The 53,665-nt window shown below is 67.7% G+C and carries 55 protein-coding genes, 3 tRNA genes, 1 pseudogene and 1 riboswitch (1 of these 60 cut by a window edge); of the genes and pseudogenes, 29 read left to right on the top strand and 30 right to left on the bottom strand.

Going from position 1 to position 53,665, the window contains the following annotated elements:
- Positions 1-657 carry the 3' portion of a metal-dependent hydrolase gene (locus AC1RRP_RS15760; RefSeq protein ID WP_493037816.1) on the top strand. 162 nt of this gene lie to the left of the window's left edge, so the window shows 657 of its 819 coding nt (coding positions 163-819); the start codon falls outside the window, past its left edge; it ends in the stop codon at positions 655-657.
- 22 nt (positions 658-679) lie between these two features.
- Here AC1RRP_RS15760 and AC1RRP_RS15755 read toward each other — a convergent pair whose 3' ends face one another.
- Both AC1RRP_RS15755 and AC1RRP_RS15750 read right to left on the bottom strand, forming a co-directional pair.
- On the bottom strand, positions 680-880 hold the full coding sequence (locus tag AC1RRP_RS15755; RefSeq protein WP_493037814.1) for a hypothetical protein: 201 nt from the start codon (positions 878-880) through the stop codon (positions 680-682).
- Between the two features lie 140 nt (positions 881-1,020).
- Positions 1,021-1,929: a LysR substrate-binding domain-containing protein gene (locus AC1RRP_RS15750; protein ID WP_493037812.1), complete on the bottom strand. Its 909-nt coding sequence runs from the start codon at positions 1,927-1,929 to the stop codon at positions 1,021-1,023.
- Between the two features lie 190 nt (positions 1,930-2,119).
- On the opposite strand from AC1RRP_RS15750, the gene AC1RRP_RS15745 reads away from it, so the two are divergent.
- Together AC1RRP_RS15745 and AC1RRP_RS15740 are read left to right on the top strand one after the other, a co-directional pair.
- On the top strand, positions 2,120-2,830 hold the full coding sequence (locus tag AC1RRP_RS15745; protein WP_493037810.1) for a haloacid dehalogenase type II: 711 nt from the start codon (positions 2,120-2,122) through the stop codon (positions 2,828-2,830).
- 47 nt (positions 2,831-2,877) lie between these two features.
- A complete protein-coding gene (locus tag AC1RRP_RS15740; protein ID WP_493037808.1) occupies positions 2,878-5,094 on the top strand; it encodes a malate synthase G in 2,217 nt (738 codons plus the stop codon).
- A 170-nt stretch (positions 5,095-5,264) separates the two neighbouring features.
- Here AC1RRP_RS15740 and AC1RRP_RS15735 read toward each other — a convergent pair whose 3' ends face one another.
- Complete coding sequence (locus tag AC1RRP_RS15735) at positions 5,265-5,582, bottom strand: hypothetical protein (protein WP_493037806.1); 318 nt, start codon at positions 5,580-5,582, stop codon at positions 5,265-5,267.
- Between the two features lie 254 nt (positions 5,583-5,836).
- Here AC1RRP_RS15735 and AC1RRP_RS15730 point away from each other — a divergent pair, with 254 nt between their 5' ends.
- Positions 5,837-6,661 (top strand): NAD-dependent protein deacetylase, encoded by an 825-nt coding sequence (locus AC1RRP_RS15730; RefSeq protein WP_493037804.1) that lies wholly within the window; start codon positions 5,837-5,839, stop codon positions 6,659-6,661.
- A gap of 335 nt (positions 6,662-6,996) precedes the next feature.
- Positions 6,997-7,605 (top strand): class I SAM-dependent methyltransferase, encoded by a 609-nt coding sequence (locus AC1RRP_RS15725; protein WP_493037802.1) that lies wholly within the window; start codon positions 6,997-6,999, stop codon positions 7,603-7,605.
- A gap of 27 nt (positions 7,606-7,632) precedes the next feature.
- Here AC1RRP_RS15725 and AC1RRP_RS15720 read toward each other — a convergent pair whose 3' ends face one another.
- The 14 genes from AC1RRP_RS15720 to AC1RRP_RS15655 form a co-directional block, all read right to left on the bottom strand.
- On the bottom strand, positions 7,633-7,908 hold the full coding sequence (locus tag AC1RRP_RS15720) for a KTSC domain-containing protein (protein WP_493037801.1): 276 nt from the start codon (positions 7,906-7,908) through the stop codon (positions 7,633-7,635).
- 65 nt (positions 7,909-7,973) lie between these two features.
- A complete protein-coding gene (locus AC1RRP_RS15715) occupies positions 7,974-10,376 on the bottom strand; it encodes an AsmA family protein (protein ID WP_493037799.1) in 2,403 nt (800 codons plus the stop codon).
- A gap of 111 nt (positions 10,377-10,487) precedes the next feature.
- Positions 10,488-10,973: a hypothetical protein gene (locus AC1RRP_RS15710; RefSeq protein ID WP_493037797.1), complete on the bottom strand. Its 486-nt coding sequence runs from the start codon at positions 10,971-10,973 to the stop codon at positions 10,488-10,490.
- 25 nt (positions 10,974-10,998) lie between these two features.
- Positions 10,999-11,355, bottom strand: a complete 357-nt coding sequence (locus AC1RRP_RS15705; RefSeq protein WP_493037795.1) for a DUF1304 domain-containing protein — start codon at positions 11,353-11,355, stop codon at positions 10,999-11,001.
- 241 nt (positions 11,356-11,596) lie between these two features.
- Positions 11,597-11,734: a hypothetical protein gene (locus tag AC1RRP_RS15700; protein ID WP_493037793.1), complete on the bottom strand. Its 138-nt coding sequence runs from the start codon at positions 11,732-11,734 to the stop codon at positions 11,597-11,599.
- An 8-nt stretch (positions 11,735-11,742) separates the two neighbouring features.
- Positions 11,743-12,324, bottom strand: a complete 582-nt coding sequence (locus AC1RRP_RS15695; protein WP_493037791.1) for a hypothetical protein — start codon at positions 12,322-12,324, stop codon at positions 11,743-11,745.
- Positions 12,325-12,368: 44 nt separating this feature from the next.
- Positions 12,369-12,614 carry a hypothetical protein gene (locus tag AC1RRP_RS15690; protein WP_493037789.1) on the bottom strand — a complete coding sequence of 82 codons (246 nt, stop codon included), beginning with the start codon at positions 12,612-12,614 and terminating at the stop codon, positions 12,369-12,371.
- Positions 12,611-12,826, bottom strand: a complete 216-nt coding sequence (locus AC1RRP_RS15685; RefSeq protein ID WP_493037787.1) for a hypothetical protein — start codon at positions 12,824-12,826, stop codon at positions 12,611-12,613. The genes AC1RRP_RS15690 and AC1RRP_RS15685 overlap by 4 nt, the downstream gene beginning before the upstream one ends.
- 116 nt (positions 12,827-12,942) lie before the next feature.
- Positions 12,943-13,032: riboswitch (cyclic di-GMP riboswitch) on the bottom strand.
- A gap of 130 nt (positions 13,033-13,162) precedes the next feature.
- On the bottom strand, positions 13,163-13,903 hold the full coding sequence (locus AC1RRP_RS15680; RefSeq protein WP_493037785.1) for a sulfite exporter TauE/SafE family protein: 741 nt from the start codon (positions 13,901-13,903) through the stop codon (positions 13,163-13,165).
- A gap of 7 nt (positions 13,904-13,910) precedes the next feature.
- Entirely contained in the window at positions 13,911-15,482 is a 1,572-nt protein-coding gene (locus tag AC1RRP_RS15675; RefSeq protein ID WP_493037783.1) for an MFS transporter, read from the bottom strand.
- 96 nt (positions 15,483-15,578) lie between these two features.
- Entirely contained in the window at positions 15,579-16,475 is an 897-nt protein-coding gene (locus tag AC1RRP_RS15670; RefSeq protein ID WP_493037781.1) for a CobW family GTP-binding protein, read from the bottom strand.
- Entirely contained in the window at positions 16,472-17,257 is a 786-nt protein-coding gene (locus AC1RRP_RS15665; RefSeq protein ID WP_493037779.1) for an IclR family transcriptional regulator, read from the bottom strand. Before AC1RRP_RS15665 ends, AC1RRP_RS15670 begins: the two co-directional genes overlap by 4 nt.
- Positions 17,254-18,351: a zinc-dependent alcohol dehydrogenase gene (locus AC1RRP_RS15660; RefSeq protein ID WP_493037777.1), complete on the bottom strand. Its 1,098-nt coding sequence runs from the start codon at positions 18,349-18,351 to the stop codon at positions 17,254-17,256. Before AC1RRP_RS15660 ends, AC1RRP_RS15665 begins: the two co-directional genes overlap by 4 nt.
- Positions 18,352-18,385: 34 nt before the next feature.
- The gene (locus AC1RRP_RS15655) at positions 18,386-19,672 is read right to left on the bottom strand and encodes an aromatic ring-hydroxylating dioxygenase subunit alpha (protein ID WP_493037775.1); all 1,287 of its coding nucleotides are present in this window, start codon (positions 19,670-19,672) and stop codon (positions 18,386-18,388) included.
- 98 nt (positions 19,673-19,770) lie between these two features.
- Here AC1RRP_RS15655 and AC1RRP_RS15650 point away from each other — a divergent pair, with 98 nt between their 5' ends.
- Together AC1RRP_RS15650 and AC1RRP_RS15645 are read left to right on the top strand one after the other, a co-directional pair.
- Positions 19,771-20,742 carry a Bug family tripartite tricarboxylate transporter substrate binding protein gene (locus tag AC1RRP_RS15650; RefSeq protein ID WP_493037773.1) on the top strand — a complete coding sequence of 324 codons (972 nt, stop codon included), beginning with the start codon at positions 19,771-19,773 and terminating at the stop codon, positions 20,740-20,742.
- 22 nt (positions 20,743-20,764) lie between these two features.
- Positions 20,765-21,754: a PhnD/SsuA/transferrin family substrate-binding protein gene (locus AC1RRP_RS15645; protein ID WP_493037771.1), complete on the top strand. Its 990-nt coding sequence runs from the start codon at positions 20,765-20,767 to the stop codon at positions 21,752-21,754.
- Between the two features lie 13 nt (positions 21,755-21,767).
- Here the strand turns inward: AC1RRP_RS15645 and AC1RRP_RS15640 are convergent, their stop codons facing one another.
- From AC1RRP_RS15640 to AC1RRP_RS15630, 3 genes are read right to left on the bottom strand one after another with little or no spacing between them, the layout of a single operon-like run.
- Positions 21,768-22,451, bottom strand: coding sequence for a glutathione S-transferase family protein (locus AC1RRP_RS15640; protein WP_493037769.1), 684 nt, complete (start codon positions 22,449-22,451; stop codon positions 21,768-21,770).
- 20 nt (positions 22,452-22,471) lie between these two features.
- Positions 22,472-23,260, bottom strand: coding sequence for a phosphatase PAP2 family protein (locus tag AC1RRP_RS15635; protein ID WP_493037767.1), 789 nt, complete (start codon positions 23,258-23,260; stop codon positions 22,472-22,474).
- Between the two features lie 6 nt (positions 23,261-23,266).
- Complete coding sequence (locus tag AC1RRP_RS15630) at positions 23,267-24,790, bottom strand: glycosyltransferase family 39 protein (protein WP_493037765.1); 1,524 nt, start codon at positions 24,788-24,790, stop codon at positions 23,267-23,269.
- A 73-nt stretch (positions 24,791-24,863) separates the two neighbouring features.
- On the opposite strand from AC1RRP_RS15630, the gene AC1RRP_RS15625 reads away from it, so the two are divergent.
- Positions 24,864-25,088 carry a cysteine-rich CWC family protein gene (locus tag AC1RRP_RS15625; RefSeq protein ID WP_493037763.1) on the top strand — a complete coding sequence of 75 codons (225 nt, stop codon included), beginning with the start codon at positions 24,864-24,866 and terminating at the stop codon, positions 25,086-25,088.
- 4 nt (positions 25,089-25,092) lie between these two features.
- On the opposite strand, the gene AC1RRP_RS15620 is transcribed toward AC1RRP_RS15625, so the two are convergent.
- Positions 25,093-25,401 (bottom strand): hypothetical protein, encoded by a 309-nt coding sequence (locus AC1RRP_RS15620; protein WP_493037761.1) that lies wholly within the window; start codon positions 25,399-25,401, stop codon positions 25,093-25,095.
- A 71-nt stretch (positions 25,402-25,472) separates the two neighbouring features.
- Here AC1RRP_RS15620 and AC1RRP_RS15615 point away from each other — a divergent pair, with 71 nt between their 5' ends.
- The 3 genes from AC1RRP_RS15615 to AC1RRP_RS15605 are packed head-to-tail and all read left to right on the top strand — an operon-like array spanning position 25,473 to position 28,829.
- Positions 25,473-26,603, top strand: coding sequence for a cation diffusion facilitator family transporter (locus AC1RRP_RS15615; protein ID WP_493037759.1), 1,131 nt, complete (start codon positions 25,473-25,475; stop codon positions 26,601-26,603).
- The gene (locus AC1RRP_RS15610; protein WP_493037757.1) at positions 26,600-28,060 is read left to right on the top strand and encodes a DHA2 family efflux MFS transporter permease subunit; all 1,461 of its coding nucleotides are present in this window, start codon (positions 26,600-26,602) and stop codon (positions 28,058-28,060) included. Before AC1RRP_RS15615 ends, AC1RRP_RS15610 begins: the two co-directional genes overlap by 4 nt.
- Positions 28,061-28,064: 4 nt before the next feature.
- Positions 28,065-28,829, top strand: coding sequence for a class II glutamine amidotransferase (locus AC1RRP_RS15605; protein ID WP_493037755.1), 765 nt, complete (start codon positions 28,065-28,067; stop codon positions 28,827-28,829).
- Here AC1RRP_RS15605 and gshB read toward each other — a convergent pair.
- Complete coding sequence (gene gshB / locus AC1RRP_RS15600; RefSeq protein WP_493037753.1) at positions 28,826-29,788, bottom strand: glutathione synthase; 963 nt, start codon at positions 29,786-29,788, stop codon at positions 28,826-28,828. The two genes, AC1RRP_RS15605 and gshB, sit on opposite strands and share 4 nt — an antisense overlap.
- Before the next feature lie 187 nt (positions 29,789-29,975).
- Here gshB and lptA point away from each other — a divergent pair, with 187 nt between their 5' ends.
- From lptA to AC1RRP_RS15570, 6 genes are all read left to right on the top strand, one after another.
- The gene (gene lptA / locus AC1RRP_RS15595; protein ID WP_493037751.1) at positions 29,976-30,575 is read left to right on the top strand and encodes a lipopolysaccharide transport periplasmic protein LptA; all 600 of its coding nucleotides are present in this window, start codon (positions 29,976-29,978) and stop codon (positions 30,573-30,575) included.
- A gap of 59 nt (positions 30,576-30,634) precedes the next feature.
- The gene (gene lptB, locus AC1RRP_RS15590; protein WP_493037989.1) at positions 30,635-31,405 is read left to right on the top strand and encodes an LPS export ABC transporter ATP-binding protein; all 771 of its coding nucleotides are present in this window, start codon (positions 30,635-30,637) and stop codon (positions 31,403-31,405) included.
- A 193-nt stretch (positions 31,406-31,598) separates the two neighbouring features.
- Positions 31,599-33,170, top strand: coding sequence for an RNA polymerase factor sigma-54 (rpoN, locus tag AC1RRP_RS15585; RefSeq protein WP_493037749.1), 1,572 nt, complete (start codon positions 31,599-31,601; stop codon positions 33,168-33,170).
- Between the two features lies 1 nt (position 33,171).
- Positions 33,172-34,449 (top strand): THUMP domain-containing class I SAM-dependent RNA methyltransferase, encoded by a 1,278-nt coding sequence (locus tag AC1RRP_RS15580; RefSeq protein ID WP_493037747.1) that lies wholly within the window; start codon positions 33,172-33,174, stop codon positions 34,447-34,449.
- Between the two features lie 2 nt (positions 34,450-34,451).
- Positions 34,452-34,865, top strand: coding sequence for a putative toxin-antitoxin system toxin component, PIN family (locus AC1RRP_RS15575; protein WP_493037745.1), 414 nt, complete (start codon positions 34,452-34,454; stop codon positions 34,863-34,865).
- A 21-nt stretch (positions 34,866-34,886) separates the two neighbouring features.
- Positions 34,887-35,678, top strand: a complete 792-nt coding sequence (locus tag AC1RRP_RS15570) for a UPF0149 family protein (protein ID WP_493037743.1) — start codon at positions 34,887-34,889, stop codon at positions 35,676-35,678.
- Positions 35,679-35,688: 10 nt separating this feature from the next.
- Here AC1RRP_RS15570 and AC1RRP_RS15565 read toward each other — a convergent pair whose 3' ends face one another.
- Positions 35,689-37,194 carry a winged helix-turn-helix domain-containing protein gene (locus tag AC1RRP_RS15565; RefSeq protein WP_493037741.1) on the bottom strand — a complete coding sequence of 502 codons (1,506 nt, stop codon included), beginning with the start codon at positions 37,192-37,194 and terminating at the stop codon, positions 35,689-35,691.
- A gap of 123 nt (positions 37,195-37,317) precedes the next feature.
- Here AC1RRP_RS15565 and AC1RRP_RS15560 point away from each other — a divergent pair, with 123 nt between their 5' ends.
- Entirely contained in the window at positions 37,318-37,896 is a 579-nt protein-coding gene (locus AC1RRP_RS15560; RefSeq protein WP_493037739.1) for an OsmC family protein, read from the top strand.
- On the opposite strand, the gene AC1RRP_RS15555 is transcribed toward AC1RRP_RS15560, so the two are convergent.
- The 6 genes from AC1RRP_RS15555 to apaG form a co-directional block, all read right to left on the bottom strand.
- On the bottom strand, positions 37,889-38,788 hold the full coding sequence (locus AC1RRP_RS15555) for an alpha/beta fold hydrolase (protein WP_493037737.1): 900 nt from the start codon (positions 38,786-38,788) through the stop codon (positions 37,889-37,891). The two genes, AC1RRP_RS15560 and AC1RRP_RS15555, sit on opposite strands and share 8 nt — an antisense overlap.
- On the bottom strand, positions 38,785-39,267 hold the full coding sequence (locus AC1RRP_RS15550; RefSeq protein ID WP_493037987.1) for a CinA family protein: 483 nt from the start codon (positions 39,265-39,267) through the stop codon (positions 38,785-38,787). The genes AC1RRP_RS15555 and AC1RRP_RS15550 overlap by 4 nt, the downstream gene beginning before the upstream one ends.
- 136 nt (positions 39,268-39,403) lie before the next feature.
- On the bottom strand, positions 39,404-39,955 hold the full coding sequence (locus AC1RRP_RS15545; RefSeq protein WP_493037735.1) for a phosphatidylglycerophosphatase A family protein: 552 nt from the start codon (positions 39,953-39,955) through the stop codon (positions 39,404-39,406).
- Between the two features lie 23 nt (positions 39,956-39,978).
- Complete coding sequence (gene thiL / locus AC1RRP_RS15540; RefSeq protein WP_493037733.1) at positions 39,979-40,959, bottom strand: thiamine-phosphate kinase; 981 nt, start codon at positions 40,957-40,959, stop codon at positions 39,979-39,981.
- Complete coding sequence (locus AC1RRP_RS15535; RefSeq protein WP_493037731.1) at positions 40,952-42,952, bottom strand: site-specific recombinase; 2,001 nt, start codon at positions 42,950-42,952, stop codon at positions 40,952-40,954. Before AC1RRP_RS15535 ends, thiL begins: the two co-directional genes overlap by 8 nt.
- A 13-nt stretch (positions 42,953-42,965) precedes the next feature.
- Positions 42,966-43,358, bottom strand: a complete 393-nt coding sequence (gene apaG, locus AC1RRP_RS15530; RefSeq protein ID WP_493037729.1) for a Co2+/Mg2+ efflux protein ApaG — start codon at positions 43,356-43,358, stop codon at positions 42,966-42,968.
- A 96-nt stretch (positions 43,359-43,454) separates the two neighbouring features.
- Here apaG and rpe point away from each other — a divergent pair, with 96 nt between their 5' ends.
- Both rpe and AC1RRP_RS15520 read left to right on the top strand, forming a co-directional pair.
- Positions 43,455-44,135 carry a ribulose-phosphate 3-epimerase gene (gene rpe, locus AC1RRP_RS15525; RefSeq protein ID WP_493037727.1) on the top strand — a complete coding sequence of 227 codons (681 nt, stop codon included), beginning with the start codon at positions 43,455-43,457 and terminating at the stop codon, positions 44,133-44,135.
- 76 nt (positions 44,136-44,211) lie between these two features.
- On the top strand, positions 44,212-47,451 hold the full coding sequence (locus AC1RRP_RS15520) for a sensor domain-containing protein (RefSeq protein ID WP_493037725.1): 3,240 nt from the start codon (positions 44,212-44,214) through the stop codon (positions 47,449-47,451).
- Here AC1RRP_RS15520 and AC1RRP_RS15515 read toward each other — a convergent pair.
- Positions 47,441-48,022 (bottom strand): chalcone isomerase family protein, encoded by a 582-nt coding sequence (locus AC1RRP_RS15515; RefSeq protein ID WP_493037723.1) that lies wholly within the window; start codon positions 48,020-48,022, stop codon positions 47,441-47,443. The genes AC1RRP_RS15520 and AC1RRP_RS15515 overlap by 11 nt on opposite strands.
- Before the next feature lie 330 nt (positions 48,023-48,352).
- Between AC1RRP_RS15515 and AC1RRP_RS15510 the strand changes: the two genes are divergently transcribed.
- The 9 genes and pseudogenes from AC1RRP_RS15510 to AC1RRP_RS15470 form a co-directional block, all read left to right on the top strand.
- A complete protein-coding gene (locus AC1RRP_RS15510) occupies positions 48,353-49,936 on the top strand; it encodes an anthranilate synthase component I family protein (protein ID WP_493037721.1) in 1,584 nt (527 codons plus the stop codon).
- A gap of 5 nt (positions 49,937-49,941) precedes the next feature.
- Positions 49,942-50,535 carry an anthranilate synthase component II gene (locus AC1RRP_RS15505; RefSeq protein ID WP_493037719.1) on the top strand — a complete coding sequence of 198 codons (594 nt, stop codon included), beginning with the start codon at positions 49,942-49,944 and terminating at the stop codon, positions 50,533-50,535.
- A 10-nt stretch (positions 50,536-50,545) separates the two neighbouring features.
- The gene (trpD, locus tag AC1RRP_RS15500) at positions 50,546-51,595 is read left to right on the top strand and encodes an anthranilate phosphoribosyltransferase (protein WP_493037717.1); all 1,050 of its coding nucleotides are present in this window, start codon (positions 50,546-50,548) and stop codon (positions 51,593-51,595) included.
- Positions 51,592-52,392 (top strand): indole-3-glycerol phosphate synthase TrpC, encoded by an 801-nt coding sequence (trpC, locus tag AC1RRP_RS15495; protein ID WP_493037715.1) that lies wholly within the window; start codon positions 51,592-51,594, stop codon positions 52,390-52,392. Before trpD ends, trpC begins: the two co-directional genes overlap by 4 nt.
- A gap of 5 nt (positions 52,393-52,397) precedes the next feature.
- On the top strand, positions 52,398-53,153 hold the full coding sequence (locus AC1RRP_RS15490) for a uracil-DNA glycosylase (protein WP_493037713.1): 756 nt from the start codon (positions 52,398-52,400) through the stop codon (positions 53,151-53,153).
- Between the two features lie 64 nt (positions 53,154-53,217).
- A tRNA-Tyr gene (locus AC1RRP_RS15485) sits at positions 53,218-53,303 on the top strand.
- Positions 53,304-53,336: 33 nt separating this feature from the next.
- Positions 53,337-53,410, top strand: a tRNA-Gly gene (locus tag AC1RRP_RS15480).
- Positions 53,411-53,444: 34 nt separating this feature from the next.
- Positions 53,445-53,519: transfer RNA gene (locus tag AC1RRP_RS15475), tRNA-Thr, on the top strand.
- A gap of 83 nt (positions 53,520-53,602) precedes the next feature.
- A pseudogene (locus AC1RRP_RS15470) lies at positions 53,603-53,665 on the top strand (GTP-binding protein); the annotation flags it as partial.

Below are 53,665 nucleotides of genomic sequence, written 5' to 3'. Positions count from 1 at the left end.
CAGGCCCTGCCCGGCGATCTGCAGGCGCAGTTCAAGACGGAGGTGCAGGGTTTCGTGGGCCAGGAAGCCACCCACCGGCGCCTGCACGAGCTGTACAACCAGCAGCTGGGCAAGCAGGGCCTGGAGAACCGCTGGGGTCCGCGCGCGCAGCGGCGACTCAAGCAACTGGAAGACCTGGATCCGCGACACCCGCTGGCCATCACCGCGGCCAACGAACATTTCACGGCCATCTTTGCCGACTGGCTGCTCAAGCACCCCGAGGTGCTCGGCAGCACAGACCGCCGGCTGGCCACCCTGTGGCTGTGGCACAGCGCCGAAGAGGCCGAGCACCGTTGCACGGCCTTCGGCCTCTACAAGGCGTTGGGTGGCAACGAAGCGTGGCGCATCACATGGTTTCGCCGCGCGACGATGTTCTTCCTTGGCGACCTGCTGCGCCAGACGGTGCTCAACCTGCGGCGAGACACAACGCTGTGGCGCTGGTCCACCTGGACCAGCGCGCTTGGTTTTCTTTTCGGCCAGCAGGGCCTGGTGCGCTGCACCTTCAAGCCCTGGCGCGACTACCTGCGCGCTGATTTCCACCCGGCGCAGCATGATGCGCTGGCCTCGCGCCACTGGCTGGAGGCCAACCGCAGCGCCTACACCCCGGTCGGGGGCTGAGTCGGGCGCAGGCAGCCGCCTGTCAGAAGGAGGAGTGGAGTCCGCGCTTCACCTGCTGCTCCGCCATCACGAAGTTGGCGATGGCGATCACCAGCGACGCGCCCAGGGCCAGCAGGCCGATGAGCAGTGCCTTCATGCTCGGCGCCGCCAGGCCCAGCAGGGTGAACAGGACAAAGACGGCCAGCAGCGAGATCTTGAAGCGGAACAGCAGGGTGTGGTGCATGGGGTGGTCAGAGCAGCTGGGCGCTCGTGTGCAATACGGGAGCGGTCGATTGTCCGGAGGGGCTGTCGTGCAGACAAGCGCGTATCCGTATCAGCGGTAACGAAGCGTATGGCCTTGGCCGTCTCGCCCAGACACGCTTCCTATCCACCGCCCTGCTTCGCATCCTCCACCAGCAAATCTACCAGCTCCCGTGCATAGGCCGGCAGCGCGTCCAGGCTGCGCACCACGATCTGCATGGCGCGTTCGGCCCAGGCGTCGGCCAGGGGCACGATGCTGATGGCCATGGTCTGCGCGTGGCGGTGCGCCGCCGAGCCGGGCAGGATGGCCACGCCCACCGCGGCCTCCACCATGCGGCAGGCCGCCTCGAAGTTGCTGACCTGGATGCGTTGCTGCATGGGGCGGTGCAGCCCTTCGCAGATCTGCTGCAGGAAGGCGCGGATGGCGCTGCTCTCGGCCAGGCCCACGTGGTCGAAGTCCAGCGTGTCGGCAAAGCTCACGGCGCTGGCGCCGGCCAGCGCGTGGCCGCGCGGCAGCACCAGCACCAGACGGTCGCGCCGGTAGGGCAGCACCTGCAGGTTCTCGGTGCGCACCAGACCCGCCACGATGCCGATGTCGGTCTGGCCCTCGGACACGGCGCGCACGATGTCGTGGCTCAGGCGCTCCTGCAGGTCCACGTTCACATCCGGGTGCGCCAGCAGGTAAGAGCGCAGCACGGGCGGCAGGAATTCACCCAGGGCCGTGGTGTTGGCATGCACGCGCAGATGGCCGCGGATGCCGCGCGCGTACTCCTGCAGGTCGGTGCGCAGGTGTTCCAGCTGGCCCAGCACCAGGCGGGCGTGGTGCACAAAGGCCTGGCCCGGCGGCGTGAGCGTCACGCCCTGGGAGCTGCGGTGCAGCAGCTTGACGCCCAGACTTTCCTCGATGGCCTTGATGCGGGTGCTGGCCGCGGGGGCCGACATATGGGCCGCCTCGGCGCCTTTGGTCAGGCTGTCGGCTTCGGCGATGCGCACCATGAGGCGCAGATCGACCAGATCAAAGGGCATGTTCATCAAAATTGGCTGTCAAAACGCCACAGATCATGAAAGAAGGCGTTGATTACTGTGTTTCCGTCGTCGACCGCCCTGATTATGCCGCGCCCGACCTTCGAGACCCCAAAAAACTCGATTCGATACTTTTTGTTCGCAATTTACGCATTATTTTGCTATTAATGGTTTTGAAAGTATCAAATAAAGTGGAGGCATGGAAAAAGCCCGCGCCCCAGCCACGTCCCAGCCGAAAGCCGTGCTGTTTGACGCCTATGGCACCTTGTTCGACGTCTACAGCGTCGGCCTGGTGGCGGAGCAGCTGTTCCCCGGCCAGGGCCAGGCCCTGGGCCAGCTCTGGCGCGAGAAGCAGATCGAATACACGCGCCTGGTCACCACCAGCAACCACGGCACGCACTACCAGCCCTTCTGGCAGCTCACGCAGGCCGGCCTGCGTTACGCCTGCAAGCGCCTCAAGCTCACCCTCACGCCCGAGGCTGAGCTGCAGTTGATGAACCAGTACCGCCACCTGAGTGCCTTCCCCGAGAACCGGGACGTGCTGCAGGCGCTCAAGGCACGCGGCATCACGACCGGCATCCTTTCCAACGGCGACCCCGAGATGCTGGGCATCGCCGTGCGCAGCGCGGGCCTCGAAGGCCTGCTGGACCACGTGATCAGCGTGGACGCCGTGCGCAAGTACAAGACCCACCCCGAGGCGTACGCGCTGGGCGAGCAGGCGACCGGCCTGCGTGCCACGCAGATCGTCTTCGTCAGCAGCAACAGCTGGGACGCACTGGCAGCCACCTGGTACGGCTACCGGACCTTGTGGGTCAACCGCTATGCGCTGCCTTTCGAGGAACTGGGCACCCAGCCCACGCGCACCGGCAACACGCTCAACGACGTGCTCGGCTTCTTCCCCGCGGAATGACGCCGACGCCTGCCCCCACGATTTTTCAAGCTTGAGGAGTTAAGACCATGACGCAACGCACCAAAGCCCACCGGCTCCAAGTCGCCACCCAGCTGTACCGCTTCATCGAAGACAAGGTACTGCCGGGCACCGGCATCAGCAGCGCGGATTTCTGGAAGGGCTTCGACGCCATCGCCCACGAACTGGGCCCCAAGAACGCCGCCCTGCTGGCCGAGCGCGACCGCCTGCAGCTGGAGATGGACGCCTGGCACAAGGCCCACCCCGGCCCCATCCAGGACATGAAGGCCTACCGCGCCTTCCTGGAGAAGACGGGTTACCTGGCCCCCGTGCCCGCCCAAGTGCACAGCGACACCGCCAACGTGGACGCCGAACTGGCCGTGCAGGCCGGCCCGCAGCTGGTGGTGCCCATCCTGAACGCGCGTTATGCGCTGAACGCCGCCAACGCGCGCTGGGGTTCGCTGTACGACGCGCTCTACGGCACCGATGCCCTGCCCGAAGACGGCGGCGCCACCAGGGCCGGCCCCGACGGCAAGAGCTACAACCCCAAGCGCGGCGCCAAGGTCATCGAATACGCGCGCCACGTGCTGGACCGCGTCGCCCCGTTGGTCAAGGGCTCGCACCTGAACGCCACCGCCTACACCGTCGAAGGCGGCAAGCTGAAGGTGGCGCTGAAGGACGGCAGCAAATACTGCCTGGTCGACGCGCACAAGTTCGTGGGTTACCAGGGCAGCGCGGTGGCGCCCTCGGCCGTGCTGTTGCGCAACAACGGCATCCACATCGAGATCCAGTTCGACCGCAGCACGCCCATCGGCCGCAGCGACGCCGCTGGCGTGAGCGACCTGCTGGTCGAAGCCGCGCTCTCCACCATCCTGGACCTGGAAGACTCCGTGGCCGTGGTCGATGCCGACGACAAGGTGCTGGCCTATGACAACTGGCTGGGCATCCTCAAGGGCACGCTGACCGAAGAGGTGAGCAAGGGCGGCAAGACCTTTGTGCGCCGCCTCAACGCCGACCGCATCTACAAGGGTGCCAACGGCGAAGAAATCCGGCTGCACGGCCGCTCGCTGCTGTTCGTGCGCAACGTCGGCCACCTGATGACCAACCCGGCCATCCTCTACGGCGACGGCAGCGAGATCCATGAAGGCATCATGGATGCCGTCATCACCACCACCATCGCCCTGCACGACCTCAAGGGCCTGACGCAGAACGGCGTGCGCAACTCGCGCACCGGCTCCATCTACATCGTCAAGCCCAAGATGCACGGCCCGGCCGAAGTGGGTTTCGCCTCCGAGCTGTTCGCGCGCGTCGAGCAGCTGCTGGGCCTGGCCGAGAACACCGTCAAGCTGGGCATCATGGACGAAGAGCGCCGCACCAGCGTGAACCTCAAGGCCTGCATCGCCGCCGCCAAGAGCCGCGTGGCCTTCATCAACACCGGCTTCCTGGACCGCACCGGCGACGAGATGCACACCGCCATGTACGCCGGCCCCATGATCCGCAAGGCCGCCATGAAGGGCACCGAGTGGATCGACGCCTACGAGAAGAGCAACGTGCTCGAAGGCCTGGCCTGCGGCCTCAAGGGCCGCGCCCAGATCGGCAAGGGCATGTGGGCCATGCCCGACCTGATGGCCGCCATGCTCAAGCAGAAGGTGGTGCACCCGCTGGCCGGCGCCAACACCGCCTGGGTGCCCTCGCCCACCGCCGCCACCCTGCACGCCCTGCACTACCACCAGGTCAACGTGGCCGAGATCCAGGACAGGCTGGAGCAGCAGGCCATGGCGAAGAACTTCAAGGCGCTGGAAGACAAGCTGCTCACCGGCTTGCTGACCATCCCCGTGGCGAGCAAGCCGAAGTGGACGCCTGAGGAAATCCAGCAGGAGCTGGACAACAACGCGCAGGGCATCCTGGGTTATGTGGTGCGCTGGATCGACCAGGGCGTGGGCTGCTCCAAGGTACCCGACATCCACAACGTGGGCCTGATGGAAGACCGCGCCACGCTGCGCATCTCCAGCCAGCACATGGCCAACTGGCTGCTGCACGGCGTCACCAACGAAGCGCAGGTGCGCGCCACCTTCGAGCGCATGGCCGCCGTGGTGGACCAGCAGAACGCCGGCGACCCGCTCTACAAGAAGATGGCCGGCAACTTCGCCACCTCCATGGCCTACAAGGCCGCGACGGACCTGGTCTTCAAGGGCCTGGAGCAGCCCAGCGGCTACACCGAGCCGCTGCTGCACGCCTGGCGCCTGAAAGTGAAAGCCGCACACTGACCCGTGTGGGGGGGTCAAGGCCGCGGCCTGAAAACGCGGGCTTGACCAGCGGCTGAAGCCGCCGCGCAAAACCAGAGCCTGGTTCTGCAAAATGGAAACGGCACCGTCAGGTGCCGTTTTCCTTGGGGGTTGACGCTCCTCGCGTCAACCTGAATACGGGGGGCAGTTGCTCAGCGCGCGAGGCTCAGCTCGCTCACACGGGCCACACCCTGCGATTGGCGTTCGCTGATGGCGCGCTGTGCGCAGCGTGCGTTCAGCAGCGCGAAGGCCTGGTCTACCGGCGCCTTGATCTCCGTGAGGGTGGCATCCAGTGCGACGTTGTAGCTGCTGGACAAGGTGTCGCCGTCATTGCCGCCGCCCAGCATCTGCGCGCAGTTGTAAGGCTGGTCCACGAAACGGGACAGGGCGGAGCCGGGGGCGTCCATGTTTTGAGCCGGTGCGGCAAAGGCGATGGCGCTGAGGGCCAGGGAAACTGCGATCTTTTTCATGGTGAAACTCCTTGGTGTGTGGTGTCGTCACGCCGAAGAACCAGGGGCCCCTTGTGGGTTTGGCCGTCCATTTCTCGCTGCAACTTCGTCGTGTGGTAAGACTAAGTCGTTTGTAAAAAAGCGCAACAGCGCGTGACACACGCCGTATCCGTTTCTGTCGATTAATTCACGGCGCCATCCGCCCGGCCGGCGCCAGCGTGAAATAAGTCACACGAATTCCCCGGCCTGCTTTTCCCGCACCGCACAATCCGCCCATGGACGGCCTGCAACCTTTGATTGATTTCGTTGCCAAGCACCCGCGCTTGCTGGTCATCACCGGCGCCGGCTGCAGCACTGCCGCTGGCATTCCGGACTACCGTGACGAAAACGGCGACTGGAAACGCCGCGAGCCCATGCGTTATCAGCTTTTCGTGGAAAGCGCGCTGGCGCGCCAGCGCTACTGGGCCCGCAGCATGCTGGGCTGGTCCACCATGGCCGGTGCGCAGCCCACGGCCGCGCACCACGCCCTGGCGCAGCTGGAGCGCGCAGGGCGCATCGTGCAGCTCGTCACGCAGAACGTCGACGGCCTGCACCAGGCCGCAGGCAGTGCCGCGGTAGTGGATCTGCATGGCCGCATCGACACGGTGTGCTGCCTGGGTTGCGGCGCGCGTTCACCGCGCCGTGCCTTGCAGGAGCAGTTGATGGCGCGCAATCCGGACTGGCTAGGACTTGATGCACGCATCCTGCCGGATGGTGATGCCGATCTGGAGTCGCTCGACTTTGCCGGTTTCCACCTACCCGCTTGCCCGCACTGCCGTGGTTTGCTCAAGCCCGATGTGGTGTTTTTTGGGGAGAGCGTGCCGCGTGAGCGCGTGGCCGCCGTGCGGGAGGCTTTGACGCAGGCCGACGCCGTGCTCGTGGCCGGCTCGTCGCTGATGGTGTATTCGGGTTACCGCTTTGTGGAGGAGGCGGTGGCGGCGGGCAAGCCGGTGGCGGCGGTGAACCGGGGGCGGACGCGGGCGGATCCAGTGTTGGCGCTTAAATTGGAGAAAGAGGTGGGGGAAGCCATCGAGGCACTGGCAGCGGAACTGGCTGCGTAGGGGCCGGCTACGTTGCCGCGGTCCTGGTGGGTCCCTGCTTTGCGTCGCTCGATCTTTTCCCGAGAGGGTTGAAGAATTCGCGCCAGAAAATAGCCGACGCCAAGCGGTACAAAAAGCCGCAAATACCCCCATAGGCGCGGGATGACATCGCCCCAGGGTTCGGACGTTCCACCGCATGCAGCAGTGAGCGCCTGATTTGCATGCAAGGCGGTGTGGTCCCGCTGTGCATGCATAGGTACAGCAGGTTCGCCCAGGACACATGAACCTACCCGTGTCCTGCGCCATACTCCCCAATGACTCCCCGTGCCGAACGCCGCAGAGAAAAAGGAACCATCGTGCAATCTGCCAGTGACCAGTGGTTCGATGAGGCCTACTACCAGCGCTACTACTTTGACAAGAAGACCAGCGGGCTCGACCCCGCACATATGACGCGCTTGAGTGCCTTCGTGTGCAGCTACCTCCAGTACCTGCGTGTGCCCGTGCGGCGGGTGCTGGATGTAGGCTGCGGCATCGGCCTGTGGCGCGAGCTGCTGGTGCCGCACTTTCCCGGCGTCAGCTACCACGGCGTGGAGGTCAGCGACTACCTCTGCGCGCGTTACGCATGGGAGCGCGGATCGGTGGTGGACTACCGGTGTGCCGAGCCGTTCGACCTGGTGATCTGCCAGGGCGTGCTGCCCTACCTGAGCGAGGCCGATCTGAAGCGCGCTCTGGAAAACCTGGCCACGCTGAGCCGCGGCGCCTTGTACGTGGAAGCCGCGACGCGCGAGGACTACGAGCGTGAAACCATCGACGCTGCGCTGACCGACCCGCGCCTGTTCCGTCACCCTGCCCGTCTGTACCGGCGCGGCCTGTCGGACGGATTCACGGAGTTGGGTGGAGGCCTCTGGCTGAGCCACCAGGCCGAGGTGCCGCTGTTCGAACTCGAGTGCGCGGGCGGCCGCTGACCACGCCCTCCATCGCCATCGACCGAGTCACTCCCCGCCCCCAAACAAATCCTGAAACTTCTGCGCCGCATCGTCGGCGCCTGAGCTCTTGCTCATCGGTACCCCCTTCGGATACTCCTCCGCAATCCGGTCTTCCCAATAAGTCGTCGGATTCGGTGCGGCGCACAGCCGGCGAAAGACTTCCTGCGGCACTTGCTTGTAGGCCAGGACAGTTTTGCTGTCCCAATGCAGGTCCAGTTGCTGTGTGGACGTGTCGTAGTCTGCGCGACGGATGCGTCCGATGGTGAAGGTCTTGCTCAGCATGGCGCATTGTCTCGGGCGCCAGGCCCGGGCGCAAGGGGACTTCGAGCAACGTCCCTTGCCGCGGCTTATTTGCCTGGGGGTTTGCCGGTGCCGGTTGTGCTGGCGGTGGTCGCCATGCCGGCAGGTATGGCCGGAGCCGCTGCCAGGGCCGCCGTCACGCGCGCCTGGTTGGCCCGCGCCAGTCGCGGCAGGTTGCCGCCGCTGGCCTCGCCCAGGCTGTAGCTGAGCGTGGCCGTGGTCATGGGGCCGTTGATGCGCAAGGGGACGTTGATGCCCGCGAGTTCGGCCAGTTCGCCTGCGCTGGCGCGCTTGATACCTGGCGCCACCGTGGCATCGAGCCAGCCGTCCAGCTGCAGGGTGTCGAGGTCCAGGTCCGCTTCACCCTTGCCTGTGAAGAGTGGCGACTTCCACAGCAGGTCTTCGCTGCGCGCCTTGCCCTGCGTCACGACCATGCTGGCCTTGAATTCGTTGTAGGCGGTGCTCTCGGTCAGGCGCACACCGTCGCGGCGTTCGGCCCCGCTCAGGCCCAGCTGGTCCCTGCCCGCGAGCAGGGCCTCGGGCAGGTCAAGGCCGGCCAGCGTGCCGCGCGTGAGCGAGAGGCTGGCTGTGCCGGTGAGCGACTGGCGCAGCGTTGGCAGCGTGGCACCTTGCGCGCTCAGGTCGAATACCAGGTTGCCCTTGCCGCTGAGAGGGGACTCGCCGCCGCTCAGGTCGGCCAGCAGCGTGTCGATCTGCACGCCCGTGAGTTTCTGGCGCACGCTGAGTTGCGGCGCCTCGCCGGCGCTCAGGGTCCAGGCACCTTGCAGGTTGCCGCCATACAGCTGCGCGGTGATGGGCTCCACACTGAGCGTGCCCGAGGCGGCGCGCAACTCGGCGGCGAACGCGCCGGCCTGCAGGCGCGCCACGCGCAGTGACTCGCTGCGCAGCTTGCCACGCAGGCTCAGCGTCTTGAGCCGGCCGAAGTCCTGCGCTTGCGTGCTTTCCTGCAGGCGGCGCGTCCAGTCGCTCACTAGGTAGCGGTCCAGGTCCAGCGCATTGGCCGCGAGGTCGAAGGTCCAGGCCGGGGCCTTGAAGTCCTGCAGTTGCACGCGGCCGCTGAGCTGGCTGTCGTCCAACCCGGCTTTGAGGTCCAGCGTCACGTCCTGCGTGGCCAGGGCGGCCAGCAGCTTGCCACTGGCCGTGGCCTGCAGGCGCGCGGCCAGCAGGGGGTGGCTGGCGGTCCAGCGGGTGTTGAGGGCTTCGAGTTGCAGCTGGCGTTTCTCGATGTCGTAGAGCAGAGGGCTGTTGCCGCGCCCCTGCAGCAGACCACCTGCGTGCCTGAGTTCGATGCTGCCTTGTACATCGGCGCTCTTCCAGGTCTTGGCACCGGCCTCGATGGCGGGCACCTGCAGCGTGGCGGCCAGCACGGACGGGTCGCGCGTGATGCGGCCTTCCAGGGCGAGGGCGCTGGCCTGCCAGAGGTCGCGCGTGAGCTGCACGCGCGCCGCCGCGAGCTTGCCTTCGAAAGGGTCCAGCGCCAGCCGGCCGCGCGCCGTGGCGCTGAAGGGCTCCAGCACCAGCCGGTGCTGGTCCGGCCAGGCCGTGAGCCGGCCGCGCCAGTCCAGCAGCAGTTCCTTGAAGCCGAGGGCATCACCTTGCGCATGGCCTTCCATCTGGGACAGCTCGTAGCGATGGGCCGCGTGGTCATAAAGCATCTGCGCGTTCAGGCGCAACTGCAGGTCCAGCTGGGGCTGTGCCGACTGCAGGCGCAGGCTGGCCTGTACTTGCCCGGCCGTGGCGTCGGCCAGGCGGCCGGTTTCCAGGTTCAGCTCGTGCACGAAATAGGCCTGGCCCGAGGCCTCGTCATGAAGGTTGAGCGTGGAGTCGAGCACACGCACTTTCTCCACCGCGAACTGGAGTTCGCCCATCCAGTCGGCCGGTTGCAGCAGGTCGTCGAAATTGGTGCTGCCGTCGGGGTGGCGCAGCAGGTTGGCGTGCACGCCGTCGAGTACGACGCGTTCCACCTGCACCTGCTTGGTGAACAGTGGCCACCAGGCGACGTAGAGCCGCGCGTTCTCCACCGAGGCGAACTTGAGGCTGCTGTTGCGCTGGCTCAGGCTGAGCTTGCCGGTCTCCAGGCCCAGCTGCGGGAACCAGGTGACGTGGATGTCGCCTTCGAGCACCAGGTCGCGCTGCTTGTGGGTCTTGACGTAGTCGACGATCTGCGACTTGAAGTCGTTGGCGTCGAGCAGGTGGAAGGCCAGGCTCACGATGCCGCCGATCAGTATCAGCATCAGCACCAGGCTGCCCAGCGCGTGGCGCCAGTGCTCCTTGGCGTAGCCCTCGGCAAAGGGCAGCTTGACCGGGGTGATGTAGGCCAGCGTGACGCCGATCACCCCGTACCAGCCCAGGAAGGCAAGCTTGAGCGAGCCTGCCGGCGCGGGGACGGCGGCAGGTGCAGGTGGCGCTTTCTTGCCGGGCTTGCTCATGGGGAGGAGGGGGAGAAGACAGGGACAACCATTCTTGATGAAGTGGTGGTTGCCGTCTGTAAGTTGTGGTAACGACGGCGTGTCGTTCCCCCTGCAGCGCGCGCCCTGGTGTCAGGCCGGCTTTTTCCTTTTCCTCCGCAGGAAGAACCAGGCATACAGCGCGGCCAGCAGCAGCACGTTGCTGAAGAAGATGCGCGGGTCGCTCCATGGCACTCCGTCGACCCGCAGGTCCGAGAGCGGCCACAGGAAGGGCGTGGGGAAGAAGGCTGCGCTGTGCGTGAAGATGTCCACAGCGATGTGCAGGCCCCAGGCGCCCAGCTCCATCAGGGGCTTGCCGCGCACCAGCCAGACCAGGCCGAACACGAGGGCGAACACGACCAGGCTGTGCGTGGCGTTGTAGAGGCTGTACACATAGGCCGGGATCAGCGTAGGGTCCGGCGGGTGCCCCAGGCCATGGACCCACAGGCCGTTGACAAAGACCAGCCCGAAGGAAAAGAGGTCCGGCACGGTGCCGAAGCCGAAGGCGGTCCAGAAGCTGCGCCGGCTGGCGCGGCCGAGTGCAAGGCCGCCCCAGAGTCCGTGCGAGACGATGTCCATGTGCGGGGCTGCAGCCGGCGTGGGGCTACGACAGCATCAGCAGCACCAGCCCCAGCGCAGCCGGCAAGGCCTGCACGAACAGGATCTTGCGGCTGGCGGTCGCCGCGCCGTACAGGCCGGCCACCAGCACGCAGAGCAGGAAGAAGACCTGGATGTGCGTGCCCGCGGTGCCCAGGCTCAACCCCCAGAGCAGGCCGGCGGCCAGAAAGCCGTTGTACAGGCCCTGGTTGGCGGCCAGCACCTTGGAGGCCTGGGCCTTCTCCAGCGTCTGGCCGAAGGCCTTCAGGCCGGCCGGCTTGTCCCAGAGGAACATTTCCAGCACGAGGAACCAGATGTGCAGCAGGGCGACGAGGACGATGACGACGGCGGCAACGACAGACATGGCGTTTCCTTCGGGTGGGGTGCGCAGGTATCAAACGATACCCTAGTACTGCGCCCCAGAAGTATCGAAACATGAAAGCGCGCCTTCGCGCGCATGGCCGCGTTGCAAATCCTCGCCATAGCGCAGGCTAGGGCTGTGGTTTGCGCCTGGCCCTGCCCACGAATTCATCGCTTTCATCATGTTCCTCTACCTCTGGGGCGCAGTACCAGGCGCAGGCCGGCGAGGAAAGGCGTCCGCCGGCTTAGCCGGTCAGGGCGTCCACTTCCTGCGCCGTGGTCCAGGCGATGGGGTCGCGGTCGAGTTCGGCCAGCAGCAGTGCGATCACGCGGGGAATGCTCGGAAGCGCGGCGGGGGAGTGGAGCAGGCTGGCAAGTTCCATCGGGTGCTTCAGAGTTGCCCGTACTGGGTGCTGCCGATGTCGCTTTTCCCGCCGGTGGCGGCGGGGGCGCTGCCGGTCGGTTCGGCGGGCGTCTCTGCGCTGCGGCGGGCCAGGCGCACCCGGGCATGGGAGACGTCACCCGGGACTTCACGTGTGCGCATGGCCGCGGCCGCCCTGGCCTGTTCGGCGCCGTCGCCGGCGCGGGCCGGCATGGCGAAGGCGTCGACCGATTCGTCGACGCGCCAGAAGACGCCCTGCAGCGTGACACCCGCGCGGTTCATGGCGCCGGTCATCATGCGCTGCTCGGCCTGGGCGAAGCTGGCGGCTGTGCCATTCCACTTGGCTTCGAACAGCTTGCTCACTTCGATCATGGCGATGAAGACCTCGTGCTGCTGGTCGACGTTCACCACCTTGAACTTGTACATGTTGGAGAGCACTTCCATGGCCAGCATGCTTTCGCGGATGGACTGGTAGAGCATCTCGCGCCGGTAGCGCATGCCCTCGTCGGCTGGCATGCGTTCCGCACGGGCTTCGCGCTGGGCTGGGGCGGCGGCCTTCTGGCCGAGCAGGGACTTGATCTGGGGCAGCATGGGCATACTCCGGTGGCGATGTCGGGAGGGTGGTGGTTGGCGTCTCAGCGGAATTTCATCCGGGCCTGGAAGGCGGCCCAGCAGTTGGCGCAGCGGAAACGACCGGGTGAGGTTGCCACCCCACCGGCTTCGGGCCGGTCGGTCTGGCATTCGCCGATGCAAAAGCGCAGCTTGTCACGTTGCGGGTCGAGCGAACCCGGCAGGGCGGGCGACATGCGCCCGCGCACCGAACGGGTATTCGCCGAGGCGACTTCCTGCCGGGGCGCTGCCGTGGCGTCGGACGGGTTCACCCTGCGGCCTCGCTCAGTTGCTTCTGTTGCCTTATCCGCCGGGTGTATTCGTGCAGGGCCGCCTCGGCCCGGTCGATTTCGCGCGCCGGCGCGGCGTAGGCCAGCAGGCCGTCCTGCAGCATGGCGCTCATGGCGGTCAGGGTCTCATGCCAGGCCGCTTCGGCGTCGCTGGCCGGCGGGGGGTGGGCGAACTCTGCTTGCGGGTCTTCCATGCGTGCTTCCATTCAAGGGCCGGCACGCTGGCAGAAAAGCGGGGGTGGCAAAACACAGAAGCGCGCCGACGCCGTTTCTGCTTGCGACAAGAGCCGGTCTTGCAACAGACTGTCTTGACGGCAACCCCGCTATCGTGCCCAGACCGTGGGCTTTAGACCGGAGGCTTTGCGACCCCGACTTTCGTGCGGGTGTGCCAAATTGAGACATCCATTCTATCGGCGAATGGCCGGGTGTCGCCGAGCAAATCTGAGCCGTCTGGCACCTTTGTTGTCGCGGAATCTGGCTATGAACGGCAGTTGATCGATAGCGGATAGATGGGCTGAGAGACTGCGCCCTCAGTCATGCGGCCAGGCCATCCACAGGATGGCCAGCCCGGACACCAGCATCACGGCTTCCATGAGTTGCAGGAAGCGGTGCTCGGGCAGGTGCAGCACCAGGCGCCTGGACAGGGTGGAGCCGATGAGCACGAAGACGCCGATCAGCAGGCCCTGGCCGATGGCGCGGTGGTCGATCACGCCCAGTGTGTGGAAGGTCGCGCCCTTGGCCAGGAAGACGGCCAGCGAACTGGCGGCTTCGGTGCCGATGTAGGCGCCTTTCACGAGGCCGTAGGCCAGGAAGAAGGGGGTGTTGATCGCACCGGTGGAGGCCACGATGCCCGTGAGGTAGCCGATGATCGCGCCCACCAGCGCCATGTGGCCGAGGTGGGGACGCCATGCCATGCGGCGCAGCCAGCGCCGCACCGGGATCATGAGCAGCAGGAAGCTGCCGAGGATGAGCTCGATCAGGCGCGGGTTGAACTGCACCAGGGTGTTGGCGCCCAGCACCACGGCGGGCACGGAGGTGGCCGCGTAGACGCCGCAGAGTTTCCAGTCGATGCTGCGCCACCACAGTCCCACGCGCGCGAGGTTGGCCACGATGGCTACCAGCGCAATCACGGGCACGGCCGTCATGGGGCCATAGAAGTACACCAGCGGCGGCATCAGCAGGATGGTGGTGCCGAAGCCGATCACGCCACCCAGCACGCCCGCGCCCAGGCCGACGGCACAGATCAGCAGCATGGGCAGCAGTTCGCTCATGGTTGCTTCAGCTGCGCACCGTGCTCTCGATCACGAAGCGCTTCACGACCAGCGGGGTGTCGCCGATGTGAAACGCCCGCGCCCGCTCGCGCAGCGCGACGTCGTCGGCCGTCATGCGTTCGAAGCGGCGCAGGTGATCGGTCCAGGACTCGTCGACGATGTGCTCGACGTAGACGCCCGGCTGGCTCAGGTCGTGCAGCAGCTCCCAATGCAGCGCGCCGCGGCGCAGGCGGCTGTGCCGGTTCTCCTCCAGTACGGCCTTGAACGCTTCGGCCTGCGCCGGATCGATGCGGTATTCGATGGTGACCAGGATGTGACCGGAGGACGGCGGCGTGCTGACCACCGGCTGCGTGTACTCGCTCGCCGGCGTCAGGTCTTCCTCGCCGTGGTGGCCGGCCCAGTAGCGCCGCGCCAGGAACAGGGACAGCACGGCCGAGATGGCTGCCACCAGCAGGCTGGTCTGCACGCTGCTCCAGGTGGCCACCTGTCCCCAGACGGCAGCGCCGATGGCGCCCGAGCCCATGAGCGCCATCTGGTACATGGACATGCCCCGGGCGCGCACCCAGTTGGGCAGCGCCATCTGGGCTGACACGCTCAGGGAATTGGCCACCGTGATCCAGGCCACACCGCCCAGGAACATGGTGGGCACGGCCAGGTAGATATTGGGCGTGAAGGCGATCACGGCCATCGAGGCGGCCTGCAGCACGGTGCCGAAGACCACGCGCTGGTCGAGGTTCATGGCCTGGCGCATGCGCGGCAGGAAGAGCACGGCGACGACCGCGCCCGAGCCCATGGCGGCCAGCAGCAGGGTGAAGGTGCCGGCGCCGCCGTCGGGCAGGCCGCGCGCCACCAGGGGCAGCAGGGCCAGCACCGCCGTGCAGTGGCTGTAGAACAGGGCGATGCGCAGCAGCACGACCCGCAGGCGCGCCGAATGCGCGACGAACTGCAGGCCCACGCGCATGGCGCTGAAGAGTTTCTCGCGGCCCAGCGGGTGGGGTTTGTGCTCGCGGCGCCAGCGCATGATGGTGAAACCGGCGACGACCGAGAGCGCGGCATTGAGCAGGAAGACGTAGAGCGTGCCGGCGCTCGCGATCAGGGCGCCGGCCACCAGCGGCCCGATGATGCGCGAGCCGTTCATGGCCGCGCCATTGAGGGCCAGCGCCGCCGGCAGCTGGGTGCGCGGTACCAGTTCGGGCACGATGGCCGCGAACACCGGCCAGCGCATGGCCAGGCCGATGCCGTTGGCAAAGGTCAGCAGCAGCAGCAGGGCCGGCGACATCCAGCCCGCCAGGATGGTCACGCACATGAGCAGGGCCACGCCGGCCACCCAGAACTGGGTCAGGATGAAATAGCGCCGGCGGTCCAGGATGTCGGCCATGGCCCCGCTGGGCAGGCCCAGCAGGAACACAGGCAGGGTCGAGGCGGTCTGCACCAGGGCCACCCAGAGGGGGGTCGTGGTCAGCGAGGTCATCATCCACGCCGCCGCGACATCGTTCATCCACATGCAGACGTTGGCGGTCAGCCAGGTGGCCCACAGCATGCGGAACACCGGCAGGCGCAGCGGGGCCAGGGCATTCATGGAGGGCGCCTCAGAGGCGGCCCCGGGCGTCGCGTCGCCTGGTTTCCTGGGTCGGAAGAAGGATCGCATGGCGGCTATTGTCGAGCAATCCGCCGCTCAGTCCGCGCGGCCCTTGATGCAGGTCAGGCCCAGCGCAGGCGCCTGCCCGGCAAACGGAGCGAGGCTGATGTCGGGGTCACCGACGGCCCATTGCACCGCATGGAGCCGGCCATCGTCCAACCGGACCACGCCTTTGAGCCGCTGCAGCGCGCCGTCGCGCAGCGCATCGACGCGTGCCTTCAGCTCGCTGGCCGACAGGGCATCCATCAGCGGCACGAAACTGGCGGCGGCATGGTGATGGTGGCCGTGCGTTTCGTGTGTGGACGCGAGGGTCGCGGCGGCCGCGCCGTCGCGCAGAGCGCAGACTTGCGGCCATCCGAGGGAGGCCAGTGCCGATTGCGCCAGGACCGCACGCGGGTTCAGTGCGTGCAGGGCCTCCGCCAGGGGCGCACCATCGGCCTGGTCGACCTTGGTAATGATCAGCGCATCGGCCGCCGCGATCTGCGCGCGCGCCTCAGTCTGCGCCTCGATCAGTGCCAGGCCTGCCGGGGCGCTGGCGGTGGCCAGTACGCCGGCGAGGGCGTAGCGTTGCTGCAGGAAGGGAACGGTGCCGAAGGCGGCGATGATGGGCCGGGGGTCCGCCACGCCGGTGGTCTCGATCAGCACGGAAGAAAACGCCGGACGGCGCCGGTGCAAGCGGTCCCACCAGAGTTCGCTCAGCGCCTCTTCCAGCCCCGGCAGGCCGGTGCAGCAGACGCAGTTGTTGGACAGCAGCATGGCGCTGCCCACGGCGCTGGCGAGCAGGCGGTCGTCGAAACCGACCTCGCCGATCTCGTTGACCACCAGGGCAGCGTCGGCCAGCGCCGGATCGCGCAGCCAGTGTTTCAGCAGCGTGGTCTTGCCGCTGCCCAGGTAGCCGGTCACGAGCCAGACGGGGATCCGGCGGGTGTTCATCTGGAGGGATGACCCAGGCGCGAAGAGATGGCGTGGCCGGCCTCCACCACCAGGGCGGAAAATTTGCGCAAGCCGGCCTTGGAAACCCGCTGCGTGGGCCCGACCAGCCCCACGGCGGCCACCACCGCACCACTGGCATCGAAGATGGGTGCGGCTACGCCGCGCATGCCGTTTTCCGACTCTTCGTCGTCGATGGCATAGCCGCTGGTCCGCACCCGCTCCAGGACTTGGGCGAGCCGGGTCTTGTCGGTCACCGTGTGCTCGGTGCGCGGCTGCAGCCTGGCGCGCAGGACGTTGGCCACCACCAGCGGTGGGCTGTAGGCCAGCAGGGCCCGGCCTTCGCTGGTGCAATGAGCCGGCATGCGCACGCCGAGGTAGGAGCGCGTGCGGATGGCGTGAGGGCTGTCGATGTTGCGCAGGTAGAGGATTTCGGCGTCGTGCAGCACCGCCAGGTGCACCGTCTCACCGCTCCTGGCACTCAGCTCATGCAGGTGCGGCACCGCCTGCTCCGACACGTCCATGCGCCGGCGCACCTGGGCGCCCAGCGCGAACAGCAGCAGGCCGAGGCGGTAACGGCCGTCGACCGGGTTCTGCTCCAGAAAGCCTTCGGCCACCAGCGTGCTCGCCAGCCTGTGGGCCGTGCTCTTGGCCACCCCCAGGCGTCTGGCCAGAGCCGTGATGCCCAGCTCAGGCTCCTCGGCCGTGAAGGTCTTCAGCAGGCGCAGCGCGCTGCCGACGGAGGACAGGCGGCGCGCCGGTGAGTCTTGGGCCTGGGTGTTCAACGGTCGGGCTCGATGGTCATGTGGATGGGACCCGCCACGCCCTCACCTACCAGTGAACGCAGCGCCAGATCGGTCTCCTCCAGCGTGAAGGTGTGGGTGCTCATGGCGGTGACATTGTGGCGATTGCCCGCGATGAGCTGCAACGCGAGCTCCACCGACTCGTAGGAATGCCCGCGCATGCCCTTGACGGTCAGGAAATTGGCGATGATGCGGTCGCTGTCGAAGGCCGGAATCTTCTGGCGCTTCTGCCCACCCAGGATCACGCGGCCGCGCTTGCGCGCCAGTTCGATGGCGCTGACCACGGAAGCCGGCCCGCCGGCCGCGCAGTCGATCACCAGATCGGCCATGCGCCCGCCGGTGAGGTCGGCCACGCTCTCCAGCAGGTCCTGCGCCTCGATGTCGATGGTGTGGTGCGCTCCGAGCTGCCGGGCCAGCGCCATGCGCTGCCGATCGGTCTCGCTGCTCAGGCCGGTGACGATGATCTGCTCGGCCCCCGCCTCGCGCGCGGCCACCACGCAGGCCAGGCCCTGCTGGCCGGGCCCCTGGATCACCACCGTCTGCCCCGGACCGGCGCCACCCTGCAGATAGGTCCACTCGATGCCATTGGACAGGGGCAGGGCCAACGCCGCATGGCGTGCCGAGACACCGGCTGGCACATGGTGGAACACCGTGTTGAAGTGCAGGTGCTGCTGCTGCGCGAAACCGCCCCACAGACCGGGCGCCACCGACAGCCCGGTGGCGCCGTAGCGCAGCCCGCCCAGGCGCCAGTCGGTGGCATTGCACAGCCGGAACTCGCCCGAACGGCAATACTCGCAGTGGCCGCAGGGCAGGTACTCTTCCAGCGCGACGCGGTCGCCCTCCTTCACGTTCCAGTGCCGGGCCGCGAAGGCGCCGATCTGCTCGACCAGGCCCACGGTCTCATGGCCCAGGATCAGCGGGCCGCGCGAGGGCGGCAGGTTCTGGTAATAGCCCCAGTCACTGCCGCAGACGCCGGTGCTGAGCACGCGCAGCAGTCCGGAGGCCGCGTCCGGCGCGGGAACGACCAGCTCGCGGATCTCGGTGACGCCAGGCGCCATGGCCACGGCGGCTTTCATGACGCGTCTCCGACTCCGGAGTGCGGTAGCGTGTTCATACCGTGACGTGCGCCTTGTTGGGTTCGGCCCGCAGGGCGTCCCTGGCGGCTTCGTGGAAAGGCTGGCCTTCGGGCAGCACGATGGCCACGGAACGTATCTTCTGCACGTGCGGCTCGGTGCCCGGCGGCGGCGTGCCCTGCTCGGCCAGCGCCGTGGCCGCCGCGATCAGGCGTCGGCGGGCCTGCACGATGCCGCGGTCCGTGCCGGTGAGGTGCTCGCGCGTGCGGTCCGCAATCGGCCCCATGCTCTCCTGCAGCGAGGAGTCCTGCACGGCGATGCCTTCGATACCGCTGTAGAGTTCGCCGGAGCGCTGCTTCTCGCGGTCCATCAGGTAGTCGTTCGACTTGTTGGCCAGGGGGATGTAGGTGCCGGGCACGTACTTGCAGTGGATGCCATGGCCGTCCTGCATGGCCTGGCGCTCGGTGGCGCTGAGCGCGCGCGAGGGGTGGTAGTCGAAGCTCCAGGCCCAGCAGTTTTCGTCGTCGATAGGCACCCAGAAGTGGCCATGCACCGGGTGGTCGCCGCGCGGCGGCACCATGGTGAAACAGGGCATGATCCAGGGCGTGATGCGCCAGTACAGCTTGCCGGCTTCGGCCTTGCGGCTCACCCCGATCAGCAGCCCGCCCTCGGCCTCGGCCACCTCGAACTGCGGCCGCAGGTCCTGCATGTTGTACTCATTGCCCTTGGCACCCTTGAAGAGCGGGTCGCGGCTCAGGCCGCCGCGATGCAGGAAGGAGACGTGGCTGGAGTCGATGCCGCCTTCGAGCGCCTGCAGCCAGTTGCACTCCTGCAGGCGCTTGGACATGAAGCTCTGTTCGGCGGGCACAGTGGCAAACTCCCACTCGGGGGCTGGCGGCTGGTGCTCGGGTGGTCCCATGTAGATCCAGATCACGCCGCCACGCTCGATCAGGGGATAGGACTTGAGTTTGACCTTGTCGCACAGGCGGCTGCCTTCGGGTTCCGAAGGCACGTCGACGCACTGGCCGTTGACGTCGAACTTCCAGCCGTGATACGGGCAGCGCAGCCCATTCTCCTCGTTGCGGCCGAACCAGAGCGAGACCCCGCGGTGGGCACAGAACTCGTCCATCACCCCGAGCCGGCCCTGGGTATCGCGGATGGCGATGAGGCGTTCGCCCAGCAGCTTGAGGCGCACTGGCGCACAGTCCGGCTCGGGTAGCTCCTCGGACAGCAGCGCCGGCAGCCAGTAGCGCCGGAAGAGATTGCCCATGGGGGTGCCGGCGTCGGTACGGGTCACCAGCTTGTTCTGTTCCGTTTTCAGCATCGTCGTCTCCTGTTCCGTATAGGGGAATTCTTTTCCTTTTGGAAGAACGAAGATAGCATGAGCTCATCTGGTCCTGCAACCAAAAAAATAGGAGCCCCATGGTTCGTCAACTCTTCGCCATGGCCGCGCTGCTCGGCCTCTCGACCGGCGCCCTGGCGCAGGTCGAGAGGCCCGCCGGCGACTGGCCCGCCAAGCCGGTGCGTATCGTCGTGCCCTATGCCCCGGGCGGCTCCTCTGACACACTGGGGCGCATGATCGCGCAGCAGCTGCAGGCGGGTCTCAGGCAGACCTTCATCGTGGACAACAAGGCCGGCGGCGGCGGCACCATAGGCTCGGCCATGGTCGCCAAGCTGCCACCCGACGGCTACACCCTGGTGGTGTCGGGCATCGGTTCGCATGTGATCGCTCCGGTGGAGGTCAAATCCTTCAACCCGATGAACGACTTCACCCACATCGCGCTGCTCGGCGGCCCACCCCTGGCCCTGGTGGTGCACCCCTCGGTGCCGGCCAACAGCGTCCCGGAGTTCATCGCCTATGCCAGGCAACTCAAGGATGGCCTGAGCTGGGGTTCGCCGGGCCAGGGCACCCATGGCCACCTGGTTGGTGAACTGCTGGCCAAGCAGGCCCATTACGTGCAGACCCACATCAGCTACAAAGGCGCAGGACCGGCCGTCACGGACCTGCTGAGCGGCCAGATCCTGGCCGCCGTGATGACCTACTCGTCTGCCAACGCCTTCGTCAAGTCCGGCCGGCTCAGGGCGCTGGCTACCACGGCCTCCAGGCGGCTGGCCGAAATTCCGGACGTCCCCACTTTCGCGGAACTGGGCTACCCGGGCCTCACCTCCATCACCTGGTTCTCCCTGTCGGGCCCGCCCGGCATGCCGCCGACGCTGGTGAAAAAGATCAATGAGGAAGTGCGCCGCGGCCTCAAGATCGAGGCCGCGCAGAAGCAGTTGGCCTTCGAGAGCATGGAAACCCAGGACTGGGACGCCGCGACGTTCACGCGCTTCGTCAGCAGCGAGATCGAGCGCTGGACGCCTCTGGTGCAGTCCATCAAGAAGCCCCAGTAAACCCGACCGGAAGACGGCAGCCATGGCCAAACTCCAGCTCTCGGTCGCCATGGGCGACTACGACCGCACCCGCGCGCTCTACGACGGCCGGGTCCAGATCGACGGCGTCGACCCGGTCTACATGCTGCTCAATCCCGAGGAGATGTTCTTCCGGGCCATGCGCAGCCGGGACTTCGACATCGCCGAACTCTCCTTCTCCAGCTATCTGGTCAAGCATTCACAGGGTGACTGCCCCTACATCGCGGTGCCGGTGTTCCTGTCGCGTGCCTTTCGCCACACTTCGATCTATGTGCGCAAGGACCGCATCAGGCAGCCGGCCGACCTCAAGGGCCGGCGTGTCGGCCTGCCGGAATACCAGCTCACGGCCAACGTCTGGGCGCGCGCCATCCTGCAGGACGACTATGGGGTGCGACCCGAAGACATCTGCTGGGTGCGCGGCGGCATCGACACGCCGGGACGTCCCGAGAAGATTGCGCTGCAGCTGCCGCCGGGCGTGACGGTGGAGGCCGCGCCGCAGGGCTCCACCATCTCGGAACTGCTGGACCGCGGCGAGATCGACGGGTTCATCGGCCCGCGCCCGCCCAGCCGCGCGGCCTTGCGCAATCCCAACATCGGCTGGCTGTTCGACGACCCTACCGCTGAGGCCAGGGACTACTACCGCCGTACCGGGGTGTTTCCCATCATGCATGTGGTGGGCATCCGCAAGGAACTGGCGCAGGCCCATCCCTGGCTGCCCGCGGCGGTACTCAAGGCCTTCACGGCGTCCAAGGCGCACGCGCTGGAGCTGCTTTCCGACACCTCGGCCACCAAGGTGACCCTGCCCTTCGTGGAAGAGCAGCTCAAGGCGGCGCGCGAAGCGCTGGGCGAGGACTACTGGTCCTACGGCGTGCAGGCGGCGCGCAGGACGCTGGAGACTTTTGTGCGGCATCACCACGCACAGGGCCTGTCCAGGCGGCTCATGGCGGTGGAGGAGCTGTTCCACCCCGCCACCTACGAGACCTACTCGATCTAGGAGTGATGTCTCACTAAGCGGCCCGCTCCCGGCGGGCGCCGCCGCCGTACAGATCCAGGCAGCGCTCGCGCCAGGCGTGGACCACATCGTCCTCGGCCAGCAGGGCAAAGGGGCTGCTCACGCGTGCCCACATGAAACCGCCGAAGGCCAGGTAATCGGCATACCCGGGCTGCTCGCCGCCGATGTAAGGCCCGTGGCCCAGGGCCTGGCGCAGGGGCTGCAGCGACTTGCGGAAGGCGTCGACGCGCTCCTCGCGGCCGGCCTGCAGGTCTTCCAGTGTGGTCTTGTACATCTTCTCGCGCGACGCGCGGAAGTAGGCCTGGTCGGCCGGGTCCAGGCTGTCGTGCAGGTCCTTGAGGATCAGGCGTGCAATGCCACCGTGGACCGTGGTCTGCGCCCAGTACTGGAAGAACTTGAGCACGTGGCCCTCGGCGCCGTCGGGGATCAGGCGCGGGGTGTCGGGGAAGGCCGTGTCCAGGTGCTGCACGATGGCCCAGCTGTCGGTGACGAGCTGGCCTGCGTGGCCCAGGGTGGGGATGGTGAGCTTGTCGCCACCGCTGTGGATGCTGGGGATGTCGCCGAAGAGCACGTCGCGCACTTCGAAGGCCAGGCCCTTGTGCAGCAGGGCCAGACGCACACGCCAGCTGTTGGGGCTGAAGTGGGCGCGTTTTGCATTCACCAGGTCGTACAGCAGCATGGGCGTGTTTCCTTCAGGTTTCAGTTCGTGCGCAGGCTGCGCACGGCAAACAGCGCCAGGCAGGCGGCCAGGAAGGCTCCCAGCGCGTACTGCCAGGGCAGGTTGATGGCAAAGCCCATCTCGTCGGTCCACAGCACGTAAAGGCTGTAGAGGCCGAGCAGGGCCACGCCGCGCATCAGCCAGGCCTGTGGCCGCAGGTGGCGTTCGGGAATGCGCCCGGCCAGCCAGGCGCCCGTCAGTCCGCTGAGCATGCCGGCTGCGGCGCCCACCGACACGTCGGCCGGCCAGTGCGCGCCCACGGCGATGCGCGAGCAGGCCACGCCGAAGGCCAGGACAAAAAGCCAGAGCCAGCGCAGACGTTGCCGGGGTGCCATGGCGAAATAGATGGCGGCGGCACCGGCGAAGGCCGTGAGGGCATGCCCCGAAGGCATGGCGGCGATGAACAGCGGCTCGCCGATGACGTGGATGCCTTCCAGGCCCAGCACTTCCAGCGGGCGCGGGTTGTCGGCCAGGTTCTTGCCCACGCGCGTGAGCACGCCGGCCAGCGGCGCGGCGCAGATCCAGGCCAGAACGATGCGCGGTGCGCGCCACAGCGCAGGCGCGGTGGCGGCATAGATGGCCCAGCCGGTGCCGAAGAGCGAGAGCAAAGCCCAGAAGCCGTCAGGCAGCACCATGAAGGCGCGGTTGAGCGTGCGGAACACGCCGGGTTCGTACCAGCCCAGCCACAGCGGCGCGGTCAACGCCGCCACGATGAAGGGAAGGGCCCAGTGCCAGGGGGCGATGCGGCGGTCGGGTACGGCGTCGTTCATGGAAATTCAGGAGGCGTCCTGGCGGCGCGGCGCGGGGCGGCCGGCCCAGACCTCGCAAAGATACAGGCGGAAATGCGAAATGGTGCGCCCGGCATGCTGCACGGGCAGGGTGTCGGCCAGCTCGCAGCGTTCGAACATGCCGTCGCCCACGGGCAGCGCGTGCGCCATCTGCGACCAGTCCAGCAGCACGGCGCTGGCGCCCAGGGGCAGGGGCCCGGTCCAGAGCGAGAACTGGTCGAAGTCCGGCGCCAGCACGTGCACCGGCATGGGACGGGCATACCAGGCGAAGCGGCTGGCCAGGGTCCAGTTCTGCACGGCCAGGTGGGCGATGTTGTGCTCGCGCGCCAGTTGCTGCGCGCGTGCGCCGGCCTCGTCCCAGCCGTAGAAGTCGGTGAAGGGGTTGAGCATCTCCGGCTCCTTGCTGCCGGGTGGCTCGCCAGCGATCCAGGGCGGGCCGGCCAGCAGCATGAGCACGTACATGCCCCCGGTGAAAAGGGCCTGCAGGCTGCCCAGCACCCAGATCAGCGTGTGCCGCCCGCTCGCCCACAGCGCGGCCAGGCCCAGGCCCGCAAAGGGCGCCAGGGCCACCCAGGCCGGCGCCGTCCAGTGCGGCAGGCTGGAGCCGCCGCCCGAGAGATAGGCCAGCACCGCGAAGGGCAGGGCGAAGAAGGTCAGCAGCCAGGCCTGGGCGCGGTCCAGCTCGAAGCCGCCCAGCACCTTGTGGCGCAGTCCGAAGAGGCCCCAGACCAGCAGCGGATAGAGCAGGGCCTGCGCCAGCAGGAAGACCAGCACCTGGCCCAGTTGCCAGTGGCTGCCTTTGCCGTGCTTGAGCTGGTAGGCAAAGGAGATCCATTCGTGCTGCGCGTTCCACACGAAGACCGGCAGCACCACAACCACGGCCAGCAGCAGGGCGATCCACGGGCCGGCTTGCCTGAGCAGGCGCAGGCCGTGGGCCGACAGCAGGCAGGCCAGCACCGGCAGCGCGGCGAAGATGGCGGTGTATTTGGAGAGGCCGGCCAGCCCGAGCAGGGCGCCCAGCAGCAGCCATTCGGGCAGGCGCTGCGCGACGCTCTCATCCAGCAGGCGCAGGGTCTGCCAGAGGATGGCGGCGGTGAACACCATCAGCAGCGTGTCCGGCAGCAGGCCGATGCCCAGGATGTGCAGCACGGGCGCCAGGCTGTAGGCCAGCACGGCCCACAGGCCGGCGGCGTCGGCGCTGCCGGCGGCCGGCACCAGCAGGGTGTGCAGGCGGCGCGCGGTGTCATGAATGAAGAGTGCAGTCAGTACCCAGAGTGCTTCGGGGACGAGGCGAAGCAGGCCCTCCGGTGCATCCAGCGCCACCAGCGGCCACTGTATCCAGCCCACCAGGGGCGGGTGGTCGTAATAACTGAGCGCCAGGTTGGCGCCGTAGAGCGCGTAATGCGCCTCGTCGCCCGACAGGCCCAGCACCCAGCCCAGCACGAAGTGCAGCAGGCTGTGGCCCAGCAGGAGCAGGGTCAGCACGGTGGAGGGGCGGGCGTTGAGGGACACGGTGGATCCGGAGGGGTGGGACGGTGAAGTCTAAACGAGGGCAACGGTTTGGCCACGGACTAAACTGCAGGCCATGGATACGCCCCAAGCCGCCATCGACCCCCGCTGCTGCCCCCTGTGCGGCCGGCCCAATGGCTGCGCCAACGAGATCGCGCGGGCCACCGGCCAGCCGCAGCCGCCCTGCTGGTGCACCACGGCGACGTTCACGCCGGAGCTGCTGGCGCGGGTGCCGGCGCAGGCGCAGCGCCAGGCCTGCATCTGCGCGGCGTGCGCCCGCGCCGCGGCGCAGCAGGCCTGAGGCGCTACTTTGCGCCGTCGATGATCCAGCGCATCAGGGTTTCGCATTCCTCGGGGCTGATGCGTTCATGCGCGGCGATGTGGGCGAAGAGGCCGCCCTCGCGCAGCTTGTCGGCCAGCCGGCGCGGGGCGTCGGCCTCGCCGCGGTAGCGTGCGTAGTCGGTCGCCAGCTGGGCCATGCTGGGGGCATTGCGGCGCGGTGGTTCGCCGTGGCAGCTGTAACAACCCTGGTCCAGCGCGAGTTGCGAGCTGGCCTGGGCTGGCAGCGTGAACAGCAGGACGAGCGACAGGCAGGCCAGGGTACGGGGTGTCATGCCGCCCATGGTGCCACCAAGGCGGTCTGCCTGCTAGCATCAGGCTCCCACCCACCCAGACCTGCCCTGCCATGACCCGTAGCCATGAAGAACAACGCCAGGCCCAGCGTTCGACCTGGATCAGCGTCTGGGTCAACCTGTTCCTGGCCAGTGCCCAGGTGGTGATCGGCGTGTTTGCCCGTTCGCAGGCCCTGATCGCTGACGGCCTGCATTCGCTGTCCGACCTGGTGGCCGATGGCGTGGTGCTGTTTGCCGCGCGCCATTCGCATGCCGCAGCCGACGCGGAACATCCCTATGGCCATGCACGCTTCGAGACGGCCGCCGCGCTGGCCATTGGCATGATCCTGCTGGCCACCGGTGTGGGCATGGTGTGGACGGCCGGGGTCAAGCTGCACGATGGCCAGAACCTGGACGCGGTGCATCCGCTGGCCCTGGTGGCGGCATTGATCACCCTGGTCGCCAAGGAAGGATTGTTCCGCTACATGCGGCGCATCGGCGAGCGGCTCAAGAGCGCGATGCTGATCGCCAACGCCTGGCACGCGCGTGCCGATGCCGCCTCGTCGCTGGTGGTGGCGGTGGGTATTGCGGCCAACCTGCTGGGTTACCACAGCATGGACGCGGTGGCGGCCGTGATCGTGGGCTTCATGATCGTCAAGGCGGGCTGGGGCTTCTCGGTCGACGCCTTCCACAGCCTGACCGACCATGCGCTCGACCCCGAGGAGATCGCGCGCATCCACGGCACGGCGCGCGCTGTCGACGGTGTGCTCGATGTGCACAACCTGCGCACCCGCCGCATGGGCGACTGGGCCGTGATCGACATGCACGTCGAGGTGGGCACGCATCTCTCGGTGTCCGAGGGGCATTACATCGCCGAGCAGATCGCTGCGCAGGTCAAGGCCGCGCACCGCGTGGCTGAATGCACCGTGCACATCGACCCCGGCACGGTGCGCCACCTCGCGCGCGTGCTGGCGCTGCCGCCGCGCGCGCAGGTGCAGGCACTGGCGCAGGAAGCGCTGGGCCGCCCGGCCCTGCTGCGCCTGCATTACCTGGACAGCGGGCTGGAGGTGGAGGCCGAGCTGGCCGGGCACGTCAGCGCAGCCGAACTGCAGCGCCTGCAGCATGAGGTGCAGGCCGCGCTGGCGGGCCTGGGCCATGTGAGCCGCGTCAGCCTGCGCTGCCCCCCCGCCGGAGCGCACGCTTGAAGCCCCCCGCCACCCTGCCCGAGATGCAGGCGCGCTACGGCGAGCGTTACCGCTGGCTGCTGCTGCTGGCGGTGATGGTGGGCACCATGGCCTCCATCATGTCGTCCACCATCATCAACGTGGCCATCCCCGACATGAGCCACCAGTTCACGCTGGGCCAGGAACGCGCGCAGTGGGCCACCTCCAGCTTCATGGTGGCCACCACCGTGGCCATGTTGTGCACGCCCTGGTTGCTGACGAGCTTCGGTTACCGCCGCACCTATGCGGTGTCCATGCTCATGCTGATGGCGGGTGGCGTGGTGGGCGGGCTGGCCGGCAACTTCGAGGTGGTGCTGGGCGCGCGCGTGGTCGAGGGCCTGGCAGCGGGTGTGGTGCAGCCCATCCCGGCCATCATCATCATGCGGGCCTTCCAGCCGCACGAGCGCGGCCGCGCTGGCGGCATCTTCGGCATGGGCGTGGTGCTGGCCCCGGCGCTGGGCCCCAGCATCGGTGGCCTGCTGGTCGACTGGTTCGGCTGGCGTTCGATCTTCTTCATGGTCGTGCCTTTCTGCCTGGCCTCGATCTGGCTGGCCTACCGCTACGTGCCGGTCACCGCGCCCGGTGGCGCCACGGCAGACCGCCAGGGCAACCGGCTGGACTGGGCCGGCCTGCTGCTGGCCACGGTGGGCACGCTGTGCCTGCTCAACGGCATGGTCGAACTGCACGGCCAGGCCGGTCCGCAGGCCTGGGTGCTGCTGGGTGTGGCGCTGGCCTGCACGGTGGGTTTCATCGCCTGGCAGCGGCAGCAGGCGCGGCGCGGAGACATGCCGCTCATGCACCCGGACCTTTTTGCTTTCCGCTCCTTCGCCATGGGCAGCCTGGTGGCCTTCATCTATGGCACGGCCCTGTTCGGCTCGACCTACCTGCTGCCGCTCTACATCCAGATGGCGCAGCAGCTCTCGGCCTCGCACGTGGGCACCATCATGCTGCCGGCCGGCCTGGTGCTGGCCGTCACCATCCCGCTGGCCGGGCGCCTGTCGGACCACTGGCCGATCCGCACGCTGATCTGCCTGGGCCTGGCGCTGCTGGCCGCCTCGTTCGCACTGATGGTGACCATCAGCCTGCACGCCACGCTGTGGCTGCTGGTGGCCTGGGTGGTGCTGGGGCGCATCGGCCTGGGTTTCATCCTGCCGTCGCTGAACAACGGCGCCATGGCCGGCCTGGAGCCGAGGCTGATCTCGCAGGCGTCCAGCGCCATCAATTTCCTGCGCATGCTGGGCGGCGCGGTGGGCGTGAGCCTGTGCGGCATCGTGCTGGAGTGGCGCATCGCCGCGCACGGCGACAGCCTGACCCGCCACGACAGCAGTGTGGCGCGGCTGGCTGCCTTCGACGAGACCTTCGTGATGCTGGCGCTGGTCTGCGCGGTAGCCATGCTGGCGGCCTGGCAGATGCGTGCGCCTGCGCGATTGGAGACATAAGACCATGTGCCAACTGCTGGGCATGAACTGCAATGTGCCGACCGATGTGATGTTCAGCTTCGCCGGTTTTGCCGAGCGCGGCGGGCGCACCGACCACCACGGCGACGGCTGGGGCATCGCTTTCTTCGAGGACAAGGGCCTGCGCCATTTCGTCGACCACCAGTCGGCTGCCGAGTCGCCGGTGGCCGAGCTGATCCGCCACTACCCGATCAAGAGCCGCAATGTCATCTCGCACATCCGCAAGGCCACCCAGGGCGAGGTGACGCTGGAGAACTGTCACCCTTTCGTGCGCGAGCTCTGGGGGCGCTACTGGGTGTTCGCGCACAACGGCGACCTCAAGGACTACGCGCCGCGCCTGCACGGCAGCTTCCGGCCGGTGGGCCACACCGACAGCGAGCGCGCCTTCTGCTGGCTGCTGCAGGAGCTGTCCAAGTCGCACGCCAGCGTGCCCAGCATTGCGGAACTCACGCTCACCCTGCGCGAACTGGTGCCGCAGATCTCGAAATACGGCACCTTCAATTTCCTGCTGAGCAATGGCGAGGCGCTGTGGGCACATGCCTCCACGAACCTGTACCACGTGGTGCGTCAGCACCCCTTCGGCAGCGCCACGCTGCGCGACGAGGACCTGAGCGTGAACTTTGCCGAGCACGCCGCCTCGGGCGACCGCGTGGCGGTGGTGGTAACAGCGCCGCTGACGACCAACGAGGCCTGGACGCTGTTTGCGCCGGGCGAGTTGCGGGTCTTCGTGGACGGGGCGCCGGTAGCCTAGCGTACGGTCAGGGCCGCTTCCAGTGCGTCGACGAACATCGATGCCACGTCGAAGCCGGCCTGGTCGGTGATTTCCTGGAAGCAGGTGGGGCTGGTGACGTTGATCTCGGTGAGACAGTCGCCGATCACGTCCAGGCCGATGAGCAGCAGGCCGCGTGCGGCCAGCACGGGGCCGATGGCCTCGGCGATCTCGCGGTCGCGCGTGCTCAGGGCCTGGGCCACGCCCTTGCCGCCAGCCGCCAGGTTGCCGCGCACCTCGCCGCCCTGCGGGATGCGTGCCAGCGCATAGGGCACGGGCTTGCCGCCGATGACCAGGATGCGCTTGTCGCCCTGGGCGATGGCCGGCAGGAACTTCTGCACCATCAGGGTTTGCGCGCCGTCGCGGTTCAGCGTCTCGATGATGGCGCCCAGGTTCAGGCCCTCGTCCTTCACCCGGAAGATGCCCATGCCGCCCATGCCGTCCAGCGGCTTGAGGATGATGTCGCGGTGCTGGGTGTGGAAGTCGCGCACGGCCTGCGCTTCGCGCGTGACCAGGGTGGGCGTGGTGAACTCGGGGAACTCGAGGATGGCGAGCTTTTCCGGGTGGTCACGCAGGGCGCGCGGTTTGTTGAAGACCCGGGCGCCTTCGCGCTCGGCCTGTTCCAGCAGGTGGGTGGCGTAGAAGAATTCGCTGTCGAAGGGCGGGTCCTTGCGCATGACGATGGCGTCGAAGTCGCGCAGCGCAGCCAGGCGCTGCGCCGGCGCCAGCGGCGCTTCGTGGAACCAGTGTTCTTCGTGGCCGGTCAGGCGGATGCGACGCACATGGGCCTGCACGCCGGTGGTGGCCAGCCAGCTCAGGTGGCGCGGCTCACAGGCTGCCAGCGTGTGGCCACGGCGTTGTGCCTCGCGCATCATCGCGAAGGTACTGTCCTTGTAAGTCTTGAACGATTCCAGCGGATCGGCGACGAAAAGCAGGTTCATGGCAGGGGGTCGCAGCGTGGTGAGGGGGAGGAGCCGGGAAGTCTCTCATGAAACCAGAGAGCACGGTGGAGCAGGCCCATGGACGCGGGGCGGGTGGCCCGCTGGAAAACAGGCAAAAGCAAGGACTGGACCAGCCGTCCGACCCGATTACAATGACCGAGACCCAGAGAGCAAGATTCGTGCCTTTATGAAATTTCCCCTCCTCCGCCTCCTGCTGTGCGCGGCCTGCGCCTTGACGGCGGGCGTGGCCGGTGCCGAGACGGCCGATGCCAAGAAGCCGATGAACATCGAGGCCGATGCGCTGCGCTATGACGACCTCAAGCAGATCAGCGTCTTCAGCGGCAATGTGGTGCTGACCCGCGGCTCCATCATCATCAAGGGCACACGCATCGAAGTGCGCCAGGACCCGCAGGGTTACCAGTTCGGCGTGGTGACGGCCGAGCCGGGCCAGCGCGCCTTCTTCCGCCAGAAGCGTGACGGCGAGGACGAATACATCGAGGGTGAGAGCGAGACCATCGAATACGACGGTCGCGCCGACGTGTTCAAGCTCATCAAGGACGCCCGGCTGCGCCGCCTGCGTGGCACCCAGGTGGCCGATGTGGTGACGGGCAACATCATCCAGTACAACAGCCTGACGGACGTCTTCACGGTGGACGGCAGCCCGCAAAAGGGCGGCGAGCGTGTGCGCGCCACCCTGACGCCGCGCAACGAGACGGCCGCGCCACCGGCCCCGCGCGCCAGCGCGCCCCTGCGCACCGACAACACCCTGGGCGGAGGGCGCAAGTGAGCGACAGCCTGCAGACCGCCGCCGGCACCCTGCCGCCCGATTCCCAGCCTGACTCGGCTGTGGCCCAGGACACGCTGCCCGGCGGCGAACCCAGCCGCCTGGAGGCACGCCACCTCAAGAAGTTCTACGGCAGCCGCGAGGTCGTCAAGGACGTCTCGCTGACCGTGCGCAAGGGCGAGGTGGTGGGTCTGCTGGGGCCCAACGGCGCGGGCAAGACCACGTCCTTCTACATGATCGTGGGCCTGGTGCGTGCCAGCGCCGGCGAGATCCTGATCGACGACGATGCGGTCGCGCACATGCCCATCCACCAGCGTGCGCGTCTGGGCCTGAGCTACCTGCCGCAGGAGGCGTCGATCTTCCGCAAGCTCAACGTCGAGGACAACGTGCGCGCCGTGCTGGAACTGCAGCATGGCGAAGACGGCAAGCCCCTGCGCAAGGACGAGATCGAGCAGCAGCTCACCGCCCTGCTGCAGGACCTGCGCGTGGAGCATCTGCGCGCCTCGCCGGCACTGGCGCTGTCCGGTGGCGAGCGCCGCCGCGTGGAGATCGCGCGCGCCCTGGCCACGCAGCCGCGTTTCATCCTGCTGGACGAACCCTTCGCCGGCATCGACCCGATCGCGGTGATCGAGATCCAGCGCATCATCAGCTTCCTGAAAGCGCGTGGCATCGGCGTGCTCATCACCGACCACAACGTGCGCGAGACCCTGGGCATCTGCGACCACGCCTACATCATCAGCGAGGGCCGCGTGCTGGCCCAGGGCACCCCGGCCGAGATCGTCAACAACGCCGACGTGCGCCGGGTCTACCTGGGCGAGCACTTCAAGATGTGACTATGGCCCCCACGCTCGGCACTGGCGTGCCCTCGCTGCCTCCCGAGGGGGCTGAGGCCCGCGGCTCCAAGCCTGCCTGCGCAGGCTTGGACGGGCTGAAGAGACACGCACGTCTCGTGCCGTCATGTCTCGCGCCTTGGGGCGGCCCGGCGGCGCTCACGCCGAACCCTCTGGCTGATCGAATCAGGTACACATGAAACAGGGACTGTCGCTGCGGGTCTCCCAGCATCTGGCGCTCACGCCCCAGCTGCAGCAGTCCATCCGCCTCCTGCAACTCTCCACGCTGGAGCTGAACCAGGAAGTCGAGCAGCTGCTCGACGAAAACCCCTTTCTGGAGCGTGCCGACGACAGCGTCGAGCGCGAGGCCCACGGCCTGGAGCGTGCCGACACCCCGGTGTCGCAGGACGAGGCCGACTACGACTACAGCAGCACCCCGGCCAGTGAGGGACCGGACGAAACCGCGGCGGTGACCAGCCTGGAGAGCGAGGGCAGCTGGGAGGGGGACGGCAGCGTGGACATGTCGCCCGACGACAGCGAGTGGGGCGGCGACGCCCCGGCGCGCAACGGCGCGCGCGAGGACGACGAAGCCGACGCCACGGAGCTGGCGCGCAGCCAGGAGTCGCTGCAGGACTTTCTCAAGCGCCAGGCCCTGTCCCTGCGCCTGGGTGCCGAAGACAGCGCGGCGCTGCAGTTCCTGATCGAGTCGCTCAACGAAGACGGTTACCTGGAGGACCCGATCGAGGAGCTGGCGCGCAGCCTGACCGGGGAGGATCCGGAGCACGAGGAGGCGATGATCGCGCACTTCGCGCTGGCGCTGCGCCTGCTGCAGAGCCTGGAGCCCACGGGCGTGGGCGCGCGCAGCATGGCCGAGTGCCTGCGCCTGCAGTTGCTGGCCCTGCAGGCCGATGCGATGCGGGGTGCGGCGTCCTTGCCCGAACCGGCGGTGGTGGCGCAGGCCCTGCGCATGATCGAGCAGCCGCCCGAACTGCTGGCGCGGCGCGACCTCAGGAAACTGGCCCAGCTCTGCGGCGGCAGCGAGGCCCTGACGCGCGAGGCCCTGGGCCTCGTGGCCCGGCTGGAGCCCAAACCCGGCCGGCGCTTCGTGAACGTCGAGCGCAACGTGATCGTTCCCGACGTGCTGGTGCTGCGCAGCGGCAGCGGAGCGCAGACGCGTTTTCGTGTCCAGCTCAACCCCGACGTGATGCCCAGGCTGCGCGTGCACGACATCTATGCCAACGCGCTCAAGGGCCACAAGGCCGGCGGCCGCGAGGGCGACAACTACGCCGCCCTGCAGCAGCGCCTGCAGGAAGCGCGCTGGTTCATCAAGAACATCCAGCAGCGTTTCGACACCATCCTGCGCGTCTCCAGCGCCATCGTCGAGCGGCAGAAGAACTTCTTCATGCACGGCGAGCTGGCCATGCGCCCGCTGGTGCTGCGCGAGATCGCCGACGAGCTGGGCCTGCACGAGTCCACCATCAGCCGCGTGACCACGGCCAAGTACATGGCCACGCCCTTCGGCACCTACGAGCTCAAGTACTTCTTCGGTTCGGGCCTGGGCACCGAGTCGGGCGGCAACGCCTCCAGCACGGCGGTGCGCGCGCTGATCAAGCAGTTTGTCAACGCCGAAAATGCCAAGAAGCCGCTGTCCGACAGCCAGCTCTCCGAGATGCTCAAGGAGCAGGGCATCGAGTGCGCGCGTCGCACCGTGGCCAAGTACCGCGAAGCCTTGAAAATAGCCCCCGCCAACCTGCGCAAGGCACTCTGACGTGAACCAACTCACTCTTTTTCTTCCCTGCGCCGCCGGCGTGGAGGACTACCTGGCCGCCGAGATCCTGCGGATCACGGAACTGCCCCCGGGCTGCATCACCAAACAGCGTGGTGGTGTGGCGGTGCGTACCTCGTTTGCGCACGCCATGCTGCTCAACCTCTACAGCCGCCTGGCGCAGCGTGTGCTGGTGCTGGTGTCGTACACCGAGTACCGCAGCGAACAGGACCTGTACCGCGCCGCCATGGCCGTGCCGTGGGAGCACTGGTTCACGCCCAAGGAGAGCATCAAGGTCGAGATCACGGCGCAGCACAGCCCGCTGACCAGCCTGAACTTCGCGGCGTTGAAGGTGAAGGACGCGGTCTGCGACCGTTTCCGCGAGACCTCGGGTGGCGTGCGCCCCGATGTGGACACCCAGTGGCCCGATGTGCGCATCTACGCCCACCTGACCACCGACAGCTGCTCGCTCTACATCGACACCTCGGGTGAACCGCTGTTCAAGCGCGGCTGGCGCGAGGACAAGGGCGATGCACCCCTGAAGGAAACCCTGGCGGCGGCCATGATCGCCGCCAGCGGCTGGGCCGAGGGCAACGCCGAGGGTGACCTGACGCCGCTGTACGACCCCTGCTGCGGCAGCGGCACCATCGCCATCGAGGCGGCGCAGATCGCCTGCAACATCGCGGCCGGCTCCCTGCGCCGTTTTGCCTTCGAGAAATACCGGCCCTTCCGCGCCGCCGAATGGGCCACCATGAAGGCCGAGGCTGCGCAGGCGGTGGTCAAACCCGAGCCGGGCCAGGCCGCGCTGATCTACGGTAGCGACGTGTCGCACCGCATGGTGGACTTCGCCGAGCGCAATGCCCAGCGCGCCGGCGTGGCCGACGTGATCGAGTTCCGTGGTGGTGACGCGCTGCAGCGCCTGCCGCCTTGCGCCACACCGGGCGTGATGCTGGTCAACCCGCCCTATGGCGAACGCATCGAGGCTGGCGGCTTCGCGGGGGCTGGCGCGGGCGCCAGGGCCGGTACGCCGCGTTTTGGCGCGCGTGAGCTGCCCGAAGCCGACAGCGCCGGTGATGACCAGGCCTTCTTCGGCAAGCTGGCCAGCCACTGGAAGAAAAACTACAGCGGCTGGACCGCCTGGGTGCTCACGCCCGACCTCAAGCTGCCCAGCAAGATGCGGCTGAAGGAATCGCGCCGCGTCCCGATGTGGAACGGCCCGCTGGAGTGCCGGCTGTTCAAGTTCGAGATGATCAAGGGTTCGGCACGCGAGAAGCCGGGCTAGCCATGATCGTGCTGGACACCAACATCGTGCTGGACCTGCTGGTCTTCGACGACCCGGCCACGCCGCCGCTGAAGGACGCGCTTGCTGCGCGTCGGCTGCAATGGATCGCCACGCCGGCCATGCGCGAGGAACTGGCGCGCGTGCTGGCCTATCCGCACATCGTGTCGCGCCTGGCCTACTACCAGCTCGGCGCCACCGAGGTGCTGGCCGCTTTCGACCGGCAGGTGCGGATGGTCGAGACGGCCCCGCGGGTGTCCTGCGTCTGCAAGGACCCGGACGACCAGAAGTTCATCGACCTGGCCGTGGCGCACCGTGCGCTGCTGCTCAGCAAGGACCACGCCGTGTTGCGCCTCAAGCGACGCCTGCTGCCGCTGGGGGTGAGCGCCGCCCCGGCCCTGGCCGCCGCGACCCACTGATCATCACCCTCGGGAACGACCATGACGACATCCGACACCCCCACCCCCGGCGAACTGCTGCAGCCCGAGGATTTCGACGAGCTCGACGCCATCCTCGACGAGCTGCGCACGCGCGACGAGGAAATCCCGCAATGGGAATTCTGCGAAGGTTTCATGGCCGCACTGATCTGCGGCCGCCGCCCCATGTCCCCAGAGGAATATCTCCCCGTGCTCCTGGGCCTGGACGATGCCGCCGCCCTCGCGCCCTTTGCCGATACGACGCAGCGTGAGCGTTTCCTCGCGCTGTGGACGCGGCGCTGGCAGGAAGTGGCGCTGGCGCTGGACGCCGAGGTCGAGAACCTGGAAGACGAGGCGGCCTACCAGCCCGAGGTGATGGACGTACGCGGCGCGATTGCCACGCTGCCCGCGGCCGAGCGTGCAGAACTCGGCGAGGAGGTGCCGGCCTTCGCCCAGGTCTGGGCGCTGGGTTTCATGTTTGCCGTGGAGAACTGGCCTGAGGAGTGGTCCCCCCCGCGCGACAAGGAGGCCGCGCAGTGGCTGGACGATGCCCTGGGAACCATCGTGACCATGACCGAGGATGACACCGGTGAGCCCGAGATATCACCGTTCGGCGACGATACGCCGCCCTCGGTCAGCGTGGAGCGTCTCAATGCCTTTGGCGATGCAATCTGGGCCGTCTACGACCTGCGCGAACTCTGGCGCAGCATCGGCCCGCGCGTGGAGACCGTGCGCAAGGAGGCCACGCCCGGGCGCAACGACCTTTGCTACTGCGGCAGCGGCAAGAAATACAAGAAGTGCCACGGCGCGACCTGAGGCGCCTAGCTCACGACGCGGTGCCCCAGTACCGGGCCAGTCGCTCGCTGATGCGCTTGCCGTGCGTCAGCGTGATTTCCTGCAGGCTGAGGGGCACCCGCAGCTTTCGAGCCGCTGCCAGCGCCTGTCGGGCCTCGTCTTCGCGGCCCAGGCGATCCAGGGTGGCGGCTTCCAGCACGCGTGCGAGGTAGAAGGTCGGATCGCGCCGGACCGAGGTTCGCGCCTCGGCCAGGGCCTCCTCGTTGTGCCCGGCCCGCAGCAGAAAGCACCCCAGCGCCCAGCCCCAGAATCCCAGGCGCCGGTCTCGTGGGCTGATCTTCATGCCCAGTCGCATGCGTGCGATCCCCGCGTCCAGCTGCCCCTGCATGGCTTGCGCGGCGCCCAGGGCCACATGGGCCTGGGCGTTGCTGGGGTCGATTTCCAGGGCCTGCTGCAGGATGGCGCTGCCGCGCTCATGCCGCCCGATGTCGCACAGGGCACAACCGGAGTAGCCCAGGACCTCGGCACTGCCCTCGTCGAGCGCGATGGCGCGCTCGGCGGCTTGCAGCACCTCGCTCTCAGCATGCGCCGCATCAGGCAGCATCCCGAGGTTGCGGGCCAGTGCGGTCAGCAGCGCGTAGTGGGCGTGCCCCAGGCCGAAGTCAGGGTCCAGCGCCACGCTTTTCTGCAACTGCTGGCGGGCCTCGTCCAGTGAGGCCTCGCCCCAGCCCTTGAGGACGATGGCGCCGATGGCCTGGCGGTAGTGGGCCCAGGCGTCCAGGTTTTCGGGCCGCTGGCGGCGGATGTGCGCAATCTCGGCGCGGGTGAGCTCGGGCTCCAGCTGCGAGATGATGCCGCGCGCGATCCCGTCCTGCAGGTCTCCGGTGGCGTCCAGGGCACTTTCGAACTGTCCGCTCCACAGCACGTGCCCGCTGGCCGCGTCGGTCAGCTGCGTCGACACGCGCAGCGTGGCGTCTAGTGCACGCACGCTGCCCTCCACGACATAGCGCACGCCGAGTTGCCGGGCAATCTCCGGCAGCGTGGCCGGCTGGTTGCGGAACACAAAGGATGAGGCATGGGAGATCAGCAGGAAACCGGGCACGCGGGCCAGCAAGGCAATCACATCCTCGGCCAGGCCGTCGGCCAGCAGCTGGACCCGACGCTCCTCCGATCGCATGCTGAAGGGCAGTACGGCAATCGTGGGCTGGCCCTGTGCCACGGAAGGCGTCGCGGTGACGGCAGGCGGCTGCAGCTCGAGCGAAAAACGGTAGCCGCGGCCGGCCACGGTGGCGATGGCCTGGCTGCCCAGGACCTTGCGCAGGGCCGACACCTGGACGGAGAGGTTGTTTTCCTCCACCACCAGCCCGGGCCAGACCCGAGTCAGCGCCTCCTCCTTGCTCACCATGTGCGGGTGGCGTTCGAGCAGGCACAGCAGGAGGTCAAAAGCGCGTGCACCCAAGGCCGCCGGCATGCCGTCCAGCAGCAGGACACGGTCCGTCGGGCGGACCTCACACTGGGCGAAACGGTAGGAATGCAAGAGGCTCTCCCGAATGGACACCTGTTTTAGCAGGGTTTAGGAAATCTTTCAGAACATTAAAGGACAGACCAGGGGCTGCAGGAAGACAGTCAGGCCTTCGTTCACACACCTGAGGAGATGCCCATGAACCTGGCCCTGCCCACCCCCACCAAGGAGTCCATGACGGAAACCGTCAGCATTCAAGAACGTCAACGCTCCTTGCGGGCCCGCTACAAGACTGAACCCGGGGCCGCCCGGGTCACGGACTATGCGCGCACCCACAGCGGCGATCCGCGCGATCCCTTGCACTTCATCGTGGAGCCCAAGCAGGGTTCCGGCGTGCAGTTGCCCGTGGGCGTGCACGGCGCCGTGGGCGGTTTGCACGATGCGCCGTGCCCGGGGGACATCCTGTGCGCGGCCCTGGCGGCCTGCCAGGACTCGTCGATCCGCATGGTGGCCAATCTGCTGGGCGTGGAACTGGCCGCATTGACCGTGGAGGTCACCGCCGAGGTCGACGTTCGCGGTGCCCTGGGCATGGACCCGCAGGTGCCGGTGGGTTTTCAGACCCTGCGCTGTGACGTGCACCTGAGCGCGCAGGAGGGTACGCCGCCGGAGCTACTGGCCAAACTACGTGCCGGTGCCGAGCGTTGTTGCGTCGTGTTGCAGACCTTGCGCCAGCCGCCGACCGTGCAGACCGTTTTTCACGGCGCCGACCTCAGCTGAAAAATGCCTGCAGCGCGCTGGCCGTCTCGGCCGGCAGTTCTTCCGGGATGAAGTGCCCGGCCGGCAGCCGCTGGCCGCTCACGGTGGCGCTGCATTGCGCCTGCCAGAGTTCCAGCGGCTTGAAGAGCTTGTGCACCACGCCACGCTCGCCCCACAGCACCAGGGTGTCGCAGGCGATCTTCTCTCCGCGTGCGCGACTGGTCCGGTCGTGTTCCAGATCGATGCTGGCACTGGCCCGGTAGTCTTCGCAGGCGCCGTGGATGGCCTCGGGTCGGCAGAAGCAGCGTTCGTACTCGGCCAGCGCCTGCGGCTCGATGTAGGCCAGCCCCTGCGAGCCCCAGCCGCCGAGCTTGGCGTGCAGGTAGGTCTTGGGGTCCGCACCGATCATCTTCTCCGGCAGGGGCCAGGGCTGGATCAGGTGGAACCAGTGGTAGTAGGCGCGCGCGAAGTCCATGTCCGTCGCAGCGTACATGTCGAGCGTGGGCGCGATGTCGATCACGCACAGCTTCGTCACTTTCTCCGGATGGTCCAGCGCCAGTCGGGCCGCCACCCGGCCGCCGCGGTCATGGCCGCAGAGGAAGAAGGTGGGACAGGCCAGCTGGTCCATCACGTCCACCAGGTCCTGCGCCATGGTGCGCTTGCAGTAGTTGCCGTGGTCGGGCAGGCCGGCGGGCTTGGCCGAATCGCCGTAGCCACGCAGGTCGGGCAGCACGATCCAGTAGTCGTTCTTGAGGCGCTGCGTCACGCGCTGCCACAGCGCATGGGTTTGCGGAAAGCCATGCACCAGCAGCAGGGCGGGTTTGCCGCCGCGTGGTGCAGCCGGCACACGGGCCTGGATCTGCACCCCGTTGACCTCGAAGCGGCGGGTCTCGAAACCGTCAAACCAGTTCATCGCATCAACTCCAGCAGGCGGGACAGGGCGTGGTGCACGGTGGCGGCCCGCACCGCAGCTCGGTCGCCGGGGAAGTGCATCTTTTCGGTCAGCAGTTGCCCCGGCAGGGCGTAGCCGAACCAGACCAGACCGACGGGCTTGTCGGGTGTGCCTCCCGTGGGGCCGGCCACGCCGGTGACGGCCACCGCCACCTGGGCCTGCGAATGCGCCAGCGCACCGGCGGCCATGGCGCGCGCCACTTCCTCGCTGACGGCGCCGTGCCGCTCGATCTGCGCAGCCTCCACGCCCAGCAGCTCGTTCTTGGCCGTGTTGGAGTAGCTGACGAAACCGCGCTCGAACCAGTTGCTGGAGCCGCTCAGGTCGGTGCAGGCCGCGGCGATCAGGCCGCCCGTGCAGCTCTCGGCCGTGGCCAGCATCCACTGGCGCTGCTGCAGCTGTGCGGCCAAGCGTTCGACCAGTGTAGATGTGACGGGCAGCATGGTGCGGATCACCTCGACGCGCCGGTACGTACCGTCATTGGGTGACTCCATCGGGGAACGCCGTGGAACCGGCTTTGCCGGGCCGCTGGCGTTGCCCCCTTGAGGGGGAGACGGCGAAAGCCGGCACAGGGGTGTCTCATAAAAAAGTCCGCCACAGCGCGATCAGCAGCAGCGTGCAGAAGGCCGCCACCAGGTCGTCGAGCAGGATGCCCCAGCCGGCCTTGGCCCAGCCATGGCGGGCGTGGCTGGGGTCCATGTCGTGATAGAGGCGGTCGGCCCAGCCGACCGGGCCGGGCTTGGCGGCGTCGAAATAGCGGAACAGCGCGAAGGCCAGCAACTGCTCGGGCCAGCCCGTCGGCATGATGAGCCACAGCACCAGCCAGAAGGCGAGGATCTCGTCCCAGACGATGCAGCCGGGGTCACCCGCCTGCAGGTTGCGCGCAGTGACACTGCAGGCCCACCAGCCCAGGGGCAGCGAGACCAGCAGCAGCAGGCCCCAGCGGGCCTCGTTCATCCAGGGCTGCAGTACCAGGAAGGCGGCCCAGGCCCACAACGTGCCCACGGTGCCCGCCGCCTTGGGGCTGAGGCCCGAGCCGAAACCCAGGGCGATGGCGTGGGCCGGGTGCGCCAGCATGAAGCTGCCGGTGGGCCGGGTCATGGGCGGGCGCAGGGGGCTGGGGGCGGTCATGCCGGGATTATGGTGGAGCCGCCTCAGGCGAAGTGGTCGAACGAGGCGTAAGCGCCGGACACCGGCCGCCCCTGCGCGTCGACCAGACGCAGGCCGGGCTCGGCCTCGATGCGGCCGATGCGTGTGACCGGGGTGTTGCTGGCCAGGCCCGCGGCGGCGACAGCCTCCGCGTGTGACGCCGGGGCGGTGAACAGCAGTTCATAGTCGTCGCCGCCGGCCAGGACGAGGCTCAGGCCTTCTTCTGCGCCCAGCGCCAGCCCCTGGCTTGCCAGCAAGGGGGCGGCGAGTGAGGTGTCGATGCAGGCGCCGCAGCCCGAAGTCTGCAGGATGTGGCCCAGGTCGCCGAGCAGGCCGTCGCTGACGTCGAGCGCCGCGCTGGCCACACCGCGCAGGGCCAGTCCGAGCGCGACGCGCGGTGTGGGCTGCTCCAGTCGGGCGCGCGCGGCCTGCAGCAGGGGGGCCGGCAGCGTGCGCCGGCCCTGCAGGGCTTCGAGCGCCAGCCGCGCATCGCCCAGCCTGCCGCTGACCCAGAGCTCATCGCCCGGCCGCGCGCCCGAGCGCAGCAGCGCGCGGCTGCCGCTGTCGGTCACGGGCACTTCGCCGAAGATCGTGATGCAGATGTTGAGCGGGCCGCGTGTGGTGTCGCCGCCGATGAGCTGGCAATCGTGCGCGTCGGCCAGCGCGAACAGGCCGCGTGCGAAGGCGGCCAGCCAGGCCTCGTCGGCCTGCGGCAGGGACAGGGCCAGCGTGAAAGCCAGGGGGCGGGCACCGCAGGCGGCCAGGTCGCTGAGGTTCACGGCCAGGGCCTTGTGGCCCAGTGTGGCCGGGTCGACGTCGGCAAAGAAATGCCGGCCTTCGACCAGCATGTCGCTGGAGATGGCCAGTTGCGTGCCGGGTGCCGGCTGCAGCAGGGCGCAGTCGTCGCCCACGCCCAGCCGCACGGCGCCGGTATAGGGTCGTTGCGGACGCTGGAAATAGCGTGCGATCAGGTCGAATTCACCCACCGCTGCCCTCCTGGGCGCGAGCCAGCTCGCGCGGCGGCCACAGGAAACCCAGCGGCGCGCGGCGCAGCCGTGAGCGGATCGCGGCATAGATGCGGGCGCGGTCCACACCGCTGACGCTATGGGCGCGCAGCGCCAGCTGGAAGGCGAGGTAGAAACTCACGCCGACATTGAGCGCGCCGGTCACCAGCACGGCGCCCAGGCACCACCACAGGGCCGGCATGGCCAGCACGTCCGGGCCCAGCGTGAAGCCCGCGGCCGCCAGTTGGCCGGTGGAGAGGGTGACGTGGCGCACCTCCAGCCCCAGGCCGAAGAAGGCGGCGAAAGCCGGTACCAGGCCAAGCATCAGGCCGAGCGAGATGTTGGCGGCCAGGCCCGAGATGTTGTTGCGCAGGAAAAGCGCCCAGCGTGCCGCGCGGTCCTCACCAAGCATGGCCGTGATGCGCGGGTTGTAGCGCAGTGCCGAGCCCAGCCGGTTGAGCACGAACCAGTTCTCGGCCCAGCCGGCCAGGATGCTGGAGACAAACAGCAGCACGCCGGTGAAGGCGGCAAACAGGGCCGTGGGGCCGAGCAGGGTGAGGGCGTGCAGGACGTGGTCGGCTTCCTGCACGGTCAGTGGCGGGCGCCCCGTGAGCAGGAACCAGGCGCCGCTGAGCAGCAGCACACAGGGCACGACCAGCAGCAGATTGCCCGCGACGGCCGCGACCTGCGAGCGCACCAGGTGGCTGACTTCGTCGACAAACTGGTCTACCGCCTCCGAGGCGTTCAGGTCCTTGAGGCGTGCGGCCATGGCCGGGGCTGTCATGGCCGGCTGCTTGGTGGCCACGGTCCAGTGCAGCAACTGGATCAGCACGAAGCACAGGGCGTAGTTCAGGCCGGCGGCGAAGCCGCCCCAGAAAGCCGAGAGGCCCAGGCCGAGCAGCGCAAATTTCACGAGGGTGGTGATCGACATCACCGCACCGCCGCCGGCGGCCTTGCGCAGCATGGCGCGGTACTCGCTGCGGTTGCGCGTGATGTAGTGCTCGCCGGTCTCGGCGCTGCGCTCGGTGACCTTGGCCGCCAGCAGCGAGGAGTTGCTGGCGATCAGGGCGCGCACGCTGAGGCGTTCCTGCCCGAGCTGGGTCAGGCGGGCCAGCAGCCGTGCCGTGCTGAGGGCTGGCGTGGGCGAGAGCAGGGTGTCGAGCAGTTCGCGCACGCGCAGCACGCGTTCACGCAACTGGCGCAGGCGAAACACCATGTCCACCGAGATGCCGTTTTCGTCCAGGTGCGTGTAGACGCTGGCGGCGGCCAGGCGACAGGCCTCGAGCCGCTCCTTGAAGCGCTGCACCGCCTGCACCAGCGCGGCAGCATCGGGCGGGCCCTGGTGCAGGGCCAGGCGCACGGCATCGAAATCGGCCGCCAGGTTCTGGAAGGCACGCGTTTCCTGGCTGGCCGGGCTCATGCGCAGGCGCAGCTCAGGGGCAAAACCGATGGCCCGGATCTGGCTGATGCAGTAGGTGATGGACTCTTCCAGCGCCAGCGCCCAGGGCGAACGTGCCGCCGCGTCGGCCGGGCTGAGCAGCGCGTCCAGCCGGGCGACCGTGGCTTCGTCGAGCTGGGCCAGCCACTGGCTGTCATAGGGATGAGGAAAGAGCAGCAGGAACAGCTCGGAGGCGTCGCGCGTCTGCGGCGTGGCCGGCAGCAGCTTGCGCAGCAGGCGGCTGAAGAACTCGCTGAGGAAGGCCGGACGCTGGGCAAAGCCGTGGTCGGCCAGCAGCGTGGTGGGGTCCAGGCCATCCAGCAGGGCCAGCCACCAGGCCTGCAGCCGTTCGCGCAGGGGGGCTTGTGCTTCCAGCAGGTCCAGCAACAGTCGCAGGCGCTCGATGGACACAGCGGGGTCGCTCCGGTCGCCGCGCACCCACTCCAGCAGGGCGGCGAGCCAGAGATGACGCTGGACCAGCGCTGCCTCGGGGTCCAGCGCGTCCAGCAGGCTGGGCAGGTCACGAAAGGCCGGCATGGGTGGGCAGGGCCTAGTGCAGCGTGCGCGTACCGCCGCCGGCACTCAGCGCGTCGAGCACGAACATGGGGATGTCCACGTCGAAGCGTTCGCCGTCCTCGGCCACGAAGAAGTAGCTGCCGTGCATGGTGCCGGTGGGTGTGCGCAGGCGCGTGCCGCTGGTGTACTCGAAGGTGCCGCCCGGCTGCAGCAGCGGCTGCTGGCCGATCACGCCCAGACCGCGCACCTTCTCCGTGTGGCCGTTGGCATCGTTGACGTTCCAGCTGCGCGAAATCAGCTGGGCCGGAATCTCGCCGGTGTTGGTGACGGTGACGGTGTAGGCGAAGACGTAAAGCCCCTGCGCCGGGGCCGACTGCTCGGGCATATGGCGGGGCTGGACTTCGATGAGAATCTGGTACTTTGCCATATATGGATATAGTCGAGGAAATGGTGCTCAGGACTCGCGCCGTGCACGCGATTCCTGAGCACCATTCCCTGCATCGTACCTGTGAAAATACCGACCATGTCCAAAACCTTCCGCATTGCCCCTTCCATCCTCTCGGCCGATTTCGCCCGTCTGGGCGAGGAGGTGCGCAATGTGATTGCCGCCGGTGCCGACTGGATCCATTTCGATGTGATGGACAACCACTATGTGCCCAACCTGACCTTTGGCCCCATGGTGTGCCAGGCGCTCAAGCCCCACGCGAAGACGCCCGATGGCAAGGCGGTGCCGATCGATGTGCACCTGATGGTGCAGCCGGTGGACGCGCTGGCCGAGGCTTTTGCCGGCGCTGGGGCTGATCTGATCAGCTTCCACCCGGACGCCTCGGCCCACGTGCACCGCAGCGTGCAGGCCATCAAGGGCAAGGGCTGCCAGGCCGGCCTGGTGTTCAACCCGGGCCAGCCGCTGGACGTGCTGGACTGGGTGATCGAGGACATCGACCTTATCCTCATCATGAGCGTCAACCCTGGCTTCGGGGGCCAGGGCTTCATTGACTCCGCGTTGCGCAAGGTGGAAGCCGCGCGCAAGCGCATCGAGGCCTCCGGCAAGGACATCCGCCTGGAGGTCGACGGTGGCATCAAGGCCGACAACATCCGCCGCGTGGCCGATGCCGGTGCCGACACCTTCGTGGCGGGCAGTGCGATCTTCGGCAAGTCGGACTACCGAGCCGTCATCCAGGCCATGCGCCAGGCGCTGTCCTGATCTGCGGGCGGGGGTGTCCTACGTGTTAGCCATGACGCCGGGAAGTGCGCTTCCCGGCTAGCATCGGCGCCAGTTCATGAAAAGCAGCGACACCACGTCCAACGCATCCGGCCGGCGGGAAAAACGCGGCTCCGGCTGGTGGCGCGTGCTGGACTGGTTGCCCGGGCGGCGCCAGTCCGAAGGCGGCCTGCAGGTGTACCGCTGGGTGCGGCTGGCCCTGTACACCGTGCTGGTGGTGGTGGGCGCCCTGACCTATTGGCAGATGCGCCAGCAGCAGCTGTCCGAGCAGATCCGGCAGGCCGATGCCGAGATCATCCGCGTGGCCGCTGCCCAGGGGACGCAGATCCAGCGCATGATCATGCTGCTGACCCGGCTGCAGCACGTCGACGGCAGCGAAGAGGAAAACGCCAATGCGCTGGGCGAGACGCTGAGCCAGACACAGACCCAGGCGTCTCTGCTCGATGAGCTGCTGTCGCGCCAGGGGGTCTGGCAGATCGACGATCGCCCCCAGCTGCGCAGCGCCATCTTCGAATGGCAGGAGCGGCGCGAGCGGGTCTGGTACCGCGCCCAGTCCCTGCTGTGGCTGCTCGACCAGAAGAACCTGGGGAAGCGCCTGACGGCCTCCCAGTTCCTGCTGACCGAGCTGGAGTCCTTCTGGCTGACCACCCAAACCCTGGTGGATGAACTGCAGCTGGCGGCGCAGCGGCGCTCGCGCGCCAGCCTGGACCGGATCGAGTTTTCGAGCAACGTCATGCTCGGCGCGCTGCTGCTGCTGATCCTGGCGGTGGTCGAGCCGCTGGTGCTGTTCGTGCGGCGGCAGGGTGAGGTGCTGCTGAACCAGTCGATGGAGCTCCAGCGGCTGGCGCTGGTGGCGCAGCGCACCTCCAACTGGGTGGCGGTGGTGGACCGCGAACGTCGTGTGCTCTGGTGCAACGAGGCTTTCCTGCGCGGCAAGGGCGGGGAGCGGGACGAGGTCCTGGATCGGCATGCGGCCTTGCTGGTCATCAATGAATACAACGACCCCGAGGAAATGACGCGCCTGCTGGCCGAGCTGGACATGGGGCTGGCCGTGCGGGTCGAAGTCATGCACCGCGGCCGCCATGGCGAGGAGGTCTGGCTCGATGTCGACTACCAGCCCATCCATGACGCCCAGGGCCTGCACACCGGCTTCACCCTGATGGCCAGGGATATCACCGACACCGTCAACCAGCGCGTGCGCATGCAGACCCTGCTGGACATCATGCCGGCGGGCGTGGTGCTGCAGTCGGCGGCCGGTGTGGTGATCGAGTGCAACCGGCGGGCGCAGGAGATGCTCGCCCTGCCGCAGCAGAAACTGCTGGGCCGCAACCGGCTGGCTGACGACGACATGGTGGTGCGCCCCGACCTCACGCCCTATCCCTACCTGGACCGTCCCAGCGTGCGGACCCTGCGCACCGGCGTGGGCCTGCGCGGCGAGCTGGTCGGGCACATGCGCATGGCGGGCGAATTGCGATGGCACATGGTCAATACCGAGCCGGTGCACGATGCCACCGGGCACCTGACTGGCGTGATCTCCTGTCTGGTGGATGTGACGCAGCAGCGCGAACAGCAGCAGTTGCTGACGCTGGCCATCGAAAGCGCCTCTCTGGGGGTCTGGCATTGGGACATTCCCAGCGGGCGCATGGACGTCAACGACCGCATGCTGGCGCTCCTCGGTTACCAGCCGGGGGGGCTGGAGCTGACCTCGGATACCTTCCACGGCCTGATCCACCCGGATGATCGCGAGGGCTGGGACTGGGCCATCCGCACCAACCTGCGCGACTCAAGCCGGCCGCTGCACTGGGAGGTGCGCATACGCCATGGCAGCGGTGCCTGGATGTGGGCGCTGTACAGCGGCACGGTGGTGGCACGCGACGGCAGCGGTCGGGCCCTGCGCATGGCGGGCATCTGCTACGACATCAATGCGCAGAAGGAGCTGGAAGAGCAGCTGCGGCAGAGCGCACGCACCGACAGCCTGACGCGCCTGCCCAACCGGGTCGAACTGCTCAACCGCATCCAGATCTCGATCCAGCGCAGCCGGCAGCAGGCCGGCTACTGTTTTGCCGTGCTCTTCATGGACTTCGACCGCTTCAAGCAGGTCAACGACACGCTGGGCCATTCGGTCGGTGACGAGCTGCTGCGCCAGATCGCCAAGCGCCTGGAGGACAGCCTGCGCCCCGGCGATGCCTTCGTGCAGACCAGCGATTTCAGCCAGATGGCCGCGCGCATCGGCGGCGACGAGTTCGTGGTGCTGCTGGACAACATCCGCGGCGACCTGGACGCGCAGGTGGTGGCCTCGCGCCTGCTGGAGGTGCTGGCCGAGCCTTACCAGATCGGTCCTCACCGCGTGAACTCCACCGCCAGCATCGGCATCGTCACCACGGCCCACATGGCCGAGGACCCCGACAGCGTGCTGCGCGACGCTGACATCGCCATGTACGAGGCCAAGCGCCAGGGGCGCGGGCGCTACGAGATGTTCGAGCCTTCCATGCGCAAGCGCGTGCACGACGACGCGGAGCTGGAGAACGACCTGCGCCAGGCGGTCGACAAGGGCGAGATCCACGTGGTCTACCAGCCCATGATCGAGCTGGGCAGCGGGCGGCTGGTGGGCATGGAGGCACTGGCGCGCTGGTCGCATCCGCGGCGCGGCCTGGTCTCGCCGCTGGCCTTCATCCCCGTGGCCGAAGCCACGGGGATGATCGGCCGTCTGGGCGAGTTCGTCCTGAAGACCGCCTGCCGCGAACTGGTACGCCTGCGCGCCCTGCTGGGCGAGCAGGCCCCCGAGACGGTGTCGGTCAACCTCTCGCGTGCGCAACTGCGCCAGGCCGGGTTCACCGCCAAGCTGTCGGAGCTGTTGTACAGCGCCGGGCTGGCGCCGGGCGCGCTGATGCTGGAGGTGACGGAAAGCCTGGCCGCCCAGGACGAGGGCATGCAGGCCATCCTGCGCGAGATCCGCGCGCTCGGTGTCGCGCTCTCGCTGGACGATTTCGGGACCGGCTACTCATCCCTGTCCTGCCTGCACGAGCTGCCGGTCAACCAGGTCAAGATCGACCGCTCCTTCGTGAGCCAGGCGCTCACCAGCAATTACCACCGCGTGATGATCGCCGCCACCATCAACATGGCGCGCACCCTGGGCCTGCAGACGGTGGCCGAAGGGATCGAGACGACCGAGCAGGCCGCGCTCATGGCCGAGCTGGGCTGCGGCAAGGGCCAGGGTTATCTGTTCAGCCGCCCCCTCAACGCCGGTGACCTGGAGCGGTGGGCCCAGGCGCGGTCCCGGCCTGCCATCAGGACTTGAGGTCCAGCAGGGCGTTCTTGAGCTGCCAGTCGGCCGGAACCCGGCCCAGCCAGATGCCCATCAAGGCGGCGAAAAACTCCGGCTCCTTGAAAGGGGCGCCCTGGACCTTGCCTTTGACCGCGATGTAAAGGCCCTGGCCGGGGACCCAGTCCAGGGTGAAGCTGTCGCCGGCCATCAGTTTCTTGTGATCGGAAAAGATCTGGCTCATGCGCATGATGCCGGGGATCAGCTGCACGAAGGCGGCGCGGTCCATGTTGTCTTCCATGCCGCGGGAGAACAGCTTGCCCAGTTCGGCGGCATCGATGTCGCGCAGCATGGTGATGCTCATGCGCTTGGGGCCGGGGGCCTTGAGGATTTCCTCCAGCGAGCCGGCCTTGCGGCCCACATAGAGGCCTGCGGCATAGACCTTGAAGACCGCCTTGTAACGCACGCCGGCGCCGTTGAGCTCCAGCTTGCTGCCGTTGACTTCGACTTGCGGTACGAAATTGACGCCGCCGACTTCCAGGGCGGATGCCTGCTGGCCGATGCCGAACAGCAGGGCGAACAGGAAAGGACGCAAGGGAGACCACATGATCGAGAACCTCCAAAATAGTACGATCGTTCGTTCTAATTATCCCAGACCGCGGTTCCGGCCCGATTCAGGGTTTTTCTGGGGGTGGGCGCCTTTGCTAAACTGGCTCCATGTTCATTCATCGCCTCATCAGCACAGGTTGCAGCGACCGGGGAGCCTGGCCCTGGCGTACCTGCCCTGCCGCGCGCGCCCGGTCGCGCGATTGAGAGTGGCGGCAATCCGCCGGCCCCGCTTCCCCGCCCCGTCCGGCGGGGCTCCAGAATCGAATGAACATGGCACGACGTGCCTGGCGCCCAGGGCTGCAGGCCCGCGCCGAACCGGAGTTTTCCTGTGATGACCGAATCCGAATTCAATGAACTGGCCCGCCAGGGCTATAACCGCATTCCCTTGCTGGCCCAGGCCTTTGCCGACCTGGAAACGCCGCTCTCGCTGTACCTCAAGCTGGCGCACACGCAAAACGGCGGCAAGAACACCTTCCTGCTGGAGTCCGTGGTGGGCGGCGAGCGCTTCGGCCGCTACAGCTTCATCGGCCTGCCGGCGCGCACCCTGGTGCGCTCGCGCGGCTTTGGTGATCAGGCCGTGACCGAGGTGGTGACCGACGACGTCGTGGTCGAGACCTCGCGCCTGAACCCGCTGGACTTCGTGGCCCAGTACCACCAGCGCTTCAAGGTCGCGCTCCAACCCGGCCTGCCGCGCTTCTGCGGTGGCCTGGCCGGCTACTTCGGCTACGACACGGTGCGCCACATCGAGAAGAAACTGGTCAAGAGCTGCCCGCCCGACACCCTGGGCTGCCCCGACATCCTGCTCCTGCAATGCGAGGAGCTGGCCGTCATCGACAACCTTTCGGGCAAGCTTTACCTCATCGTCTACGCCGACCCCGGCCAGCCGCGGGCTTACGCGCAGGCGCAGGCGCGCCTGGCCGAGCTGCGCGAGCGCCTGAACATCTCGGTGCAGGCGCCGCCCATCAAACCCAGCCAGGTGCATGAGGTGGGGCGCGAGTTCGCCAAGGCCGATTACATCGCGGCCGTGGAGCGCGCCAAGGAGCTGATCGCTGCCGGCGACTTCATGCAGGTCCAGGTGGGCCAGCGCCTGCACAAGCGTTATACCGAGTCGCCGCTTTCGCTGTACCGCGCGCTGCGTTCGCTCAATCCCTCGCCCTATATGTACTACTACCACTTCGGGGACTTCCATGTGGTGGGGGCTTCGCCGGAGATCCTGGTGCGTGTGGAAAATGTGGACGAGGGGCTGAGCGCCGCCGGGCCGTCCCAAGGCGCGAACGCCCCCTCGGGGGGCAGCGAACCACGCGCAGCGGGGAGCGTGGAGGCCCACAGGAAGGTCACCATCCGCCCGCTGGCCGGCACGCGCCCGCGCGGCGCCACGCCCGAGCTGGACAAGGCGGCCGAGGTGGAACTGGTGGGCGACCCCAAGGAGCGCGCCGAGCACGTGATGCTCATCGATCTCGCGCGCAACGACATCGGCCGCATCGCCAAGACCGGCAGCGTCAAGGTGACCGAGGCCTTCGTGGTCGAACGTTACAGCCACGTGATGCACATCGTGAGCAATGTCGAGGGCCTGCTCAAGGACGGCATGAGTTCCATGGACGTGCTCAAGGCCACCTTCCCGGCCGGCACCCTGACCGGCGCGCCCAAGGTGCACGCCATGGAGCTGATCGATCAGCTCGAACCCAGCAAGCGCGGCCTCTATGGCGGCGCCTGCGGCTACCTGAGCTACGCTGGCGACATGGACGTGGCCATCGCGATCCGTACCGGCATCATCAAGAACGACACGCTTTACGTGCAGGCCGCCGCCGGGGTGGTCGCCGACTCGGTGCCCGAGATGGAATGGCGCGAGACCGAACACAAGGCGCGGGCGCTGGTGCGGGCCAGCGAACTGGTCGAGCAGGGCCTGGAGTGAACATCATGGCAAAGAACATCAAATTGCTCATGGTGGACAACTACGACTCGTTCACCTACAACCTGGTGCAGTACTTCGGCGAACTCGGCGCCGCGGTGGAGGTGCACCGCAACGACGAAATCACGGTTGAAGAGATCGAGGCGAGACTGAAGGCCGGCCAGCTGGACCGGCTGGTCATCTCGCCCGGCCCCTGTTCGCCCGCCGAGGCCGGCATCTCGGTGGCGGCGATCCGTCACTTCGCCGGCAAGCTGCCCATCCTGGGCGTCTGCCTCGGGCATCAGAGCATCGGCGCGGCCTTCGGTGGCAAGATCATCCGGGCGCAGCAACTGATGCACGGCAAGACCAGCGTCATCACGACCACGCAGGAAGGCGTGTTTGCCGGCCTGCCGAAACAGTTCACCGTGAACCGCTACCACTCGCTGGCCATCGAGCGCGCGAGCTGCCCCCCCGAGCTGAAAGTGACGGCCTGGACTGAAGATGGCGAGATCATGGGGGTGAGGCACAAGACGCTGGCCGTCGAGGGTGTGCAGTTCCATCCCGAATCCATCCTGACCGAGCATGGTCATGCCATGCTGAAGAATTTCCTGGAACAAGCCTGAGGAAGACAAGATGCCCCATCCCCACCAGATCACTCCGCAGGAGGCGCTGCAACGCGTCATCGAGCACCGCGAAATCTTCCATGACGAGATGCTGCACATCATGCGGCTCATCATGAGTGGCGAGATGTCACCCGTGCTGATGGCCGCCCTCATCACCGGACTGCGCGTGAAGAAGGAGACCATCGGCGAGATCACGGCCGCCGCGCAGGTGATGCGCGAGTTCTCGACCAAGGTCCATGTGGCGGACCGCCAGCACCTGGTCGACATCGTCGGCACCGGTGGCGACGGCGCCCACACCTTCAACATCTCCACCTGCGCCATGTTCGTGGCGGCAGCCGCCGGCGCCAAGGTCAGCAAGCACGGTGGGCGCAGCGTCAGCAGCAAGAGCGGCAGCGCGGACGTGATGGAATCGCTGGGCGTGAACATCAACCTCCAGCCCGAGGCCATCGCCCGGTGCATCGCCGAAACGGGGGTGGGTTTCATGTTCGCGCCCAACCATCACCCGGCCATGAAAAACGTGGCGCCGGTACGCCGCGAGCTGGGGATCAAGACCCTCTTCAACATCCTGGGTCCGCTGACCAACCCGGCCGGCGCGCCCAACATCCTCATGGGCGTGTTCCATGCGGATCTGGTCGGGATCCAGGTGCGCGCCCTGCAGCGCCTGGGGACCGAGCATGCCGTGGTGGTCTATGGCAAGGACGGCATGGACGAGATCAGCCTGGGGGCGGCCACTCTGGTGGGCGAACTCAAAAATGGTGAGGTCACCGAGTACGAGATCCATCCAGAGGACTTCGGCCTGACCATGGCCAGCACGCGCGCCCTCAAGGTGGACACGCCCGAGGCCTCGCGCGCCATGCTCGTGGGCGTGCTGGACAAGCAGCCGGGCGCCGCGCGTGACATCGTCCTGCTCAATGCCGGGGCGGCGCTGTACGCCGCGAATGTGGCGGACAGCCTGGCCGCAGGCATCACGCGTGCGCGGGAGGTCGTCGATTCCGGCGCCGCCAAGGCCAAGCTGGAGCAGCTGGTGACCGTGGCGCACCGTCTGGGGCAAGCAGCATGAGCGACATCCTCGACAAGATCGTGGCCGTCAAGCGCCAGGAAGTGGCCGCGGCCCTGAAGAAGACCTCGCTGGCGGCCATGCGGGCCGACGCCGAATCGCGTGTGCTCACCCGAGACTTCGTCGGCGCCATGCGCGCCAAGATCGCCGCCGGCCAGGCCGCGGTGATCGCCGAGGTCAAGAAGGCCAGTCCGAGCAAGGGCGTGCTGCGCGAGGACTTCATTCCCGCCGACATTGCCCAGAGCTACGCCGAAGGCGACGGCCAGACCAGCGCCGCCTGCCTTTCGGTGCTGACCGATCGCCAGTTCTTCCAGGGCCAGCCCGACTACCTGAAGCAGGCGCGCGCCTCCTGCCAGCTGCCCGTGCTGCGCAAGGATTTCATGGTCGACCCGTACCAGATCTACGAGTCGCGCGCCATGGGGGCGGACTGCATCCTGCTGATCGCCGCCTGCCTGGACGACGCGCAGATGGCCGACCTGGAAGCCATCGCGCGCGGGCTGGACATGGCCGTGCTGGTCGAGGTGCACGACGGGGCCGAGTTGGACCGCGCGCTGAAACTGAAGACCCCGTTGGTGGGCATCAACAACCGCAACCTGCGCACCTTCGAGGTGTCGCTGGAGACCACGCTGACGCTGCGCGAGCGCGTGCCGGCCGATCGCCTGCTGGTGACGGAGTCCGGCATCCTGGATCGTGCCGATGTGCAGCGCATGCGCACGGCAGGCGTCCATGCCTTCCTGGTGGGCGAGGCTTTCATGCGCGCGCCCGATCCGGGCCTGGCCTTGGCCGAACTGTTTGCCTGACGACCGTGTCGCAGCCGGACCTGTTCACGGGGGGCGCGACTGCGCCTGCCGGCCTCCAGGCCTGGGAGCCGGGTCGCTGGCCGGTGGCTGCCGACTGGCAGCCGCTGGTCTCCTGGTTTTTTGACAGCGAAGCCGGGGTGTCGCTGGGCCAGCATATCGGCGCCCGGCTGGCGGCTGGCGCCACCATTTACCCACCCCGACCGCTGCGCGCGCTGGAGCTGACGGCGCTGGTCGACGTGCGCGTCCTGATCCTGGGCCAGGACCCGTACCATGGGCCGGGCCAGGCCGAGGGCCTGGCTTTTTCCGTGGCGCCGGGTCTGCGCCTGCCGCCCTCCCTGCGCAATATCCACCAGGAACTGGTGCGCGACCCGGCGCTCAAGACCACCGGCCCGCCGGCCGATGGCTCGCTGCTGCGTTGGGCGCACCAGGGGGTCTTGCTGCTCAATACCTGCCTGACCGTCGAAGACGGCCAGCCCGCCAGTCATGCCGGCCGTGGCTGGGAAGTGCTCACTGACAAAATAATTCGTGCCGTGGTCGAGCGGTCGCAGCCAGCCGTTTTCATGCTCTGGGGTGCCCATGCCCAGCGTGCCGCAGCGGCCGCGGGCTTGGACGCGGGGAGCGGGCCGCATCTGGTGTTATGCGCCAACCACCCGTCCCCCTTGTCGGCTCGGCGCGGCCCGCAGCCCTTTCTGGGCTGTGGCCACTTCAGTCGGGCGAATGCTTTTTTGCTGGAACGGGGGCTGGGCGAGGTCCGTTGGTGAAGCCGGGGCGTCTGGGGTCTCGCTGTCGTCAAAATTTCATGGCATAATCTGAGGTTCACCTAATGGAGAGGTGGCCGAGTGGTTAATGGCAGCAGACTGTAAATCTGCCCTCTTACGAGTACGCTGGTTCGAATCCAGCCCTCTCCACCAGTGAAAGATATGTAGAGCGAGCGTTTTGGTGATGCGGGAGTAGTTCAATGGTAGAACCCCAGCCTTCCAAGCTGATGACGCGGGTTCGATTCCCGTCTCCCGCTCCATGTGTCTTTTGCGGTGGGTGGTGACAAGAATATTGCCCTTTTGGCTCAGTGGTAGAGCACTCCCTTGGTAAGGGAGAGGTCGCGGGTCCGATTCCCGCAAAGGGCACCACTTTCAGGTGCGCGGCCGCTGCCGGCGTGTCTTGGTGTTTGAAGTCGTAATTGCTTTTTGCATCCTTTCTGGAGATTTGAAAAATGGCAAAAGAGAAATTTGAGCGGACCAAGCCGCACGTCAACGTGGGCACGATCGGTCACGTG

The sequence above is a fragment of the Hylemonella sp. GW821-FHT12C09 genome (genome assembly GCF_058807395.1).
Note: the sequence above shows the minus strand (reverse complement) of the source record. Positions and strands in the feature narration are given on the sequence as shown.

What these genes read in the sequence shown, in the direction of transcription:
- AC1RRP_RS15605 (WP_493037755.1), top strand. Translation starts at nt 28,065, where the DNA reads ATGTGCCAACTGCTGGGCATGAACTGCAATGTGCCGACCGATGTGATG.
- rpe (WP_493037727.1), top strand. Translation starts at nt 43,455, where the DNA reads ATGTCCAAAACCTTCCGCATTGCCCCTTCCATCCTCTCGGCCGATTTC.
- AC1RRP_RS15535 (WP_493037731.1), bottom strand. Translation starts at nt 42,952, where the DNA reads ATGCCGGCCTTTCGTGACCTGCCCAGCCTGCTGGACGCGCTGGACCCC.
- AC1RRP_RS15695 (WP_493037791.1), bottom strand. Translation starts at nt 12,324, where the DNA reads ATGCTGCCCCAGATCAAGTCCCTGCTCGGCCAGAAGGCCGCCGCCCCA.
- AC1RRP_RS15700 (WP_493037793.1), bottom strand. Translation starts at nt 11,734, where the DNA reads ATGGAACTTGCCAGCCTGCTCCACTCCCCCGCCGCGCTTCCGAGCATT.
- AC1RRP_RS15555 (WP_493037737.1), bottom strand. Translation starts at nt 38,788, where the DNA reads ATGAACTGGTTTGACGGTTTCGAGACCCGCCGCTTCGAGGTCAACGGG.
- AC1RRP_RS15715 (WP_493037799.1), bottom strand. Translation starts at nt 10,376, where the DNA reads ATGAGCAAGCCCGGCAAGAAAGCGCCACCTGCACCTGCCGCCGTCCCC.
- lptA (WP_493037751.1), top strand. Translation starts at nt 29,976, where the DNA reads ATGAAATTTCCCCTCCTCCGCCTCCTGCTGTGCGCGGCCTGCGCCTTG.
- AC1RRP_RS15685 (WP_493037787.1), bottom strand. Translation starts at nt 12,826, where the DNA reads ATGGAAGACCCGCAAGCAGAGTTCGCCCACCCCCCGCCGGCCAGCGAC.
- AC1RRP_RS15675 (WP_493037783.1), bottom strand. Translation starts at nt 15,482, where the DNA reads ATGAATGCCCTGGCCCCGCTGCGCCTGCCGGTGTTCCGCATGCTGTGG.
- trpD (WP_493037717.1), top strand. Translation starts at nt 50,546, where the DNA reads ATGCCCCATCCCCACCAGATCACTCCGCAGGAGGCGCTGCAACGCGTC.
- AC1RRP_RS15705 (WP_493037795.1), bottom strand. Translation starts at nt 11,355, where the DNA reads ATGTCTGTCGTTGCCGCCGTCGTCATCGTCCTCGTCGCCCTGCTGCAC.
- AC1RRP_RS15570 (WP_493037743.1), top strand. Translation starts at nt 34,887, where the DNA reads ATGACGACATCCGACACCCCCACCCCCGGCGAACTGCTGCAGCCCGAG.
- AC1RRP_RS15550 (WP_493037987.1), bottom strand. Translation starts at nt 39,267, where the DNA reads ATGCTGCCCGTCACATCTACACTGGTCGAACGCTTGGCCGCACAGCTG.
- AC1RRP_RS15740 (WP_493037808.1), top strand. Translation starts at nt 2,878, where the DNA reads ATGACGCAACGCACCAAAGCCCACCGGCTCCAAGTCGCCACCCAGCTG.
- trpC (WP_493037715.1), top strand. Translation starts at nt 51,592, where the DNA reads ATGAGCGACATCCTCGACAAGATCGTGGCCGTCAAGCGCCAGGAAGTG.
- AC1RRP_RS15575 (WP_493037745.1), top strand. Translation starts at nt 34,452, where the DNA reads ATGATCGTGCTGGACACCAACATCGTGCTGGACCTGCTGGTCTTCGAC.
- AC1RRP_RS15645 (WP_493037771.1), top strand. Translation starts at nt 20,765, where the DNA reads ATGGCCAAACTCCAGCTCTCGGTCGCCATGGGCGACTACGACCGCACC.
- AC1RRP_RS15505 (WP_493037719.1), top strand. Translation starts at nt 49,942, where the DNA reads ATGGCAAAGAACATCAAATTGCTCATGGTGGACAACTACGACTCGTTC.
- AC1RRP_RS15545 (WP_493037735.1), bottom strand. Translation starts at nt 39,955, where the DNA reads ATGACCGCCCCCAGCCCCCTGCGCCCGCCCATGACCCGGCCCACCGGC.
- AC1RRP_RS15615 (WP_493037759.1), top strand. Translation starts at nt 25,473, where the DNA reads ATGACCCGTAGCCATGAAGAACAACGCCAGGCCCAGCGTTCGACCTGG.
- AC1RRP_RS15650 (WP_493037773.1), top strand. Translation starts at nt 19,771, where the DNA reads ATGGTTCGTCAACTCTTCGCCATGGCCGCGCTGCTCGGCCTCTCGACC.
- AC1RRP_RS15735 (WP_493037806.1), bottom strand. Translation starts at nt 5,582, where the DNA reads ATGAAAAAGATCGCAGTTTCCCTGGCCCTCAGCGCCATCGCCTTTGCC.
- apaG (WP_493037729.1), bottom strand. Translation starts at nt 43,358, where the DNA reads ATGGCAAAGTACCAGATTCTCATCGAAGTCCAGCCCCGCCATATGCCC.
- AC1RRP_RS15655 (WP_493037775.1), bottom strand. Translation starts at nt 19,672, where the DNA reads ATGCTGAAAACGGAACAGAACAAGCTGGTGACCCGTACCGACGCCGGC.
- AC1RRP_RS15755 (WP_493037814.1), bottom strand. Translation starts at nt 880, where the DNA reads ATGCACCACACCCTGCTGTTCCGCTTCAAGATCTCGCTGCTGGCCGTC.
- AC1RRP_RS15640 (WP_493037769.1), bottom strand. Translation starts at nt 22,451, where the DNA reads ATGCTGCTGTACGACCTGGTGAATGCAAAACGCGCCCACTTCAGCCCC.
- AC1RRP_RS15670 (WP_493037781.1), bottom strand. Translation starts at nt 16,475, where the DNA reads ATGAACACCCGCCGGATCCCCGTCTGGCTCGTGACCGGCTACCTGGGC.
- AC1RRP_RS15730 (WP_493037804.1), top strand. Translation starts at nt 5,837, where the DNA reads ATGGACGGCCTGCAACCTTTGATTGATTTCGTTGCCAAGCACCCGCGC.
- rpoN (WP_493037749.1), top strand. Translation starts at nt 31,599, where the DNA reads ATGAAACAGGGACTGTCGCTGCGGGTCTCCCAGCATCTGGCGCTCACG.
- AC1RRP_RS15560 (WP_493037739.1), top strand. Translation starts at nt 37,318, where the DNA reads ATGAACCTGGCCCTGCCCACCCCCACCAAGGAGTCCATGACGGAAACC.
- AC1RRP_RS15745 (WP_493037810.1), top strand. Translation starts at nt 2,120, where the DNA reads ATGGAAAAAGCCCGCGCCCCAGCCACGTCCCAGCCGAAAGCCGTGCTG.
- AC1RRP_RS15660 (WP_493037777.1), bottom strand. Translation starts at nt 18,351, where the DNA reads ATGAAAGCCGCCGTGGCCATGGCGCCTGGCGTCACCGAGATCCGCGAG.
- AC1RRP_RS15620 (WP_493037761.1), bottom strand. Translation starts at nt 25,401, where the DNA reads ATGACACCCCGTACCCTGGCCTGCCTGTCGCTCGTCCTGCTGTTCACG.
- AC1RRP_RS15680 (WP_493037785.1), bottom strand. Translation starts at nt 13,903, where the DNA reads ATGAGCGAACTGCTGCCCATGCTGCTGATCTGTGCCGTCGGCCTGGGC.
- AC1RRP_RS15720 (WP_493037801.1), bottom strand. Translation starts at nt 7,908, where the DNA reads ATGCTGAGCAAGACCTTCACCATCGGACGCATCCGTCGCGCAGACTAC.
- gshB (WP_493037753.1), bottom strand. Translation starts at nt 29,788, where the DNA reads ATGAACCTGCTTTTCGTCGCCGATCCGCTGGAATCGTTCAAGACTTAC.
- AC1RRP_RS15635 (WP_493037767.1), bottom strand. Translation starts at nt 23,260, where the DNA reads ATGAACGACGCCGTACCCGACCGCCGCATCGCCCCCTGGCACTGGGCC.
- AC1RRP_RS15625 (WP_493037763.1), top strand. Translation starts at nt 24,864, where the DNA reads ATGGATACGCCCCAAGCCGCCATCGACCCCCGCTGCTGCCCCCTGTGC.
- AC1RRP_RS15520 (WP_493037725.1), top strand. Translation starts at nt 44,212, where the DNA reads ATGAAAAGCAGCGACACCACGTCCAACGCATCCGGCCGGCGGGAAAAA.
- AC1RRP_RS15710 (WP_493037797.1), bottom strand. Translation starts at nt 10,973, where the DNA reads ATGGACATCGTCTCGCACGGACTCTGGGGCGGCCTTGCACTCGGCCGC.
- AC1RRP_RS15515 (WP_493037723.1), bottom strand. Translation starts at nt 48,022, where the DNA reads ATGTGGTCTCCCTTGCGTCCTTTCCTGTTCGCCCTGCTGTTCGGCATC.
- AC1RRP_RS15750 (WP_493037812.1), bottom strand. Translation starts at nt 1,929, where the DNA reads ATGAACATGCCCTTTGATCTGGTCGATCTGCGCCTCATGGTGCGCATC.